This is a genomic window from Niallia taxi, from assembly GCF_004005475.1.
Classification (GTDB): Bacteria; Bacillota; Bacilli; order Bacillales; family Cytobacillaceae; genus Niallia; species Niallia taxi.
Genome location: NZ_RZTZ01000013.1, coordinates 1 through 57671, shown reverse-complemented (window position 1 = coordinate 57671; position 57671 = coordinate 1). Strand labels below are relative to the sequence as shown.

Below are 57671 nucleotides of genomic sequence, written 5' to 3'. Positions count from 1 at the left end.
TGCTTGTCCCAGATGACATGAAGAACCTGCTTACAGTATCAATGGATGAGATGGGGATAAAGCCTCTCTATCTGCCAAGCGGTGCTGGCCATGATGCAATGGTTCTCGGCAGTCATATACCTTCTGCGATGATATTTGCCCGCAGTAAGGATGGCATTAGTCACAATCCTGCGGAATGGACAACACTGGATGATTGTGTACAATCTGTTCACCTATTGAAAAAGATGCTCGAAAGGCTAGATAAAAACTAAAAGGAGTGATACATAATGACAGCAACAACAAATTCTATACAAGCAATAATCGATGCCGTAAAAGACGAGGTAATTACATATAGACGCTACCTGCATCAAAATCCGGAGCTTAGCTTTGAAGAAGAAAAAACATCTCAATATATTTATGATCAGTTACAATCCTTTGGAAATATTGAGCTAACGCGACCAACAAAAACAAGCGTTGTTGGCCGTATTATCGGTGCAGCTCCTGGTAAAGTTGTAGCAATTCGTGCAGATATGGACGCCTTGCCGATTCAGGAAGAAAACGATGTAGAATATGCTTCAACAAACCCTGGTGTGATGCACGCATGCGGTCATGATGGTCATACTGCCATGCTGCTAGGTGCAGCAAAGGTTTTATCTTCACTTAAGGATCAATTACATGGTGAAATTCGCCTTTTATTCCAGCACGCAGAGGAGCTGTTTCCTGGAGGAGCGGAGGAAATGGTCCAAGCAGGTGTCATGGATGGCGTGGATACAGTAATTGGTGCTCATTTATGGTCACCGCTTGAAATAGGCAAGATTGGTATTGTATATGGACCGATGATGGCCTCACCAGATACTTTCTATCTTACTGTGAACGGCAAAGGCGGCCACGCGGCACTTCCGCATCAAACCGTTGATTCCATTGCTGTTGCCTCACAGGTAGTAACAAACCTGCAGCATATTGTTTCGAGAAATACAGATCCACTCGATAATCTTGTTCTGTCTGTCACTAAATTTATTGGCGGGACAACACATAATGTTATTCCTGGCTCTGTAGAAATTTGCGGGACTGTGCGCAGCTTCGATCCTGATTTACGCAAGGAAGTGCCAAAGCTTATGGAAAGAGTCATTAAAGGGATAACAGAAGCACACGGAGCAGCTTATGAATTTAACTATGAGTTCGGCTACAGACCTGTCATTAATGATGCTCGTGTTACAGAAGTACTCGAAGCGACCGTTGCAGAAGTGTACGGTGAGGAAGCAATTGACAAAATGAAGCCGAATATGGGTGGCGAAGACTTTTCTGCCTTCCAGCAAGTAACGGAAGGTTCCTTCTTTTATATTGGTGCTGGCAATCCAGAGAAGAATGCAGACTTCCCTCACCATCATGCCCGTTTCGAGATTGACGAGGATTCGCTTGAAAAGGGAGTTAATCTGTTTGTCTATAGTGCTATTAAACTACTAGAAGCTTAAATTGAGGAGTGAACATAATGATTAAAGTATTGGCTCTGCTTCCGTTTGTTTTTATGCTTGGAGGAGCATATGTATTTAACCAGGTTACACCATATGTGTTAGGAATGCCGTTTTTGCTGTTTTGGTGTGTGTTATGGACAGTACTAACATCTGTTATTATGGCAATTATTTATAAAATCGATCCAAAAAACAAAGAAGGTGAAGCAGAATGAACGCAGCATTAGTCATCATTTTTGCCACAATGCTATTATCAATCTTTTTAGGAATACGTGCAAAAAAAGGAAAAGACATGGATTTGGAGCAATGGTCTGTTGGGGGAAGAGGCTTTGGATCTATTCTAGTATTCGTATTGATGGCAGGAGAAATCTATACAACCTTTACCTTCCTTGGCGGAAGCGGCTGGGCATATAGTAAAGGTGGACCAACGTATTATATTATTTCATACGGTGCACTTGCTTATATTATGTCTTACTTTTTACTTCCAAAAATCTGGCGTTATGCTAAGGATAACAGGCTCGTTTCTCAATCAGACTTTTTCGTCAGCAAATATAAAAGTCCTTATTTAGGAATTCTTGTGTCTCTTGTTGGGTTTGTCGCAATGATTCCATACTTTGTTCTTCAATTAAAAGGACTTGGCATCATTGTATCAGAAGCATCCTATGGCCATATTTCACCAACAGTAGCCATCTGGATTGGCATTGTTGTTGTAACCGTTTATGTCATGGTATCAGGGATTCACGGATCTGCCTGGACAGCTGTTGCAAAGGATATCCTTATTCTTGGTGTTGTACTTTTCTTGGGAATTTATTTACCGCATCATTATTATGGCGGTATTCAGCCAATGTTTGAAGCAATTGATTCTGCGAAGGCAGGCTTTCTTTCCTTGCCAGATTCCGGACAAAGCTCTTCTTGGTTTGTAACAACTGTTTTACTAACTGCATTAGGCTTTTATATGTGGCCACATACATTCGGTTCTATTTATTCCTCTCAAGGAGAAAAAGCGTTCCGAAAAAATGCCATTTTCATGCCATTATATCAATTGGTTCTTTTATTCGTCTTTTTCGTTGGTTTTGCCGCAATCCTGCAAGTGCCAACATTAACTGGAGCAGACACAGATTTGGCATTGCTTCGCTTGTCCATTCAAACATTTGATCCATGGGTAGTTGGTATTATTGGAGCAGCTGGGATTTTAACTGCGCTTGTTCCTGGTTCGATGATTTTGATGGCAGCAGCAACACTCCTTGCAAAAAACGTCTACAAAGTATTGAAGCCAAGTGCCACAGACAAGCAGGTTACAAGTATGGCACGTTATCTAGTTCCAGTCGTTGCCTTGATTTCCGTGTTTGTTACCTTTAAGGGCGGCGGAACATTAGTTGCCTTGCTTCTTATGGGCTATAGCTTAGTAACACAGCTATTCCCAACACTATTGTTCAGTTTAATGAAAAATAACTTCGTAACAAAAGCAGGTGCATTTGCCGGTATCTCAACAGGTGTAGCAACGGTTGCGTTTGTGACGATTTCCGGCTCAACAGTCGGAACAATATTCCCATTCCTGCCACAAGCAATTCAGGATTTTAATGTGGGAATCATTGCATTAATTATCAACCTTATCGTACTTACAGTAGTTTCGCTGTTAACAAGACCAGTGGAAGTATTAAAAACAAATTCTAAACAGGTGTAAAGTAATAAGCAGGAGGGCTGTCCTCCTGCTTATTTTTAGTTTCTAGCCTTTTTAATATAAAGTCTTTAAAGCATCTGGCTGTATGTATTCACACGAGCGATTCTTGAGCGCTTCATCTGCGAGATTCATCATTTTTAAGCAGGCTTTTTAAGTCATTGGATAGATAATAATCTTTGCAACATATATGGATACACCTACCACCTAGCATGATATTAATTGTTATTTCATTATTAAATAGAAAAAAGAGGTAGTAACCACCTCTTTTCTCCTGAATTAACGTCCTTGTGGGTATTGCTTATGCCATTCATCCCAATGACCATTTGGATGTTGATGATCCTTTTTCCAATAATTTTGTTGGAAGCCGTTATGTGGGTCCTGCCAGTTTTGGTGTTGATAAGGCTGCTGATAGCCTCCAAATGGATAATGATCATGGTCATGGTAGTTGTGGTTCCAGTTGTCATAAGATGGCTGCTGATAGCCTTGCCAGCCTCCAAACGGGTTGGAATGTGGAGATTGTTGCCAATTTCTGTATGGATTGTAGCTTTGTTGTCCTTGTCCCCATGGCATATACGGTTGGAATGGTCCAAATTGCATGTAATTCACCTCTTTGTCAGACTCTTTATAAAGTATGCGGATTCCTAGTTCTTGAGCATATCCTTATTTGGATGAAGCCATTTTTTTGTTTAGTGTTTATTTTTTTATTTTTCCGAAAGTAGAACAATGGTATGATTGGCTTTATAACAAAAGAGTTTGTATAGATAGAGAGGAGTTATCGTAATGACGCAATATGATGCAATAATAGTTGGCGCTGGATCAATGGGAATGGCGGCAGGCTACTATTTAGCGAAACGAGGGATTAAAACACTACTGATTGATGCTTTTGATCCACCGCACACGAACGGTAGTCACCATGGAGATACACGCATAATCAGGCATGCATATGGAGAAGGTGCGGAATATGTGCCGTTAGCATTAAAAGCTCAAGAGCTATGGATGGAGCTTGCGGAGCTTTCTAAAGAGGAGCTGTTCTTACAAACAGGTGTCCTGAACATCGGGAAAGACGATTCCGTTTTCCTGAAAAATATTATGGATAGTGCACATACATATAAGCTTGCAGTCGATAAATTAGATGCTAACCAGGTGATGGAGCGTTGGCCAGGTATTAAGCTTCCTGACAATTATATCGGCTGTTTTGAAAAGTCATCTGGTGTACTTAAAAGCGAGGCATGCATAGAAGCCTATAAAAAGCTTGCGATTGAAAGAGGTGCGGATCTGCTTACATACACAAAAGTGTTGGATATAGAGGTACAGGAAAGTTCCGTAACAGTTAAAACAGCAAGCAATACGTATCAAGCAAATTCTCTTATTGTTAGTGGAGGAGCATGGGCAGGGAAGCTTCTAGCTAAGCTTGGTCTCCATCTCCCATTAAGCCCCACAAGAAAAACCTTCGCCTGGTTTGAGGCAGACGATGTGCATTATGGAAGCGAAAACTTTCCGGCGTTTTCCTTTGAAACAGATCAAGGGATGTATTATGGCTTCCCCAGCATTGCGGAAGCTGGCCTAAAGATAGGGAGGCATGACGGAGGCATCAAGATGGACCCAGACGTAGCAGTCAGCCCATTTGGCGAAGTAGCGGAGGATGCAGGAGATGTGCAGCAGTTCCTATCCACTTATATGCCATTAACGAAGGAATTGAAATTTGGGAAGACGTGCACATATACTCTGACGCCGGATGAAGACTTTATCATTGACCTTCATCCTACTTATAAAAATGTTGCTATTGCTGCCGGCTTCTCGGGTCATGGCTTTAAATTCAGCAGTGTAGTCGGCCAAATCTTAAGTGATCTCGTAGCAACAGGGAAAACGGAACATAATATTAGCCCATTTTCAGTAAAAAGGTTCCAAGTTCCTGTTAAATAACCGTAGTTGTTATTATTTTAAAATATCCATTCATAGGAATTAACTAAAACGCCAATTTAGGCGTTTTTTTATTTGAAAGTAACATATTTTTCCAAAGGTACGTCTAATGAGTGAAAGGAGGAATATCAATGAAAAAGCTGATTTCGTTGCTGATAGTGGGTATTTTGCTTAGTATGATTATCTTTTTTGAAAGTCGTGTCAGCATGCCTGCTGCAATCTTTACTATAAATGGTCAAATAGTGCCTACTGTACAAGGGAGCTATTGTTGGGATGGAGTTTTACAAAGCGTTTGCAGTGATGCTCCCACACCAGAGATAGTATGGAAAGAGAAGGAAATAGAAGCGGTTTATGTTCATCCTGGTGATCGCGTTAAGTTGACATTCACGAGAACTCCCTTTGAAAATTCGATAAATGTGGCAAATTGGTCAAATGATCAGGAAAATACGGCAGTTTTGGACGGTAATTATTTAGTGCTCCCTGAGAAAAGAGGAGTATATATTTACGTTGTTTCTGCAAAGTGGGAACGAGGCAGCTCAGCTTTCACCTTTATGGTGGAAGTAGAAGGAAGGGATGAGGCAAAAAACTTTACGTGAAAACAAATTTCATATATCTTTAATTCGAGATAAATAACCATTAAAGGAGAAAAACCATGGCTGAATTTTTAGATATAGTGAAGGAAAGACGCTCTGCCAGTAACTTTTTAGAAGGTAACCCCATTACAAAGGAAGAATTAAATACTATTTTTGAAGCAGTTAAGCTGGCTCCATCCGCTTTTAACTTGCAGCATACTCGATACATAACAGTGCTTGATGCGAATATGAAAGAAAAAATCAGAGCCGCAGCACAAGGTCAATATAAAGTAGCAAGTGCCTCTGCAGTCATACTGGTAGTTGGAAACAAACATGCCTACAAACAAGCTGGTGATATTTATGAGGGCCTGCAAATGCTTTGCATTGTCAATAAGCAAGAATATGATCATTTAGTATCAGATACTACTGCTTTTTATGAAGATCGTGGTACAGAATTTCTAAAAGAAGAGGCTATCCGAAACGCTTCCCTTTCTGCCATGCTGTTTATGCTTGCAGCCAAGAATCAAGGCTGGGATACATGCCCAATGATTGGTTTTAATCAGCAGGAGGTCCGCCAGTTACTGCAAGTTCCTGCTGAGGAGGAAGTGGTGCTAATGATTACCATTGGCAAAGAAAAGGTAGAAAGCAGACAGCCGCGAGGATATCGTAAGCCGGTTCGTGAGTTTGTTACATACGTGGAATAAAAAGAAATTAAGGATGAATAAACACAGCCGTGCCGATTGGGACAATGCTAGCAAGCTCCTCAACGTCTTTGTTATACATACGGATACATCCTTTTGAAACAGCTTTGCCAATGGAACTAGGATTGTTTGTGCCATGTATGCCATAATGCTCCTTTGAAAGACTCATCCATAATGTACCGAATGGACCTCCAGGATTTGGTGCTTTATTGATGATAACATAATTACCGACAGGCGTGCTTGTTAGCATACGGCCAACAGCGATTGGGTATTGTTTCTGCAGGACACCATTCCTAAGAAGTCTTAGTGTGCGGGCTCCAACAGATACATCTAGTTGATATGGAATACTTTGTGGAGAAGGCAAGCCAGGGATTAGGATAATTTGTCCTGGATTAATGATATTAGGATTAATACCACTGTTCGCCTGTAAAAGAGCAGATAATGACAGCCGGTAATCTCTTGCTATTTGGGTCAAGGTCTCCCCACTTTTTACAATATGATTCATTGGTTAACCTCCATTAGTATGCTTACAGCTACTATATGCACAAGAAAGCGGAGTAGTCTTACGCTTAAAAAAGACCAAGTCTCCTATCAGGGAAACTAGGCGACTGTCCTTATCAATCTATGGGTTGATGCATATTGTATGGCAGATATAAAAAAAGGAGAGTTGCCTATATGTATCCTTATGTAAATTATAGCTATCCTCAAGTTTCCTATGACTACAATTATCAACAAGGTTATTATGATGATCCAAATAGACAAATGCAGTTATCTCAGCTGTTTAACATGCCCCAGTGGAAACAATGGGAGAGAAGAATCAATCAGCTTGAGCGGGAAAACAACCAGCAGCAACGAGACATTGACCAGCTTGAGCGCAGTCTGCAAAGAGTTAATCAGCGTTTAAATGCATTGGAAAAAAGATAATAATGTTTATCAGGAGCGGCTTTGTGCTGCTCTTTTTATCCTTTTTAGTATTGGAATTTTTTTAGCTGTAAAGGGCATGATAATGTATCATAACTGATTCTTTGGAGGTACTGTAAAATGACTGTTTATGTATACCAAACATTCTCTTTAAAACAGGATAAATTTAAGGAGGGACTTGAAAACCTACGTGAATTAAAAAAGTTCAGCAATGAAAATTATTCGCATAAGGTCGAAATATTGACACCTATATCTGGTAATGACCATACATATGCCTTAATGACAGAGTATGAGGGACTTGCGGAAATGGAACTACAAAGTAAAAAAATGACAGATGATGAAGATTATCAAAAGCTAATTGGTGAATTCTTTTTACAAAACATTGAACAAGGTAGTATGCATACCCAAATTTACCGAGCAATGGTTGAAAGGAAGGAAAAAAAGAATAAGGATAAAGAAGCAGAATAAAGGAAAATGTTCCTGCATTTTATTTGCTATTTACACTTAAACTGGACTAGTATAAATGGTAATAAAGATGGTTCCTGCTTGTATTTAAGGGGAATCAATATAAAGTAAACAAGACCATAGAGGAGGAGAAATAATGGCAATTGAAAACCCAAGCAGAGAAGAAATTGGCAAAATTCTTAAAAAAGCTAAAACAATAGCGGTTGTTGGTTTAAGTGATAATCCGGAGAGAACGTCTTTTATGATCGCAAACGCTATGATGCAGGCGGGTTATGATATCATTCCCGTTAACCCTACAGTGGATGAAGTTCTCGGCAAAAAAGCATATAAGAGCCTGACAGAGATTAAAGAGCATGTTGATATCGTCAATGTATTCAGAAGATCGGAATTTCTCCCAGAGGTAGCTGCGGAATTCGAAAAGATTGATGCAGACGTATTTTGGGCACAGCAAGGACTTGTACATGAAGAAACCTTTAACACTTTGAAAGATAAGGGTTATACCGTAATTATGGACAGATGCATTAAAGTCGAACACGCTTTGACAAAATAAACCGTGAAAACGGATGTGAATAAGGCTTCTCAAGCTAATATATTCCGCTTGAGATACCGCCTCATTTGCATCTGTTTTTTTATTTTTATAAATAAGCAAGCGGTAAAGACGTTGGAGGAGAAACGGCGGTTAGCGTTTTTTTTATAAGAAATATGTGTTAACATAATTAAGATGCTTGAAACGAACCTTATAAAAAAAAGCTTTTCTCTTTTTGCTTTCTTGGTATAATATTGAATCTAAACGACTATTTTCAGAAAATAATCGAATTATACATTTGCTTGTTGAAAAAATGCTGTTATCATATCATAAGAACAGTTGTTCTGGTATGATCTATTTTATCTCACATGCATAAAATGGTGTCCTTCGTCCACTATAGAAGGCAAAAAGACTAAAGAAAAAATAATTCTTCTCTTTTAGAGGATTAATGAAATTATAGACGAATACATAAACAATTGTTCGACATGCTACATAAAAAGATAATATGTCGTGTTTTTGAGGTGAAAGGGGTATGTCTGTGGCGAAAAATCAACAACCATTTGACTATAACGATGATGCCATTCAGGTGCTGGAAGGACTAGAAGCAGTTAGGAAACGTCCTGGTATGTATATCGGAAGCACAGATGCAAGAGGATTGCATCATTTAGTATATGAAATAGTGGACAATGCTGTCGATGAGGCATTGGCCGGCTTTGGTGAAGAAATCATCGTGAAAATCCATAAGGATAATTCAATAAGTGTTCAGGATAAAGGACGAGGATTACCGACAGGAATGCATAAAATCGGCAAGCCGACACCTGAAGTAATCTTTACGATTCTTCATGCAGGTGGAAAGTTTGGACAAGGCGGTTACAAAACAAGCGGCGGGCTGCATGGTGTTGGTGCTTCTGTTGTTAACGCGCTGTCTGAGTGGGTTGTCGTTAAAATTAAGCGGGACGGATTTATATATGAACAGCGTTTTGAAGATGGAGGCAAGCCGGTAACGACGCTTGAAAAGCTCGGTAAAACAAATCAAACCGGCACAACTATTCACTTTAAGCCAGATCCTACCATCTTCTCTACAACTACTTATAATTTTGAAACGCTTTCAGAACGTTTGCGTGAATCTGCCTTTTTATTAAAAGGCTTAAAAATTGAGTTAATCGATGATCGCCAAGGGGAGCATGCTGTTTTTCATTATGAAAATGGGATTGAAGCCTTTGTTGAATATTTGAATGAAGAGAAGGATAACCTTCACCCTGTTGTCAGCCTTGAAGGAGAAAGCAACGGAATTGAAGTGGAGTTCGCTTTCCAATTTAATGATGGCTATTCAGAAAACGTCTTGTCCTTTGTTAACAACGTTCGTACGAAAGACGGCGGAACACATGAGGCTGGCAGTAAGACTGCCATGACAAGAATGTTCAATGAGTATGCACGAAAGGTTAATCTTCTTAAGGAAAAGGATAAAAATCTGGATGGATCTGACATTCGTGAAGGACTGTCAGCGATTGTTTCTGTCCGTGTTCCAGAGAACCTGCTTCAATTTGAAGGGCAAACGAAAGGAAAGCTTGGTACAAGTGAAGCTAGATCTGCTGTTGATGCAGTAGTTTCAGAGCATCTTGCTTACTTTTTTGAAGAAAATCCTGAGACGAGCTCTCTTCTCATTAAGAAAGCAATCAAGGCATATCAAGCACGTGAAGCTGCTCGTAAAGCAAGAGAAGAAGCAAGAAGTGGCAAGAAAAGAAAGCGCGGGGAAACGGTGCTTTCCGGCAAGCTTACTCCTGCACAATCGAAAAACCCGCAAAAAAATGAGCTTTATCTTGTAGAGGGTGATTCAGCTGGTGGTTCTGCTAAGCAAGGCAGAGACAGACGCTTCCAGGCAGTTCTTCCTTTAAGAGGTAAGGTAATCAATACAGAAAAAGCAAAGCTGTCTGATATCTTTAAAAATGAAGAAATCAATACCATCATCCATGCTGTTGGAGCGGGAGTTGGAGCAGACTTCAATATTGAAGATTCCAATTATGATAAAGTCATCATTATGACAGATGCCGATACAGACGGAGCACATATCCAAGTACTTCTGCTGACATTCTTCTATCGCTATATGAAGCCGCTAGTAGAAGCAGGCAAAGTATATATTGCCTTACCACCGCTTTACAAGGTAAGCAGAGGATCTGGCAAAAAAGAGGTTATTGAGTATTCATGGAGCGATGATGACTTGCAGGATGCCATTAAAAAAGTCGGCAGAGGCTATGTTTTGCAACGTTATAAAGGGTTGGGTGAGATGAATGCCGACCAGCTTTGGGATACGACAATGAATCCTGATACTCGTACGTTAATACGCGTTAAAATCGATGATATCGCAAGAGCTGAACGCCGCATTACGACATTGATGGGCGATAAGGTAGAACCGCGCCGTAAGTGGATTGAATCAAATGTAGCGTTTGGTTTAGAAGAAGAAGGAAATATTCTCGAAAATGAAAATATCGTGGTTGCAGAGGAGGGGGATGAATCATGAGTTCAACAGAACAATTTCGTGATTTACCTTTAGAGGACGTTCTCGGTGATCGCTTTGGACGTTACAGTAAATACATCATTCAAGAACGGGCATTACCTGATGCCCGTGATGGTTTAAAACCGGTACAACGCCGTATATTATATGCGATGCATGTAGACGGCAATGTGCATGACAAGAACTTCCGTAAGTCAGCTAAAACTGTCGGAAATGTTATCGGTAATTACCATCCTCATGGTGACAGCTCTGTGTATGAAGCAATGGTCCGTATGAGCCAGGAATGGAAAGTTAGAAATTTGCTGATAGAAATGCATGGAAATAACGGAAGCATCGACGGTGATCCGCCAGCGGCCATGCGTTATACAGAAGCAAGACTTTCTGCTATATCGTCTGAACTGCTTAAGGATATTGATAAAAGAACAGTCGATTTCATTCCAAACTTTGATGATACATCCAATGAACCGACTGTTTTACCTGCCAAGTTTCCAAACTTGCTTGTAAATGGTTCAACTGGAATATCTGCTGGGTATGCTACTGATATTCCACCACATCATCTTGGAGAAGTCATCGATGGTGTCATTGAAAGAATGGACAATCCTGCATCAACAGTAGATGACATTATGCAGCATATTAAAGGACCTGATTTCCCGACAGGCGGCATTATCCAAGGCGTGGAAGGCATAAAAAAAGCCTATGAAACAGGAAAAGGCAAAATCATCGTTAGAGGTAAAGCTGCCATTGAAGACATTCGCGGCGGGAGACAGCAAATAGTTATTACAGAAATACCTTATGAAATAAACAAAAGTAATTTAGTGAAAAAAATGGATGAAATCAGACTTGATCGCAAGGTGGAGGGCATCTCAGAGGTGCGTGACGAAACCGACCGTACTGGTTTGAGAATTGTCGTTGAACTGAAAAAAGACGCAGACGCATCTGGCATTCTTCATTACTTATATAAAAATACAGATTTACAAATTACTTATAGCTTCAATATGGTAGCCATCCACAATAAACGTCCAAAGCTAATGGGCATTCTTGAGATGCTTGATGCTTATATTGAGCATCAAAAGGATGTTGTCATAAGAAGGACTCGTTTTGATCTTGAAAAAGCAAAGGAAAGACAGCATATTGTTGACGGACTTATTAAAGCACTATCGATCTTAGATGAAGTTATCACAACAATCCGTGCTTCTAAAGATAAACGAGATGCTAAGGATAATTTGATTTCATCCTTCCATTTTTCTGAAGCGCAAGCAGAAGCGATTGTTTCCTTGCAGCTTTACAGATTGACGAATACGGATATAACAGCATTGACAGCAGAAGCTGAAGAGCTAGCAAAAAAAATCGAGGAATGGTCTGCCATTCTTTCAAGTGAGAAAAAGCTGGTGTCCGTTATTAAAAAAGAGCTGAAGGATGTCAAAAAACGCTTTATTTCTGAGCGTCGGACTGTTATTCAAGCGGAGATTGAGGAAATCAAAATCAATCTTGAAGTGCTTGTCGGCAGTGAGGATGTTATCGTTACTGTAACGAAGGAAGGTTATATAAAGCGTACAAGTCAGCGTTCTTTTGCCGCAAGCAATGGACAGGATTTCGGTATGAAGGATACAGACCGAATTCTCGCCAAGCTGGATATTAATACAACAGAAGTTGTATTGTTGTTCACGAATAAAGGGAATTATTTATATTGCCCTGTTCATGAACTCCCAGATATTCGCTGGAAGGATCTTGGTCAGCATATTTCCAATATCATTCCAATTGACAGGGATGAAAGCATCATCCATGCTATTCCTGTTAAAAGCTTTGAGGAAGGCAAATACTTGCTATTCTTCACTAAAAATGGAATGGCGAAAAAGACTGAAATGACAAGCTATAAAGCACAGCGCTATAGCAAGCCCCTTGTTGCCTTAAACTTGAAAGGCGATGACGAGGTAGTAGATGTTGTCGTTACAGATGGAACGAAAGAAATCTTAATGGCAACACACTATGGCTATGCATTACGCTTCCACGAGGAAGAAGTGAATCTTGTTGGACCAAGAGCTTCCGGCGTGAAGGGTATAGCCTTGAAGGATGATGACTTTGTTGTCTCAGGTCAAATCATTACGGATGAGAAAAGTGAATCGGTCGTTATTATCACACAACGAGGATCCATTAAGAAAATGAAATTAAGTGAATTCGAAAACGGCGGCAGGGCGAAGCGTGGCGTTGTTATGCTAAGAGAACTTAAATCGAATCCACATCGTATTGTTAATATGTTTATTGCTGCAAAAGCAGATATTGTTCATATTCATACAGAAAAAGGAATGCTTGAAGAAGTATTGGTCGAATCCATTCGATTCAATGACAGATATTCCAATGGTTCGTTTGTAATCGACGAATCAGAAGCTGGGAAAGCCGTATCTGCATGGATTACCAAGCTTGCTGAAGCTTAAGAAAAAAATCCTTCACCACATGGTGGAGGATTTTTTCTTTTCCTTTCTTACATGTTTTTTCCATTATTGGAGATGATATTAATAATGGGATTTATGTAGGAGGGATAATATTGAGAAAAGAACTATTGTTCGCATTCACAGCATTTTTTTTCATGTCACTAAGTGCGATAACAGGCGCATACGCATTAGAAAATGAAGAGCAAGAAAAAATATTATTGAAAGAACAAAAGGACTTCAACGGCGATGGAAAAATGGAAAACATGACGTTAACTGGCATTTCTTCTGAGGATGAAGACAATTTCTATAAAAAGCTGACAATTCAAGTATCAAACGAAAAAGAAACGAAAGCAGATATAACGATGGACGGTGGATATAACCCAAACTTAGAACTGTATGATCTTGATGGTGATAAACAGGAGGAAATGTTTCTGACGATTTCTGATAACGAACGAAACAGCAGAAAAAGATACCAAATATTTGATTTTAATGGGACAGAAATAAAGGAAGTAGCAATTCCTGAATTACCTGTAATGACAAGCAGCTTTAAGGATGATTATAAAGCAGAGCTCGTTATTGATGGTCTAAAAACGTATAATTTTGATTTATATGAACGGAAAAATACATATGAACAATTAGGCTTGTACCAAAACGGGCATTTAAATGAGTCGACAGAGCTTATCATCAATCCTTTCACTAGTTTAAAACCTTCTAGGTATAAGCAAAAATTCGCATTAGAAGGCAAGCAAATCATTAGTGGAATAGCAGCAGTTGATAAAATTGCCTATCTGGAAACAGTATGGACAAGCAAAAAAGATGGATGGAAGCTAGAAAAATTTAAAGTAAAAGAAATTAGCAGCAAAACAAAATAACCTAAAAAATTACTCAGCCATGTTAATTAAAAGCAGGTTGAGTAATTTTTCCTGATAAAATATTTCGTATTTCCAACTAATTTTTATGATAGTATATGTATATACATCTATTAAATTAGCAGGAAGGGATATTGCATGTCATTTTATAAAATGTTAGCATCAGCGCTTATTGGTGGTACAGTTTTTTATTTGTGCCATTTGCCGTTAGCCTGGCTCTTAGGTGCCATGATTGGCACATTAGCTTATGTAAAGCTCTCCAAACAGACTCCAAAACTACCTTTTTCCTTTCGAACATACGGGTTAATTCCAATCGGCTATACAATTGGGGAACATTTTAATAAACAAACTCTATTGGATATGGTCACACATCTGCCGTCGATGCTCCTTATGACAGTTGGTTTAATCCTGTTCAGTCTGCTGTTGGCAGTTGTGACAAATAAACTGACACACAGTAATTTAAAGTCAACGATAGCAGGGAGCATACCCGGTGGACTGACGCAAATGATAGCCATCAGCTCTGAAATAAAGGGAATAGATCTTACCGTCGTTACGATTATACAAGTATGCAGGATAATAACAGTGATTATGCTAGTGCCTTTTGTTGTATACAGTCCAATCCTGCATGCTGGCAGTACAGTAGTATCTGTTGCAGCAGGAGCACCTGTGAGCTGGCTGATTCTGCCGTTTATGGCAATTGCCTTTATTGCTGGAATCATCGCAAAAAAATGCAAATTTCCAACTCCATTTATGCTCGGACCGCTCATTGTTATTGCCATTTTGCTGCTTGCAGGTGTTAATGTGCCAACAATTCCAACACCAATAATAGCTGCAGCACAGCTGTTGATTGGGATTGATTTAGGATTACAGATGAAATTCGGAAAAATTGAAAATAAATCACGTTTTCTTGTCGTTTCCGTTATTTCGTCAATTGTGCTTGTAAGCTTTACATTTCTACTTTCCGCCATATTGTTGGGGATAGAAGAGAATATCTCCTTATTAACTGCATTTATTGGCTTAGCACCAGGGGGAATGGCTGAAATGGCCATTTTAGGTCAAGCTGTGCATGCCGATTTAACGATCATTACCACATACCAGCTGTTCCGATTATTATTTATTCTATTTATTGTACCAATTATCATGAAAAAAATATTCCTATATATGGAACGAAGGAAAGAGATAAAAGCAATATTAAAATGAACCTATGAAACTAGACATATAAACATTATGTCTAGTTTTTTTGTATGAAAAGCGCTTACATAATAATCAAAAGTGAACTAGGAAAATGAATCTAATAGTAATTAATTTATCGTGAAATCAATTAATAAAGACATGATAAAGTATATTATTAATTAAGCAAACTAAATTTAATCTAAAGAACAAAATATTTGCTAGCAGATCAAGAAAAAGGAATCTAGAACCAAAACATCACATAAAAACAGTAATAAAAACAATATAAACAGATTTCATTAAATTTTTTATTCTGTCTCACTATCTAAAGTATACTTAAATTTGAGACAAGATTTTTCAATTTTAGTTTTGCTTGTGATAATATATATTATGTAAACTAGAAAAAATGAAAATCCTAATAATCATTCTTGCTGTTAGTTTTCTCTTCTTCTGCCATAATAAAAGGAATAAATATGTTTTTAGGAGCTTATGTTCATGTATTTTGATTTTCTTCCAGCATTAAATTCATTGCCTTTACATACATCCGTTTCAAAAGAATTATTGTTTACGACAGAATTTCAAATTTATGCTGAACATGATCTTGTTATGTATTATTCACCACATAATGATTATGTTAACAAGAATGCAAAAATTGTCATTGTTGGTATAACTCCTGGCTGGCTGCAAATGAAAACGGCTTTTGAGGCTTATTTATCGTGCGAGCAGCAATCTTTAATAGATAAACTGCAATTTACAAAAGAAACAGCAAGCTATGCTGGTACAATTCGGGCAAATTTAATTGCGATGCTAGATGAAATTGGACTTCATAAAGCTTTTGGTTTATCTAGCTGTACGGAATTGTTTGCAAACAAACGCTCGTTTTTGCATACTACCTCCCTTCTTAAATATCCTGTCTTTTATAAAGGAAAAAACTACACAGGTCATAATCCGCCTATGAAGAGCAGTAATCTTCTTACCTCCTTTGTATTCTCGGTGTTTCCAGAGGAACTAAAGCTAATCGACAACAATGCTTTAATCATTCCACTAGGAAAAATTGTCGATGAGATGCTAAAGGAACTAGCTTCAGCAGGTAAAATTAGTCAGCCCTTTCTTACTGGTTTTCCCCACCCATCTGGAGCAAATGGCCATCGCCTAAAACAGCTGGCACAGGAAAAAAATCAACTAATTAAGCAAGTATCTGCATGGAAAAACGACTTAGCATAAGCATAATACAGCCTCCTGAAGCAATCAGAAGGCTGTTTGTTACTATTTATTATGTCCATGAATCCTTCAGCAGCAGTGCGTGCTTCGTTAAGTTTTTAGCTGCCTCAGGTGAGATGTTTTTACTTTTTTCTTTACTGATCTGATCAATTAGTTTATCAAGTGACTTTAATGCTTGCTTTGTATTGCCTTTATGCTGATGTTTTAATGCCTGTTGAAGGCTGCTGTTTAATTGTGTATATGCTTTTCCTGACAGCTCTCCCTTCGCCTTATAATCTGTCAGCAGCTGCTCTAATATTACAGCTAATCCAGGAGTATTCAATGTCGGAACAGGCACCTTCGACCAATCTGTATCACTTGCGAAATAAAAGCTTGTGTACGAAGGCTGATTATAGGTAGTGCTTTGTCTTGCAACACCAGTGCGGTATTGAACATCATGCATAAGTGTGTAGAGCTTTCTGTTTGTTACTTCTGTGCTGAGATATACTCTGATTGCTGAGCTGTCTGTCGTGCGGACAAGCAGCTCCTCGCGCCAATCGCCAAAAATATCAGCTACAAGTGAAGGATTTCCCTTTGTGCCGTTATTTGTTCTTGTGCCGTCTAAGGTTAAAAGTCTTCCCTTCTGCCAATCTTCAATTGTCGGAGTTACATCAAGTGCACCATCAACTATTTGTGTTGTCATATCTGCTGCCCATTTAATATTCATATTTGTCCCTGGTGCTGTGTCACCGAGCTTTGTTCCTTTTGCTGTATATAAACCGACACCAGTGTTTGCCCATGTTTCAAGTCCGCGCTTTGCTGGGTCAATATCACCGATAATCCCTCTTCCTGTATCCTTGCCTGTATATCCGCCATAAATTACTTTGCCGGTCTTAGCATCCCTTAAAGTATAGCCATACGGGGCACCTGTTGCTCCTTCATGCACCATGTATATCTCCAACCCCGGACGGTCTGGATCAATATCAGTCACATGGAGAGCATCCCCATGGCCAATTCTTGCAGTTGTTCCTGGTGCAGAGCTTCCTTCAGGCAGAACACCCATAGAACTGTATAAAAGCGAGCCGTCATCATCAATTGTCGCACCGCCATACACAATTTCCTGCTTACCGTCACCATCTACATCAGCAGCCTCTAATGAATGCGCTCCTTGTGTTGTTAAAGAGGCGAATTCTTTATTTGTACCATCCTTGCCGTGTGGACTGTCATTGAATGGATTGGACATTGGTGTCCATCCGCTGTCAACATCCCATTTTTTCTGTATATGCTTGCCGTCCCAGCTGTAAGACACAAGGGTTGTTCTTGTATAATAGCCTCTGGCAAACACAGCATACGGCTTCTTACCATCAAGATAAGCCACAGTGCCTAAAAAGCGGTCAACACGGTTACCAGGTTCAATTCGTGCCATCGCATAATCGCCCCACATAAGCCCATCATCATGTCTGTCTGTTTCATAATGGATCGTTTCTAGCTCCTTGCCTGTCGAGCCTTCAAACACAGATAAATACTCAGGACCATCTACGATAAAGCCTTCAAATGTCCTTAAATCATTACGCGTGCTTCTGCTTGGGGCATATACATCCATGAAGTAATCGACAAGGCTTTCTGCATCCTGTTTCGCTAACGGGTAGCTGTATTTTTTCTCCGTTCCAAATGCCTCTTCCAGCGTTTTTGGCCAATTACCGTTCACGACCTCTTCTTGCTTATGCCAATTCATAAACATTTCCACCATATGATCATAATAATCATCAGCACTCATGCGATAGTCGTCTTTATTACTGTAACCAGCTTTAATATCTTCTTTTGGCATTGTAATGTACTTTTCAGACGTGATATTGCCTTTTTTGTCATAGTGAATGACCTTTGTACCTGGAGCCGTCTTAAACATCATTTCTGCTTTACCGTCCCCATCAAAATCATATACAGACATTTGCGTATAATGAGCACCTGCACGAATATTCACACCAAGGTCAATTCGATAAAGCAATATGCCTTCCAGCGTATAACAGTCAATATAGACATTGCCTGTATAGCCCTTTTGTGATACATCCTTAGAGTTAGATGGGTCCCATTTTACGAAATACTCGTATTTGCCATCGCCATCCACATCACCGACACTCATATCGTTCGCAGAATAGGTGTAAGCCTCCCCAGCAGGTGTGACACCATCAGCAGGCTTTTGGAGCGGTAAATCATAATACTGATTGGACCATGGGCGAACCTCGTCACTTTCATCGACCTCTTTGCCGTTCACTACCGCTCGTACCTCATAGGCAGACTTGGCGGTCCCTTTTTTATCAAGAAAATTGGTGCTGTCTGTAACAGCAGCGATTTTCTTGTTATCTCGATAAACATGAAACGTGGCACCCTTCATTCCCGTTTTCGTATAGCCTGTCACCTCTGTTCCTAAAAGCCGCCAGCTAAGGAATATTCCTTCAGACGTTTGTGCAGCAGTCAAGCCTCTGTCCAAATACTCAAGCTGAACCTTCTGTGTGGCATACTTGTCTTTTGAACTAGCAGCAAAGACTCCGCTTGTATCCACAAATAATAGCGGCAGTGCTACAGCAGCACAAAGTGCTTTTCTTACATAAGAAGAACCTTTTTTCCAAGTCATTTGCAGACACCTCATTTTCTAATATTAGTAAAACGTTTTCATTTTGTTGTTTTTCGGAAGCCCATGTGTATCCAAGGGCTTCCTCATCATACCTTTTATCACTGACAATCCTGCAGGAACTCAGCCAGACAGAGCACAGCAAGGGATTGCCCATATGGCATGGCGGTGATTCTGATATCTTTATAGAATTGCCGTGAATCTCCCATCCCTGTGCCGACAGAGACCTTCTGCAGCACGCCGTCTGTGTTTATCTCCGCTCTTATAGCCTCTATTGCCTTATAAGCGGTCTCTCGATACTTTTCTGCCACATAGCCCTTATGCACAGCCTTCAAGATTCCATAGGCAAACCCAGCAGATGCAGATGCTTCTAAATAGGAGGAACGGTCATCAAGCAATGTGTGCCATAACCCGCTGTCATGTTGCAGCTCGTAAAGTGCTTCTATTTGTCTGTTTAATGTATCAAGGAGGAAGCTGCGAAAGAAATCCCCTTCTTGTAATTCCAATATGTCAATCAGTTCAGGAATAGCAATTGTTATCCAGCAATTCCCCCTTCCCCACAGCGCCTCTGCATAATGATGATTTCCTTCAAATGTCCAGCCGTGGAACCATAGCCCTGATCGTCTATCTGCCAAGTATTTAATATGAATCAGAAATTGCTTTTTCGCTTCCTCTACATACTCTTTTCTATGTGTCAGCATCCCGATTTTTGCAAGTGGCAGGACGGTCATCATCAGCGTATCATCCCAAAGCTGATTTTTGTTTTCAGGACCGTATGTCATATGCTGAAGGCCGTCATCCTTCGTTCTAGGCATTTCCTTCATCACCCAGTTTGCCCACTCCTCCAAATACGGCAACAGGTTAGGATCTTGAGTTTTTTCATAAAGAAATGCCAGTGTTAAGAGCGGGGCCATTGTATTGACGTTTTTAGGTGGCACGCCTTCTGCAAATCTTGCAGTGAACCAGTCGTGAATTATCTGGATAGCATTCTCGTCCTGAGTGAGCTTCCAGTATTGATAGATTCCATATAAACCAACTCCCTGCGGCCAATTCCAAACATGCCAGCTTTTGTCATCTACAATTAAGCCATCAAAATTCAGTAAGTATTCTCCTGTGTCATCCTGTATTTTCGTTAAATTAGTCATTAACAGCTCAATTGTCTCGATTACCTGTTTTTTATCAGCTGCTGTTGTTTTTGTCATATATATCTCTCCTTTCACTGGTCTTGCTGCCATACGTCCATTTCTTCAAATAAGGAAACTGCATCTTCGTATGAAATAGCAGCGATAAGCGGATCATTAACAAAAGCATTGCGTGCCAGATTTTTGTCTTTTGTTAGAACAGCTTGTATGACTGCTTCCTGATTAAGAATATGCCTGTTCACCATATTAGCGACATCAAGGGGGATATCGTTTGTTCTCACAGGCTGGACGCTGTTTTTTCGGATTAAGGCATTTGTTTCCACGATAGCTTCATTGGGCAGGTTTTGAATTTGTCCTTTATTCGGGAAGTTAACATTCGTCACAAGGTCTTCTATTCCAAGCAATGCTAAGAGAATTTCGACACCTTCCTCCCCAGAGGGCTCAAGGACAATCTTTGTATCATCAGTAAAGACCTCTTCGTTTTCTGCTATCTTTCGTTGCTGGTCCTTCACACGAAAATCAACTGTTGTTAAATGAAACTTCCAATCATTTACGGTTTGCGGATTTTTCAAGTAAACAGGTGGCATGAATTCTGCAAGATGGCGATCTCCAGCGGCAGCGATTAACCGATATTTTCGAAACAAATCAAATTTGACCCGATTGCTTGAGTGGAATACACTTTCCTCCCATTTCCCTTGTTCCTTTTCAAAGCCTGTATGTACGTACTTCTCGGCAAACCGGGCATACAGAGGGAATAAATCGATATTTTGATAGGATGCTTCATTAATCCATGTAAAGTGATTGATGCCTGTTACACTTACCTTAATATCTTTACGGTTTTCGACTGTGACACCAAGCATTTCTTCTGCCATATTTGCCAACAAATGCTGTGTTTCAAAGACTTCATGGCAGCAGCCAATTGCTTTTATTTGCGGAAAGGCTTTATATAAGGTTCTTGTACAGACAGACATCGGGTTTGTATAATTAATGACCCATGCATCTGGACAATGCAGCTTAATCTGTTCGCCAATTTCCATAAACATTGGGATCGACCTGACAGCTCTCCTTATTCCACCAGGTCCAACCGTATCCCCAACAGATTGATAGATTCCATACTTCTCTGGAAAATGAACATCCATTGCCATGTCAGCAAATGTACCTGGGAGAATCGAGATAATCACAAAATCAGCATCTTTAAGTGCTTCCTCGATTGTTGGGATCGCTTCATACGTCCATTTTCCTGTTGCATCTGGATGGTTGGAAATGAGTGTCCCAATTCTTTGATTTGTTTTAGCTGCATTGAGATTAATGTCATAAAGAGCAATAGTACCTGACAGGCGCGGCTCTAAAGCAAGGTCATACATTAACCTTCTTGCCCAGCCTTGAGACCCGCCGCCAATATAAGCTATTTTAATAGTATTTGTAGCCATGTTTTTATTCTCCTCTATATAGATTGTAAGACTCGATAGTCATATTTCCCTAGCTTCCATTCTCCTGCAGGAATGTTCTCCTGTGTGATACAATCCCTAACAGCTTGCGGAACAGTAACACTCCCGCCTTTTCCATCCATATTGACAACAATCCAATATTTCCTGCCGTCCTGTTCTCTTGGTGCTACAATTGTTCCTTCCGTAGCTTTGATGTCTGCTAATACTCCTGCCTCCCTTGCATAGGTATGAATCATTTCAGTGAGCATTTTGCTGCCCTCTTCACCTGTTGGCAGGGAGCCAAGCATTACAAGCTTGCCTTTTCCAAGCTGTTTTTCTGTTAAAAATGCTTTCCCGCAAACAAGACCGCCTTTTATTGTGCCGATCACCTTGGCATCCTTCCCGTCAAAAACAGCACTCCATAATCCTAAACGAGCTGTTAAGCCGTATGCTTCTCCAACAGAGCCAGTGTTTTCAATAGGGAAGGTAAAAGCTGTCTCCATTCCCGCAAGCTCTTCTAATTTTCCTAAAGCAGCATCTGTATGAATCGTGTGATGCTCTGTTCTGCCGCCTGTCATCGGTCCAACAATCCAAACTCCGCCCTGTTCTACAAATGCTTTCGCTCTGTTTATGTAATCATCTGACAAATAAGGAACAAAAGGGGTAAGCAGCAGCTTGTAGCCACTTAGTTCTGCGCCTTCTGGCAGCAGGTCACGATGTATTCCGGCAGCTAAAGTATGCTTATAAATGTCGGTTATCAATTCTTTATAATGCAAGCCTTTATGAGGCTCTGTGTTTAGAAATATTTTGGCTCTGTCCGAATAGGTAATCGCGACCTCTGCTTGAAGAGGACGGGTGCTTGTTATGAATGGCTCAATGGCAATCCGAGCTTTTTCTGTCTCTAATACCTCCTCATAACCGACAGTCGGTTTTCCCCATGCACTTATAACCGAGCCATGCGGCTGTTCGCATCCAGCTCGTTGCTGGCGCCACAGCCAATAGCAAAACCCTGCTCCTCCCAGAGCGTAGCTTGCTACCGCTTCTGCTTTCAAGTAGCCCTTCGGATGCGGGGTCGCATAGCTTTCAAGGGAAGCGCTGTAGGATGGACTTGTTTCCATAATCCAAAAATCCTTGCCTTTTTTCAGGTTTCGCCATAAATCACAATTGAACAAGTAGGAAAAATAAGACGCTGCTGGAGCGTAAGTGTCAAAAGAAGCAAAATCAAGGTTTTGAAAGAGGCGCTCATTGTCGACAGCGAACATGATGGTGCTGTTATGAGTGATTGGTAATTGTGAATGCTCGCGGATAATTGCTGCTTGTTCTTCGGCAAATTCGGCTATTGCTTCTGTTGAAAAAAGCTGATACATCGTTTTTAAGGAGGAATTATGCAAAAACGGTACAGGGCCAGGCTGCGGCACCTGCTCGAAATGATGATAATATTCACTCCATATATCTGTTCCCCAGGCATCGTTTAATTGCTCCACATTGTGATAACGATGTTCGAGCCATTTATGCCATTGCTCTTTGCATGTAGCACACATACATTCGGCAACATGGCATTTAAATTCATTGTCTAGCTGCCAGCCAATAACACCAGGCATATCGCCTAAAGCTTTAGCAAGCTCATTGGTGAGGATTGCTGCACGCTTTCTGAAATAGGGATTATTCGTACAAATATGCTGACGGGAGCCATGAATCATTGTTCTGCCGTCTGCATCCACATACATTCGCTCAGGATGATTGTCAGACATCCATATTGGCGGAGTTGCCGTTGGTGTGCACATAATGACCTCAATACCATTCTCGTTTAGTAAGGAAATGATCTGCCGGAAAAAAGTAAGATCTATCTCTCCTTCTATGGGCTCCATTTTTGACCAGGCGAACTCCCCAATCCGAACGACGTTTATCCCTGTTTCCTTCATAAGGCGGATATCTGTAAGTATCGTCTTTTCATCCCATAGCTCAGGATAATAAGCCGCACCATGGTACAGTTTTTTTGCCATGTTTGTCATTCACTCCAATCTAATCTCTGGATATTAATTATGCTAACTAATGTTTAACCCAAGTTCTTTCATTCCTTCTAGAACGAGCCTGCAAATTTCAGAGGCGCCTATTGTGCAAAAATGGGTGTCATCCTGCAGACCCTCCGGATAATTTGGATGCTCCTTTGCGCCCAGCCAAACAAACAGCTCCTTCGATTTTTCCGGACCATAGCCTTCGTACAGATCTTTCGTTTTGACATGTAAATCAAGGAGCGGGACATCTATTTTTGCTGCCAACTGACGCATAGCATCTGGATAATCGCCAAGTGTATTTACCAGCTTCCCATCCTCACCAAATTTCCGTCTGTTTACAGATGTTAAGAAAACAGGGAATGCTCCTTTACTTTGTGCTGCTTCTACATATTTGTTCAGGCACGCTTGATAGGTAGTAAATGGATTGGTTCCATAGGATTTTTGGTCATTATGCCCGAATTGAATAAACAGATAATCGCCTGCAGCGATTCTTTCTTTTATTGTCTCAAGTCTGCCTTCCTCTATAAAACTATTAGAGCTCCTTCCTCCCATCGCTTCATTACATACTTCTACTTTCTCCAAAAAAGGCTGCAGCATTTGTCCCCAGCCTGCCATTGGCGCTTCATATGCAGGGCAGGCTGCAGCTGTTGAGTCACCAGCAATAAAAAGGCGGATTTTCTTCGTATTCACCCCTTTTGCCTCCTTTTATTCAATCGATAAAACGTTAAGCATACACACGCTTCGAGCTTTTCAAGAGCTGGGAGAGATAAACAAGAGCAAGGCCTTGTCCCCAGCCATGAATCCGTTTGAACGGGACTGCTTTATAGCCTGACGTGTCATCCATAACGGCAGTACCTGCAGACACATTCATTACCTTGCCTTCTTCTGTGATACGCTCTAAAATACTTGGAATTGCCTTTTGTGTATACTTGTTGTATAAAGAGCCTCGTGTTAATAAAGCAGCTAATATGCCGCAGGAGCCAGATACTTCTAGATAGGAGCTAGAATCAGTCAGAACTGTGTGCCAAAGACCTGAGTTTTCATCCTGCAGTCTTGCTAATGCACTTAACTGGTCCCTTAGTGAGCCATCGATGATCATAAAGGATGGATGTGTTACTTCAATCAATTCAAGGGCCTTTGCCATCGTAAGTGCTGCCCAGCCATTGCCTCTTGCCCAAAATACCCCAGACATATGCGATCTTTCGATATTATCCCAGCCGTGGTAGTATAAATCCGTTAATGGGTCTTGAAGTACGTCTTCATGGCCATGATATTGGCGCAGTCCATCGTTGAAATAGTCAATATTCCCTGTAAGCTTGCCGATTCTTAGCAAAAAAAGGCCTGCCATCATCATCGTGTCCACCCATGCCTGTTCATGAAAGATATAAGTGGTTGAATTAACTGTATGCTGGAGGATGCCATCACCAAAACGCTCTGCATCCTGTTGCAAAAATTCGGCAAGCTGAAGGGCGGTATCTAAGTATTTTTGTTCATTTGTGGCCGTATAAAGGGAAAGAAGTGCATGCCCCATGGAAACACCGTTGACAGACAGCTTAGGCAGTCCATCCTCCAGTCTTTCATCCATCCAGCTTTTTAAGAGATCAAGATACTCTACTTTTCCGGTCGCCTCATACGCTTCTGCCACCCCGTAAAAAGCGACACCTGCTGGCCAATCCCAATTAAAATCCATTTGAAACGTCTTACTAACAACAGCATCTATCGCTTCAAGGACACTGTTTTCATCAAAAACAAGTGCTGGCATAATTTCACTCCTCCTAATTATTTTAATCCGCTCGTGCTAATACCTTCGACAATATACTTTTGGAACAAGAAGAAGATAAGGACAACTGGCAACAGTGATACGACAGACATCGCGAACATCGCACCCCAGTTAGAGGCTGTTTCCGAATCAAGGAAAAGCTTTAAGGCAAGGGAAACCGGATATTTCTCTGGACTGTTTAAATAAAGGACAGGGTTGATTAAGTCTTCCCATTTCCAGTAAAAGGAGAAGATACCTGCAGTCGCAAGTGCTGGTGTAATCAACGGTAAAATGATTCGGTAAAAAATGCTGAATCTGCCGCATCCGTCAATTCTGGCCGCTTCATCAAGCTCAAGCGGAATATTGCGAATGAATTGAACCATAAGGAAAATAAAGAACGCATGACCAAAATACTGTGGAATAACAATTGGCTTAATGGAATTGAGCCAGCCTAGCTTGGCAAAAATAATGTATTGAGGAATCATGATGATTTCATGTGGAAGCATCATCGTCACCATCATACAGGCGAACCAAAATGCTTTCCATTTAAACTGAATTCTCGCAAAACCATACGCAATCAGAGCGGATGAAGCGACGGCACCAATTGTGGACAAGCCGACAATCACAAGGGAGTTTTTAATGAATACACCAAAGGACTGTCCTGCAATGCCCTCCCAGCCTGCTGCATAGTTGCTCCAAATAAACGGCTTTGGGATAAGGGAATGGGCTGTTATAAACACTTGTGAGCTTTCTTTAAAGGAGCTCATTAATAGCCAGATAATTGGATAGAGCATAATTAGTGCGAATCCGCCTGTAAGAATGTGATAAATCCACTTTCTAGCCTTAAAACGAGGAGTCTTATACGATATAACCGGATCAGTCATGATTGGGCCCGTATCTTTAGTGACTGTTTTCATGTGATTAATCCTCCTTCGATTCGTAATGAACCCAGAATTTAGACGTTTTGAACAAAATAAGTGTTAATATACCAACAATGACGAGCAGCACCCATGCCATCGCAGATGCATAGCCCATTTGAAAGAAGTTAAACGCCTTTTGAAAGATATACAGGGAATATAGAAGTGTGCCATCAAGCGGTCCACCTTCCCCCTTTGTGATGATGTATGCTGGAGTGAATGTCATAAAGGCTGAAATCGTCTGCATCACAAGGTTAAAGAAAATAATTGGGCTTAATAGTGGCAGCGTGATTTTAAAGAAAACTTGAAATCTGTTAGCACCATCTACATTTGCCGCTTCATGATAGGAAGGCGGAATGTTTTTTAAGCCTGCCAAAAAGATCAGCATCGAGGAACCGAATTGCCAAATAGCAAGGAAAATCAGTGTCCATAACGCTTTTGTCGGGTCTTGATACCAAAGGATTTTCTTATCAATACCAAAGAAAAACAGCAGGGCATTCAGTGTTCCTTCATTACCGAAAATGTTTCTCCACATGATCGCAACAGCAACACTTCCTCCGATAATGGAAGGCAGATAGAAAAGGGTGCGATAAAGTCCGACTGCCCTAGAAGCCTTATTGAGAAGCATGGCGACAATCAGCGCGAAAATCAGCCTGAGTGGCACGCCTGCAAATACGTACGTAAAGGTTACCTTCAAAGATTGCCAAAACTTTTCATCTCCTGTGAACATTTCCTTGAAATTATCCAAGCCAATCCAAACTGGTGTTGAAAATAAATCGTAGCTTGTAAAGGATAAGTACAAGGAAACGGCCATTGGAATAATGGTAAATGCCATAAAACCGATAATGAACGGGGATATAAATGCATAGCCTGCCAGATTTTCACTTGCGAGCCGTTTTTTCATGCGGTTCAACTCCTCTACGGAACTTAGCAGGAAAGGAGGAACATGTAATTCCTCCCTTCTTGCCTTACTTGTTTCTTGCTAATATTTCTTCTGCTTTTGTGCGGAACGTTTTTGCCCCTGCATCAGGAGTGATTTTCTTGAACAGAATTTGTTCTGATACATCTTTTAGTGCCTTCATCACTTCGGCGCTGCCTAGTGGGTCAGGTGGATCAGCCTTGCTTGCGTTTTGAGAAGCCCTTTCCACATATTCAAAGATTTTTGTCTCTTCTTCCGTCAATTCTGGCTTGATTGCTTCTATGACTTTAGAAGAAACAGGTACACCTCTGTCGCCTTTGATTAATTTGTTTGCTTCCACATCGTTCACGAAGAAATCAATAAATTTAGCTGCTTCTTCTTTATGCTCTGAGCTTTTTGGAACAGAGAAATACATGCTTGGCTTCAGGAATAAAGCCGTATTATCTGCTTGCTCTGGTGGAAGATTTAACGAAAGCGGTGAATCTGTTAATTGAGCAAATCCTAAATATTGGTTCGACCAGTTCCAAGTCATTGCCGCATTGCCCTTGACGATAAAGTCATCTTCGAGTCCTTTAACCTGTGCTTGCACATCTGGTGTTGGGAATGCCTTTGCATCAACTAAATCCAGCTGCATGTTGAAATAGTCTACAAATAGCTGGTCATCTTTATAGGCCAAACCATTGCCTGCTTCATTGTAGAAGCGCTCGCCTTGTGTTCTTAAATAATATGGGAAGAAGACATCTGCCGGGTTCATGCCATTTGTGCCGTACTTGTCTGTTGATTTTTGCACATCTGTTGCCATTTGCACGAATTGATCCCATGTCCAAGCTTCATCATTAAGCTCAACACCAGAGTCTGTTAACATATCATCATTTGTAATAACAGACAGTACGTTAGAGCCTAGGTTAAAGCCATATAGATTATCGCCGATTTTCCCGCCAGAAATGGTATTCTCATCAATCGAGCTGACATCAATCGTTCCGTCCTCTGTATACTTTGTTAAGTCCTCAAGCTGTCCTTTTTCTCCGTATTGAGAAAGATAAGCTGTATCCATTTGAATGATGTCAGGAAGCTGATTAGCTGCAGCCATTGGCGCTAGCTTTTTCCAATAATCATCAAAGTTGGCAAACTCCGCTTCTATCTCTATATTCGGATGCGCCTTTTCGTACATTTCAATTACCTTCATTGTGTAGTCATGCCTTGGCTGTCCGCCCCACCATGCTACACGCAAAGTGATTTTGTCGTCTTTTCCGCCTGAAGTCTCTTTACCGCTTGAGCTGCATGCTGCCAAAGAAAAAAGCAAGATAAAACTTAACGCTATAATGCCAAGCTTCTTCATAAATTGCCCTCCTTTATTGAAAGTGCTTACATCCTTAATTTAATGCATTTTCACCGGATTCGTAATGAAAAAAACAGACTTCGATGTGTAAATAACAGAGGTGATTAAAACGCTTTCATATTTCGTTTAAGGTTTTTCGATATTCTGAAGGTGTGTAGCCTGTATATTTCTTGAATACTTGACTGAAATATTGTGGATTGTCACCAAAGCCAATCTGATCGGCTAAGGTCACCATTTTGACATCTTCCACATCTGTAATATAGGCAATAGCCTTTTCAATTCTCCATTTAGTCAAATAGGCAGAAAACCGTTCTCCAGTCTCTTGTTTAAATAATTTGCCTAAGTAGTCCGGATTCATATAAAGCATCTCATTTGCCACATTTTTAAGAGACAGCTCAGGATTAGCAAAATGTGTTTCAATAATATCGATTACCTTGCTAATTACAGACGATTGCTTGGACTTTAGGCGTGCTTTGTTTTTTTCCGCAAGTAGCGTGGCTACCGTATCTAAGTATTCCTTCATTTGCTGAACCGTCTTCATGGCCAGCAGCTCGGCAGTACCTGCATGCAAGTCAAGCTGTTTTTGTTTATCAACCGTTTGAATAATCGTTTTGTAAAGCTGGATACAATAGGATTTAGTCTGATGAATGCCAAGCCGCTCCCGACCCATTCGTTCAAATAGGTTATCTAGCTCTTTATGGGCTTCGTCCTCACTTCCAGCTTTAATCATGAGACAAACAGGCTGTTCGTCCATCACAAACTTTGTGGAACATTTTTGTGCTGTTTGCGGGTAAATATCTGTATTTGTTATGATTTTGCCTATCCCTACATAAAACTTGTGACCAATGTACTCAAGTGCCAGATTATATAAGGTTTTCACTGTCTCAACAGGAGCTGGTCCGCTTAGTGCGACTGTCATTTCGACACAATGACGAAAAGTTAGCTCTCTTTGCATGGCTATAATCTTGTTTTTAGATTCCTCTATCCCTGTCTCTGTATCCATTATGAGAATGGCATGCTTACCAATCACTGTATGGAGAACAAGATTTGGCAAAAAGTCTGAAGCAGTTTCAACTATTGATGATAAATGCTCATAAGTTACGTCACCCTCCATTTCAATAAGCACAAGCATGACTTGCTGCATGCGATCTGTAATGGCAAATAGATGCTCATAACGGGAGAAATCCGTTTTATCTCCAGTTCCTGTGAAGAGCTCTGACAATAGCTGTGCTTTCATAAAAGGTTGGATTTTTTCTAAATTTTCCTCTAAAAGCAGAAATTTTTCTTGCTGTTGCTTTTTCGCTTCAAGCTCCTTAATGATGTCTTGAAGGGCAGCTGTTATTTTCTCTTCATTACATGGCTTTAACAAGTAATTTTTAACACCATACAGCATCGCTTTCCTTGCATACTCAAACTCTCCAAAGCCTGACAGAAGAATGAAGCTGGTGGATGGAAAATCCTCATGAACTTTTTTTGCAAGCGCGATTCCATCCATTCCAGGCATCTTAATATCACTTATAACAATATCCGGTTTACAGGTCGATATTTTTTCGTATGCATCAATTCCATTCCTCGCCGTTGCCACAAGCTCTGTATTTAAAGAGCTCCAATTAATCACACTCGAAATACCCTCTACAATAATTCTTTCATCATCTGCCAATAATACTTTATAGGTCATCTCTAACACCCCTTTGTAATAGGTAAAATGACTGTTACAGCTGTCCCTTTCTCATTAAGATTCTCTATTTGTAACCCATACTGTTCACCGAATCCTAATTTAATGCGTGTATCAATATTATTTAGACCAATTCCTGTGCCTTTCGGTTTAATAATGCCTTTTTTTATGTATTGAAGTGTATTAGGATCAATCCCTGGGCCATTATCCTCAACCCGGATGTGCAGATTCTTATCTACAACAACTGCTTCAAGCTTAATAATCGACATTTCCAGCGAAGGCTCGACTGCGTGCTGAAAGGAATTCTCCAGAAGCGGCTGGAGAGTCAATTTCGGGATAGAAACACACATTACAGATGCTGGTATATCCATCTGAAATTCAAGGCGATCTCCAAAACGATAATGTTGAATAGTCAAATAGCTTTGGACAATTTCCAGCTCCTTTTCCACTGTAATAATATCTTCATTGAAGTTAATGGAATTACGCATTAAATGTCCAAGTGCCTCAACCATATTGGAAATTTGCTGCTGCTTGTTTGTTTTGGCAAGCCAGTTGACCGATTCCAACGTATTATAAAGAAAATGCGGGTTGATTTGTGCTTGTAATGCCTTGAATTCTGTTTCCTTTACGAGTAATTGCTTAGAGAAGTTTTCCTTTATCAGTTCATCAATGCGCTGAACCATCGTTTTAAAGTTACGATAAAGGGTTCCTACCTCATCAACAGGCATTTCATCTACTTTAAGTGCTTGGACTGCCATAAAGTCACCTTTTTGTACCTGCTGCATCGTCGTCGCAAGCCCCTCAATTGGGTTAGTAATTCTTTTTAAAAACTCGAATCCAATCGAAATTAACAAAATAAATAACAAGCTGAAAATAAGAATCATCGAATATTTGACTACTGTTATTTTTGAAAACATAGCGTTAAAGGGAATGACGTTCCAATAAGTCCAGTCTTCAAAATTAGTGGCAATATGATTAACAAAATATCTTTCTCCATTTATTTTTTCGATGCCATAGCCCTGCCCTTTTTTAGAATGGAAATTATATTCTGTTAAACCAGCCCTTTCTTTCTGTGAATAAAAGACTTGATTACTATTGGAGATGATAATATTGCCTCCTGCCTCTCCTTGTGATAAAGGAAGGCCTGTGACAATTTTATCTAGGTTAACTCGAATTACTAATTTACCTAATTTTTCGAAATTTAAGTTCTCATAGGAGCGAAGAAGACGGACAGATGTTAAAAGTTCATTTACACCGTCCATTTCCATCCAATAATTTTTGCCTTCATATTTATCTGCTTGATATAAAGCCAGACGCTTTTCCTTTTCACCAAGCGGTTTGGAGCTGGAGCCTGCTAGAAACTCTCGGCCGCTCGAATCGTATATATAGATAGAGTGAATATATTTCTCTGAACTGACATAACTGGCCAATTCTTCCTCTAACTTTTGTTCTAACCGGTATATATCATAGTGTGTTACATTGCCTTGCAGCTCTTGCAGGGCAGATTGGATTTGCGGATCTACCGCAATATTAAAGCTTGCCTCTTCTACTCGTTCGAGCTGTTCTTCAATGCTGTTAGACGACATCATTAACACCTGCGACGATTTAGCATATATTTGTTCATCATAAAGTGAGAAGGCATATTGCAAACCAATTAACACAAGTGCAAGGGTGACAACCATCAACAGCGTGATACGGATTAAGAGCTTAACATTAAGCTTGGAATTTTGATAGGTTGCTATTAATTTGGACCAAGTTTTTTTCATGTGAAAGCTCCCTTACCTTAAAAATTATTGGCGGGCCTCTTGGTTGCCTGTTTGGCTGCTGATGCTTTGGAAGGCTTTAAGTGCAAATGCAGTCGTTATTACTGCAAACAAACTGCCGCTAAAGAAAATAATGACGGTAACATGAAGCAAGCTGACGAAAATGGCACCAATACCGCCCGCCACTAAGCCAAGTGTATGAAATGGCTTTGAGAAGCCGATAAGAAAAGCATACTTAAAGGTGCTGACCAAGGGAATATCATAGTGCACGTACACGGGAAATACAAATAATAGCAGCACAGTGAACACAAGCAGCAGGCTTAATAAAATAATGGCCATAACGGACGTTTCTTCGTTCATAGATTCTATGATTTTGAAGTCCACATAAAAAATAGCCGCTAAGCCAAGCAGGATAAATCCAAGCAAATTTGCTTTCCGAAATTCCTGTTTAAATGCGGCAAAAAAGCTGGAGAAAATGCGGATGTCTGTGTTACCAAGCAGCCATTGTCTCGATACACTGTACATAGCAACAGTAGATGGTCCAATCCCAAATACAACCAAACCACAAAGTGTAAACAGTCCCCATAGTAGATTAAGATAAGCAAGCCTTGTTACCCATTCACAAAATCGGTAAATCCCATTCGCGACAAAATGATACATTGTGCTACCTCCCATATTTCATTAGTTTTGAAGCGCTTTCAAAAATATGTAATTTTCTGCTTTCTTTTAGTGTAATGAAAAATGGTGGCATAAGTGTGCAAAATAACAGATATTAGTGTATAAAAAACAGTGATTTATAGATTACTTGCATCGCTTCCTCTCTATTGCTAGTAAGGTTTGTACGGTTATATTATATAGTAAATCTACCATTTTTTGAAAGCTGTTCAAAAGAATATAGGGAAATAAACCCATAGATCGTCCGCGTTTTCTTCGATTTTTGCATGCTTCTCTTCCATGCTTATAAAAAAAAGATGCCTGCAATAATGTGCGAAGGCATCATCCATACTCTGTTATTTAAACCAGCCCTTCCTTCTAAACCACAATATCATCATTACTCCCATTGCAGCCATGAAGGCAAGAGAAATATAATAGCCATAATGCCAGGTTAATTCTGGCATATGCTTAAAGTTCATTCCATAAATACCAGCAATGAATGTTAATGGGGAAAATATCGAGGTAATGATGGTGAGCACCTTCATCACATTATTTGTTTGATGGGAGTTCAAAGACAAATAGCTGTCGCGTATATCTGCCGTCATTTCTCTGTTTGACATCACCATCTCTGAGAGCTTTAACAAGTGATCATAAATATCGGAAAAATACTCTCTACGTTCCTTAATTCCGCCTAAATGATGAGAGTTAAGCATCCGGTATAATAAATCACGCATCGGGTGCACAGTATGCCTTAAATTCAGCAGCATATACCTTACATCAAAAAGCTCCTCCATTAAATCGTTCATCGAAATATTTTGCGTATTATCTTCAATCTTATCAAGTTCATCCTCTAAGCTGTAAATAAGCGGAAAATAATTATCAACAATCTTATCAAGTATATGATAAAACACATAATATGGATCCCATTTTTCGGCATGCTGATGGGATAATAAATTGCTCCACACCTGCGAAACTTCCATTGTCGGTGAGAAATGGAAGGTGACAATGGAAGCATCACCAACAAACATATCAAGCTCTTCTTTTACGATTTCTTTCTCCTCAATGCGTAAAATATGTGTGACATAAAAGGCATGATTTTCATAATAATCAAGCTTTGGTCGCTGTAAACGGTGAATGCAGTCCTCCACAGCAAGTGGATGAAAATGAAATGTTTCAGTAAGATGTGTGATTTCATCCTCTGTCGGTTCACTAAAATCAACCCAGTACCATTTAAACTTACCTATATCGACATTATTTAAGGAACTACTTCCTTCTAATTTATTTTCATAGGTAATGCCAATAATCTGAATCATAAAAAACAGCTCCTTCGTCTGAACAGTTCCCGTTATGCTTATCGTTCCCGACAGTCGAATTTTCATGAAAGTTAATATTCGATTTAGCTGATTGGCTGATTATAGAAAAGGGTTATAAAAGGCATAATTATGACTAAAGAAAAATGAACCTATTATAGAGATTTCTATAATAGGTTCATTTTTCTTTTGGTTAATGTTATAAGCTTGCGTCCTACAAAAAGCGAGTTTGTTCAATAGAACTTTGTTTAGTTAATAATCAGCCTATTTCATTGAATAATATGGTTAACACTTAAATAGCTAAAAAACAATGCTTGACTAAAAAACAGAAAGCCCCAAATAAAAGCAGGGATGATTTTTGTCATTTCGGCAAGGCTTGTTGCATCTCCGGCCCTTTTCGGCCTTTTAATGCTCAAATAAAGGATTGTAAAAGCACTTTTAATGGATTCAGCAAACAAAATACATGTAAGGAGCTGGAGGATATGAACCTTTAGCATTGCGCTTCCGTAAATCGAAAGCCATAGAAAAACGCTGCTTGCACAAACAATCCAAATAAAACCATAAAGATTTCTAATCCACAAAACTAATGCTGTTAAGCACAAACCTATATAAATAAATAACAGCATGCGATATGCTCCTATTGTTATCATCCAAATAGAAAAAAAGGAGAACGCAGATGCAAACACATACCCTGACAGTGTTGTGATGAATCTTGAAAACCAATTAGCATGCATAGTAAAGGCAAGGCCCTCTGTATTTGCGAACAAGTGTATTTTTTTGACTTTTCCTCCACAAATAATCGCCATTACTCCATGCCCAATTTCATGGATCAATGTTTGTATGACCGCAACATACTTTCCTAGTATGGGGATATGCAGAAGAATGACTGCGGCAAGTAAATATATTAGAAAGCTAGTTAATGTCAAGATTGTTCCTCCTATATTAATAATATCTATGTTTCCTGAAATAAATTGTACTCCCTTAGCATTATAGCCGCTGATTCTTAATAAATCCTAAAATCTTTAGTATTTTTGTGAATAATAAGCACGCTTCCTATTTTGATGCTTTGTCCAATCAAACTAGCTTTAAGCTACATTTAATAATATGAATAGCATGCAGAAGCAAAGGAATGATGATATTGAATTTACAGGAACTAAAAGGGTCCTATGATTTACTGCTTGGAATTGGCAGCTGGTGCGGACCTTCCTTGAATTTAAGAAGGCATAATTTACGGAGATTTGCCTTTCCCCTTGATTGGATGGTGTCCAACTCAGTTTCAGATGTGACTCGGTTATTTAACAACAAGTTTCAAGGCTTTATGGAATTCCCGAATCTTGTCCAAACAGAAGGAAGTTCCAGCTCTCTTGATGATGGTGTGGCAGTTATGCCCGCGCAAGGCGGGGCAGAACCAGTTAATGCACACTTTATTTATGATACCTTCTATAATATTACCTCTGTTCATGATTTCCCGATTGTCCCTAATCAAGATTGGTCTGTTCATTATCCGGCTTACAAGGAAAAGCTGCAAAAGCGTATCTCCAGCCTTTTTGAAAAGTTGGCAAGTAGCCCGAAGGTGTTGTTTATAAGATGGGGCTTCGCTACACAAGAAGAGGCAGGAGCACTTTATGATGCCATTTCACAGCTTCGTAATGGTCTTCCGTTTAATCTGTTAATTATGCAGCCAGTAAGCGGCATACAAACTGCTAGCGATATGCATTGGTCACATCCAAGTATATGTGCTGTCCAAGTGCCTTTAGAGGAGCCTAATAATAACGCAATTTGGGACGAGGTATACAGCGGACTGTCTGTTACTAGTTACTGGTTATAAACAAAACAAAGCTTTATAGCGATATTGCTATAAAGCTTTGTTTTGTTTATCCTCTTATTTTCTTCACTACTTCATTGCTTTTTCTGTAACCATCCCTTTTTGAAACCAGCACGCAACAATTCTCAGGATTACTAACATCATAATACTGGAACAAAAGCCTAACAGCCAATTCCAATGCAGATATTCTACTAAGGAGGTTGTCCTTTCAACGACAACACTATATGTCGGAATGATGAGCCCGAATACCAAAAAGTGGACCATTACCCTTAATTTATTCGTGCCTTGCGGATAATGAAGGATAAATAACATTCCTATAGTTGGGAAAATCATATAATGAAGCGAAAAACTTAAATCGGTGGCGAATGGAAATTCTCTATAGGGAAATTTGACGAGATGCAGTTTAATTTGAATGAATTCATAAACCCATGCAATGGACTGTGAGCACAGAAAAACCATTTGGGCTAATCGTTTATTGCTTTTTCGGAAATAGCGAAATAATACTATAAGTGCAGCTGCCCATAAAAGGAGTAATATCCAAGCTTCTTTTTGCATGGTTTTCACCCTAATCCTTTTTTAAACCATTGATAGTAAATATGACTTAAAAATAATACAAATATAACACTTGAGTAGCTCCAATACCATTGCCATTGATGATATTCTACCAACTTTGTATACCGTTCAAGCATAAATTCTATGGCGGTGAAAAAACCGGCAATCAGAAGATAATATAATACTTGAAACAGAAGTTTTTTTGTTTCTGGATAATGAAAATTAAAAAGTATGGCTGTTAATGGAAACAAAAAAAACTCAAAATATATACTCGACTTATAATCATGATTATCATCTGGGAGTAATTGGATGGGGTATTCAATCCATTTCATTTCTACAACCAACAAACCTGTCGGCCATGTGATGAATTGGATAACCAAATATAAAATGAAGGCATCCCTCGCTTTTTCTTTCGGGATGAATCTCCATGCAATGATGATACTAATAACGAGTATGCTGGCTAAAATGAATCGATCCACCACCAAAAACAATCACCTCAAATGCTTTGCATACTGTTAGCTTACCCAATAAGTTAAAACCTAGTATCTTGTTTATTATAAATACAACCCCCTGGATTTGGCAGGGGGTTGTATTTAACTTTTCTGTTGTTTAAACAGCTGAGCCTATGATTCTCTAATGACTATTTAATCCGAATTGTTTGGCCAATACTAAGCTTTGATGGATTTACATTTGGATTAAGCTTCTCTAAAGTTCCATGATCGATGTTTAATCTTTCTTCAATATCCCAAAGTGTATCTCCTGATTTAATTTTGTAGGTTGAAACGGCTGCTTTTTTCTTTAGATTGAAGGCTCTTTCAAGTCCTTTAACATGGCCTGCTGCAACGGCATTAAGAAATTCATCGTTTTTCAAAAGGGCCGCATCCTTGCGTGTGTCGATAAATAAGCTTTCTGTTAAAATGGCGTCCATATTAGACTCACGTAATACATGCAGATCGGATGCTTTTGTACCTCTGTCTACGATGTTGTAAGCTGCTAACTCATCCATAATAGCATTATGAATGGTCGCATGAATTTTGCCTGTTCTGCTTGAAATAGCAAGTGTATTGTAGCGGTAGTCCTCATACCCTGTTCCGCTGCCTGCATTGATATGAACCGATAATAAAAAGTCTGCATTCCAATTATTAGCAGCATTTGTACGTTGATTGAGCGATAATGTTTTATCTGTCGTGCGGCTCATCCGCACCTCAACATCTTCATAACCTTGAAGCAAGCTTTGAATCTTTTTGGCGATTGTTAAAGTCAAATCCTTTTCCAGTAATCCATTTCCAACAGCTCCAGAATCAGTTCCACCATGCCCTGGATCAATAAAAATTTTTGTCATACTAACCATCTCCTTTATAGAACTAGTGAGTATGAACCGTCTAAAAGGTAAATATAGTTATAAAGACTCTTTCCTTTCATCGGTCAACTAATATCAGTGTATGGAGACCAGATGATTTTCGTGACAAATGGTAGTACTGACTTCTTGTCGGGAGAAATACAGTTGCTTACGGCATATTTTTAGTTGAGTTAGAAAGTTATTTTTTTTCGACATTTAAACATAAATAATTAATAAATACAATTGAATTGGACTTCATTTATTGTTCATTTGCTTCACTTTTTTGTTCCTCTTTTTTTATGTATGCATACAGAAAAGCTGTCACTGTTTGAATCACTAAGAATACCGGGATGGAATGAATGAGCTTGTAGCCGTTTTGCAATGTGATGATATGCAGGATAGTAAACACAAATTGGGCACCAATTCCGATACCAACCCATCCAACTATGTAAAGCAAGCTCATGACACCTCTTATCTTCAATACCTCATAAAAGTAATTAAAGCAGTAGCCGAAAGGGACAAACAACAGATAATAAACCAAATCAAACAGTTCAAAATGATTTGTATCATTGACCTTGTAGTAATCAAGCTGACCGCCACCAATACTGAAATCAAACAGAACACCAATGGTAAACCCCCACACAATGCTTAATACAGTCAATTCTGTTGATAATCTCTTGGGCAATATTGCCATGATGGCATAGGAAACACCGATAAAAATAAGCAATGCTATTTCATTCGTATCAAAAGTTCCAATTAGTGTCATGTCATATTACCCTCTTTTTGTATAGTTGCTACATAAACATAATGGATGACTAAAACTGCACAAAAATATAAAACGAAATATAGATAGTCAAAAATAAGATTCCAATGCTTCATTTCGATAATCTCGCCTGCTAATGCAAGCAAAATAAACACAAATAAACAGAAAGCACCACCAAAGGTGACAAGGATTGTTTTCAGCCTCGTCGTGTTTTTCAGAATGATGTTTATATAGATAATTGCAGCTAAGGGAACGATGACACTGCGAAAAATTAAAAAAGATAGATAGTCACCCGTACTTTTTGAGATGGATACCAAAATAAGCTCCTCGTAAATAATCCAGTTCCAATGAATACTTATGACAAGCATAATTAAAAAAATAATCATATTTTCAGCCTTAGAAATTACTTTTGGTTGGATATAGAATATGGCTGCAAACAGCCAAGCGAAATAGAAAAAAATAACAAAGAACATACTTCTCACCCACTAAGCATTTTTTTTAGCTTTTCCGCACCTTGCTTTTGCTATACAGCCACTAAGAAACTACACCTATTCTTCTATCAGACAAGCCCGAACAAATGGTTGCAATTCAACATATTGTAATTAAGAGGACTAAAGGAAGGTGTGATACGATGGATTGGAAAAAATATTTAATCATTGCAACTTCAGCTTTCTTAATTATTTTATTAGGCATCGGAGCATTCTTGTATTCAAATTCAAAGCCCACAGCTGTCGCTGACAGTACTGATGCCACTGGCAATGTTAGCACAGAAAATCAGTCTGACCAACAAAACGCAGAACAAACCAGCGCGAACTTATCTGTTACGAATAACATTCAAAACAATGTAAGCGGTGAAGCGAAGGCAGACATTGAGAGTTCGATTAAAAATGAAGTAGACAATCAAGATGCAGACATTCAAAATAGTTTAACAAACTCTATCAGCGATCAAGCAGAAGTGACACTTACAAATAAACTTGAAAGTCTTTTAAACGGTACGTTGACTGGTTCTTTGAATAATAGTATTAATAATGAGGTAAATGGCAACGGACAAACTAAAATCGAAAATAATTTAATCAATAACATCCAGCTTCATGTTAATGTAGACGTGATAAATGATATTACAACAACTGGCAAGGAGCCTTCACAGGAGGCTACTGATAGTAGCAATGAAAATTCTTCTGAAGAGGAGCAAGCATCCGAAGAAGAAGCAACTAATGAAAACAATAATTCCTCCGAGGAAAAGCCTGTTTATATATGGGGAATTGATTCAGCTAGTGAAACAACAGAAGAGTTTTATCAATGTGTTAACGAGAACTTTGGGAACCCAAAAATTGTGGCACGCTATTTAGGTCATAATGAAGGCGTTTCAGCAGGCTTAACAAGTGCACAGATTGACTTAATACATGAAAATGATGCAGATGTTTTGCTTATCCACAATGGCTTTAATGACGCTACAGGATATGACAATGGTGTAAATGAAGCAAAGGAGGCAATTGATCTGGCCAATGAATTAGGAACACCTGATGGGGTTGCTATATTTGCAGATATTGAGCCGACATACCCTGTTGATGCTGCCTTTATTGAAGGCTGGTATGATGAAATGAATGCGTCTAACTTTGAGCCAGGCATCTATGGCGTTTTTGACAGCGGCAGTGAATTAGTGAATACGTTCAACCAAGCTTCTAAGAACAAACAGGAAATAAAGGATAACACATTTATTTGGTCAGCATCACCAAGTATTGGCGTAACAACGGAAGAAAATGCACCTGACTTTGATGTGGATGCACCAGAAGGCTCATTGGCATATGGCTGGCAGTATGGAATCGATGCAGAAACATGCAATATTGATACTAATTTGTTTAACAGTAAATTAACAGACGTGTTGTGGAGTCCTTAAAAAAACTGGCAAGAAATAAAATGGCGCAGCTTTTTCTGCGTATTCCTTGCTTCGTATGAAATTAAAATACTCTCAACATTTTGGCTAATTTTAAAAAAAGAATAGACGATTGAACGGAATTAATATAAGCTACGAAAGGTGCGTCTTTTCTCATAAAAGGAACAAAGAAAATACAATAGAATGGGCACCTTCTTTTCACGACCATTATGGACGAGAGAAATATGGTCATTAGTCTTTAGATGCATGTGAATCATCTCCCTTCTGATTATAATGAGAAGGGAGATCGAAAAAAATAAGGGAGGGAAAATATGAGAGCTTATTTAATTATTACACAAATTGTTTATGTGCTATGCCTTATACCTTGGCTGCCTATTTGGGGGCTTTCATTCATGAGCTTTGACGGTGGTTTCAGCTTTTATAATATTCTATTTGTCATTATCATTAGTTTATATCCAGTTGCCGTTATTGCTTGTACGATTCTTTCCTGGATATTCAGGAAAAAAAGAAAAACAGCAGCAATTATCATTAACCTGATACCGATGCTGTGGGTAGTTGGCTTAACACTCGTTTTATTTACATTTAGGTTCTCCTAAAAGGGTCTTGCTTAAGACCCTTTTTTTTATGTATTTACAGTTGTTTCGGTCTAGTACTTCCTTCCAAACAACCTCAGACTGTCATAAGGATAGGTAACACATTTTAGTACATACTATCCATACAAATAGTTACGGGAGGAAGACAATGAATAATTTCTTAGGAGCTATGCTGGCAAAAGCAAAAAATACCTTTATGCAGAGTGCAGAAACTGCTCAAATTCAACAAGAAGCCACTGTTTCTGTCATCGAGCTTGCAGAATTTATTGAAAAACATGTTGATGCCAATATGGTTAGCCAGTTTTTATTAGGAGACTTTTATTATTTTTATGAGTTACAGGCAGAAGGAATCAATTATTACTTAGAGAAAAAACATGATTATATCCTGCATCTGGATGCTTCCATAGAGGATCAAATCCTTGTTTCCTATCGTTCTTATCGCGACAAGGAACATATACAGGAGTTGTTTTCGTTTCCTTCCGCCCAAAAGCAATGACCGTTAACACTGTTATCTGCGACGATGAGACCTTTTTTGCTTCGGACAATTCATATCTGTCCGCAATTTCATAAAGCCAGAAATAAGTCTTGCTGTACTGCCTTCATGCGTCCTTTCGGCCGTTTTCCTTTGAACACATTCAATTAACTGCTTGTCACATCTGCAGCTAGAGCCGAATCGTGCTACACAGTCGTCATGCTGCTTGCAGCATGAATCCACATAGTTTATTGGTGCACCAGGACCACTGCAGCCAGGTCCACAATAGCGATAGCCTCCTGGCAGGCAAAATCCTCTGCTTCGTTTCGTCCTTTTCATTTTTTCACCTTCCATAAAAGCTTCTATTAACATATTATGGATTTAGAAAAAAAAAGCATGGTTTAAAACCTAAAACACAAAAAAATCACTTATGATTTGTTGTATAGCCGTTTAGCATACAAGCATCATAAGTGATTTTTTTTATTGTTTTTGGAAAATAGTAGATATAATTTTGTTTGTTGACATGGAGCTGTCAATTTTATAAGAGCCTGGCTTCAAGTATTTTTCAACGCCTTTTTTCTCTACTTCTTTAGAGAATTCAAAGCCGCTCATTTTGATGATGTCAGCATCCTTCAATGCATTACCAACATCAATACTTGTCATTCCGTTTGAAACGTAAATGGCAGTGCGGTACACTACATCACCATTGCTCTCTTTACCTTCACTTGCTTTTTCTTCTGCAGCATCGACTTTTTTCTGCCAATCTGATTCTGCTTTCTCAGCGGCTTCCTTTGTTTGAACTACATATCCGGAGGATGAAAGTATATCTTGCATCTCTTCGACAGTCGGTGTTGTTTCAACACCTTCTGTACTCTCCTCTGTTGCAGTCGTATTTGTAGCTGTCGTTTCTGCTGCTTTTGGTGCATCCTCTTTTGTGACAAAATAAGCAACGCTGCTGACTGCTGCTGCTAATAGTAAACCTGCTGCAAAACTGCTGATGATACTAGGCTTCATTTACAACAGGTCTCCTTTCGTCCTTCTCCATCATAAAAGGAGCAAGCATTTTTTCCACTTGTTCTACTGGAAGCTTCTTTTGGCCAGCAATACTTTCAATAGAATATTTGCGGCGATGCAAATCTAAAACTTCTCTTAATTTAACGCGATCAGCTGAAGATAAACGTACGCCAGTTTCTTTTTCAATAATCTCTATATCGAGCTCTAGATTGCGCACTTGTGTTTGCAGCTGTGTTAATTCTTCTGTCACAGAAAGGTGAATCATATCGATTTCCCTTTGTTCTGCTTTAGCTGTTCTTCGGCTTCTGATTGTTGAAGCAATCAACAGCAACAGTGCTGCACCAAATAAAATGGCTAATGTCCATTCCATTACTATCAGATCCTCCCTCTTGTTAGAATCTACTATTCTAAAAGTCTATTATACATGCTTTTTTGATATTTTTCGATTATATTCTACAAAATTCCTCCGTTAGTAAGATAAGATTATCCATTAAAAAGGAATTTAGGCTTGATATATAGGTATTTTCAACCTGTATATATGGATAAAAAAGGATATTTATGGTCTAAACGCCTCTTTTATTTCCCCACACTAAAGCATGAAGCTGTGGAAGAACACGTACAGCATTCATTTCTTTTGTATTCATGGTTATATCAATAAGCCATTCATACTTTGCTAAAAGCTTTTGAAGCAATTCTTCATTATTGCCATTTGTAATATCATCATTTCCGACCTGCAAATAAAATGGTACCTGAGGGTAACGCTTATGCACTAGCTTCGCATATTCGTAATCAGCCTCATTAAATACAACTACCTTTAAACTGAACACATTATTTTTTTCTGTTAGCCTCTCAATGATATCATCTAAAATGGTGAAATTAGTATTCATACCAGAGCTTGGCGGCTTAGGTGAAATCGTCAAATCATCAATTTGCCAGAACCAATCCTGCCATTTGCTTCCTTGTGTTTCCAATGCCAATTGGATCTTCTTTTTCTTAGCCAATTCAATAAAATGGATAAGATTTGTCAGGAGCGCTGGATTGCCACCTGAAATAGTGACATGGTCAAAGCAATCTCCACCTATTTCATAAAGTCGTTCCCAAATCTCCTCCGCTGTCATAAGGACGATGTCATCCTTGCCAGTGCCATCCCACGTAAAAGCAGAATCACACCATGAGCAGCGGTAATCGCACCCGGCAGTGCGGATAAACATTGTTTTTCGGCCGACAACCATTCCTTCTCCTTGTATTGTCGGTCCGAAAATTTCAAGCACCGGTATTTTGCTCATCCCATCCATTCCCTTCTTGCTTCTGCAAAACTCGTTGGTGTTTCATAAAGCTTTATATATTCCACTCTTAATTGCTGAATGTCATTGTTGTATTGCTTTAATTCAAGCTTCAATTTTTCATACATCCACACGACCATATTTTCTGCGGTTGTATTCATGCTTGGAAGTGTTTCATTTAAGTAGCGATGGTCCAAATAAATTTCGATTTTATCCTTCCAAATGCTTTTTAAGTCACCAAAATCGATAACAAGTCCGATTTCATTCGTCAATCCGCTTACTGCTAAAATAACTTTATAAGTGTGCCCATGAAGGTTTTTGCATTTTCCTTCATAGCAATGAAGATGATGTGCTGCATCAAAAGTGAATTCCTTTGAAATCAATACTCTTTTTTGGTGGTAGTTCAGCTCTTCTTTTTTTATGTCTTTGCCGAATTTCTGCAGGTTTTCCACGATTCTAAAGCCGAAGAAGTTTGTATCCATTCTTAGTTCGCTTCCTTTTCTTGAAGATATTTATCTAATCCAGCCTTTCTCAAAACACAAGACGGACATTGCCCGCAGCCATCCCCAATAACACCTTCATAGCATGTTAATGTTTTTTCTCTCACATAATCAAGTCTGCCTAATTCGTCAGCAAGCTTCCACGTTTCCGCTTTATCAAGCCACATTAATGGTGTATGAATAACAAATGAAGTATCCATTGCCAAATTAAGCGTTACATTAAGTGATTTAACAAAAGAATCACGGCAATCTGGATATCCACTGAAGTCTGTTTCACAAACGCCTGTAATAATATGCTTTGCGCCAATTTGGCTTGCCAATATAGAAGCAAAGGATAAGAAAACAAGATTTCTTCCTGGAACAAACGTAGAAGGAAGCTCCCCGTTTTCTCCTTCTTTGACTTCGATATCACTTCTTGTTAGAGCATTTGGTGCCAATTGATTTAATAATTCCATATCTAAAAGATGGTGCTTTACACCAAGCTCACCAGCAATATCAATCGCACATTGAATTTCTGCCTTATGCCGTTGGTTATAATTAAAGGTAACAACCTCTACCTCTTTAAATGTTTCCAACGCCCAGAACAAACATGTCGTGCTGTCTTGTCCGCCACTAAAAACTACAACTGCTTTTTCATCTCTTAACATACTAAATTACTCCCTTTCTACCAAACCGCAACAAGGATATTTATTATTGTTGCATCAAAAATAAACGTATCTTAGCCTATTCATAAAAAAAAGCAGCACTCCAAGAGAGAAGTGCTGCTTCTTCTTAGTTTTTTTAAAGAGGGGGGCTAGAACCTCTCAATCTTAAATTATCGGCATAAATGCCTAGAACTGTTAAAAACTCAACCATTATTATAACGTAAATACAGGAAAACACAAATAATTAAATTAATGGCCGTTTTTTATGAAGCAGGTGTTAGCCAGTTTTTCTTTTTAATAGAAAATTATCTGCACAAAAGGCAATTACTATCCCGATTGTATACCGGACTAAATCAATCCATAAAAACCCTTTTCCTAAAATAAGTCCACCGATTAATGTACTGCGTATATTTACTATCCAATTTGCTTGATACGCTTGGCTAAATTCAATGAAGCAGCAAAACAAAAGAGGATAAAGGATTGCGGGCAGTTTTTTATCATTAGTTAAGATCAGCTTACAACCAAAGTAAATCATACTCGCCCACACGGCATCACCAAGATGAACCTGTAATATTTTCGGGTAAATGCTTGTATATCTCGATGACAAGCCAATAAGTATACAAACAAAAACTGCTGCTATATAAATTGCTGCTCTTTTCATTCCCGCACCAGCCTTTTTGTTGTCGCTATCTATTTTACACAACACAGCCTAAATAACACAACAATATCCCTATCCTTGATTTCAGTTACCCTGATTGCAGGCTGCTTGTGCATACACTTCCTCTAGCTCTGTTATCGTAAGTTCAAACAAATGTAAAGCTTCTTTTTTATATATACCAAGTGCTATTAGCTTTTCTATCAAGTCATCTTTTTCATCCTGAAATGATGGTGTTTGTTCAAAGTCCATTATTTTGCCTCCTGTAAAACTCATCCTAGTCTTGTATAGGGAGGAAATAAAAAATCCTCTTCTTGACAGAAGAGGATTTTTTATTACATATAATGCATTGTCGTATGCATTTCTTCCTCTTATCTGTAAGACCGAATAATTCGCGTCCTTGGAATTGGCACAGTTTTCATCAAAAATGATGAATCCGCTGCCGAGGTTTCAATGGGCCAGTTCCCTCCACCTCTCTGGATAAGTTTTTGAAATATAATATTTGGATTTATTTAAACATATAGAATGATAAATGTCAACACTTAAGACTTTTGGAGCATTGAACCCTGCAATTCCAAGTCAGTCATTGGAACAGCTAACGGCTTTGCAAACAGATATCCTTGAAATAAGTCATATCCCATGTCCTTTAGGAAGTGATAATCATCGATATGCTCGACACCCTCTGCTAGGGCAAGTGCGCCAATTGCATGACTTCTTTGTAATACGGCTAGAGCTACCTCTTGCTTCTGTTTGTCCTTGCTGACACCATTAACATAATCTATCGCAAGCTTTACTACATCTGGGTCAAGCAGCTCCAACTTATCAACGTGATTGTACCCTGTGCCAACATCATCAAGCGCATATTTAAAGCCATGCTTTCGATAGTATGAAAGAATCGACTTCAAATGATCAATATTTTGCACCTCGTCTGTTTCTACTACTTCAAACACTACTTGTGAAGGCTCTACTTCTAACTCTTTGATTAAAGCAAAGGTACTTGCAAGACAATGTTCCGGTACATAGATAGCGGTAGGTATAAAATTAATGAAAATCAACTTATCTTTAACAATGCCAGCATTTCTGACAGATTGGAGACGACAAGCGCGATCTAATGAAAAAACTCTATTTCTAACCCTGGCTGCCTCAAACAGTTTATATGGCGGAATGATAGATTCGTCTTTATTCAAGCCTCTTGACAGGAATTCATGTCCATAAATTGTTGGGATATTTTCTTCTATACGAACAATCGGCTGATAATGAGTTATAATTCTGTTTTCTGAAATTAACTCATCAATCCATGCAGTTTCCCTTTCTTTTGCAAACAGATGAATCGGCTTTTTGTTGTTTTCATTTTTTGCTGGATTAAATACCTCTGCTTCGACTGCTTCAATTCCATATTCACCTAAATGAACTGCTGCATAATCGACAAATGAAAAAAAGACAGGCTCTAACAGCCAAACCGTTGTATTGTCTACCAATTTATATTCATCTGCAGAGCTTTCCTTGAGATAGTCTAGGAGCAGTGTCATGGAATGTGCATCTGGAAAATAAACACTATAGCCCTTTGCTCTTGGAACACATACATCACAAACCAAAATTGTTTCCCCCACTTCGTTCTTTACGTCTAGATGTTTATCATTCATTTTCCCTATATTTTTAACGAGTAAACATAGTTTTAGTACTATTTTACTATAATTTAGTTTGACAATGTAGGCAAGATTTGCGACTTTTTCTTATTATTTTTTGGATTAACTGTTTTTTATTTCCTCTGCTGGGGAACATAATCTTAAACAATAAGAGGAGATGAAATTGTATGAAGGAACATCAGTCCTTATGGAGAGAGTCAGTAAAGCTACCATCCTTTTCAAAGCTTTCTAAGGATGAAGAAACAGAGGTTTGTATTGTTGGTGGAGGAATTACTGGATTGACAGCAGCTTATTTGCTCGGCAGACAGGGTCATCAAGTTATATTGCTTGAAGCAGATACATTAATGAGTGGTACAACAGGCTACACCACAGCGAAAATTACCGCACAACACGGACTAATTTATGATGAGCTGATAGAAAATATGGGATTAGAAAAAGCCAAACTATATTATGAAGCAAATAATAATGCGATGGAGTTTATAAAAGTCTTGGCAGAGCAGCTTGATATAGACTGCGAACTGGAAAAGCACGATGCGATTTTATATGCTGTTGCGGATGAATATGCAGAAAAAGTAAAGAAGGAGCATGCTGCCTATCAAAAAATCGGCATTGATTGTGAGCTAGTAACCTCTATTCCATTGCCAATTCCAATTAAAGCAGCATTAGTAATGAAAGATCAATATCAATTTCATCCATTACAGTTTTTCAAAAAGTTAATCGAGAAAATGGAAAATGTGCAAATATTTGAAAATACGACAGCTACAGATGTTGAGGAAAATCAGTCCGAAAAAGTGGCCGTAGTTACAAGAGATGGCTTTAAGGTTCATGCAGACAAGGTTATCAGTGCATCCCATTTTCCATTTTACGATGCAAATGGTTTCTACTTTGCTCGGATGTATCCGGAAAGGTCGTATATTGTCGCAGTTGAAGAAACGAATGACTATCCTGGCGGAATGTACTATAGCGCTGATACTCCTACTAGATCCCTGCGTCCTGTTACACATAATGGCAAGAACCTCATCTTAATAAGTGGTGACAGTCATAAAACAGGACAAGATGAAGATACAGCAAGGCATTATGAAGCACTTAAGGAGTTTGGAAAAAATGCTTTGAAAACAGACAAGGTTGTATACGAATGGTCGGCACAGGACTTAATTACATTAGACAAAGTTCCGTATGTTGGCTGTATTAAAAAAGGTCATGATTCTGTATTCGTGGCAACAGGTTATCGGAAGTGGGGGATGACTAACGGTGCAGCAGCAGCTCTTTTGCTTGCTGATTTGGTGTTAAACAAACAAAATCCATATGAAGAATTGTATACACCTTCCCGCTTTTATTCAGATCCAAGCTTACGCAAATTTATTAGTATTAACTTAGATGTAGCGAAGCATTTGATTGGCGGAAAGCTTAAGTCAGCTGATCAAGAAAAGGAATTATCCCTTGATGAAGCTTCCATACTCCGCATTAACGGCAAAAAAGTCGGCTGTTACAAGGACAAGGAAGGAACTGTGCATATGGTGGATACAACATGTACCCATCTTGGATGTGAGGTAGCTTGGAATAATGGGGAAAAAACCTGGGATTGCCCATGCCACGGCTCCCGCTTCTCTTTTGATGGAGATGTTTTGGAAGGACCGGCAGACGAGCCTTTAAAGAAATACCAATAAATGAAAAGGGACAGGAACCTTGAAATTTTCTGTCCCCTTTCGTTTATTTTGTTATGATTGCTTTTAATTGTTCCTTGATATTACCTGCAGCAATACCACCATGGTAGCAAATTACTGTATTAATATCATAGTGAAGAAATTTAGCTGCAGATTCTAACGCTTCTTCCATATTTAATGTATGCTGTGCAACAGGTCCGGCTAGTTTCCCGTCTATGCAAGTGAGAGCATCCCCAGCAATAAGTGTTTTCTTGTCTTTTATATAAAGGCTGACATGGCCAGGTGTGTGACCTGGTGTAGTAATGACCTCAATGCCAGGATAACCTTCAAGCTCCGCTTTATCTGTGAGGAGATGCGTTACATCCGCACTTGGAGGATTCTCATAGAATGGTTTTAAACTATCAGGTATAGATGCCCATTTTTCTGCGGTTAATTTCTCTCCGCTCAATTTAAGAAGAAGCTTTGTTCCTTCTATATACGGTTTATCCAGTTCATGTGCAAATACAGCTAACCTTTTGTTTGATGCTTCCATTAATTCTGGCAGACTACCAATATGGTCCAAATCCTGATGTGTTATTATAATGGCGGAAAGTTTCTCAAAAGGTACATCATTTTCTGCAAATGCTTCCTGCAGTGCAGCAAGCGTGCCGGGCATGCCTGTATCCACTAGAAGAGCATTCGTTTTATTCCATAATAATGTAGGGAAAATCGTGAACGAACCTAAGTTTATCTTTAATGCACGAAAATTCCATTGAGAATCCATCATATTCTCCTCCTTTTTTGGTATATTACCATTTCTATTATGCTTATAAATCCAGGTATCGTCAAAAAAGACGAGCTCTGAACAAATGACAAAAAACAGCCGGCTAAGGCTGTTTTTTCCGTTTCTATCCCATAATTTTGCAGATATTATTCGTAAATTCTACTGGATCCTCAATTGGAAGTCCTTCAATAAGCAGCGCTTGATTGTATAATAGATTTGTATACAGTGTAAGCTTATCGTTATCCTGTGCAAATGCTGTTTTTAATGATTGAAATACTTCATGGCTTGTATTAATTTCGAGCACTTTATCGGCTGTCACACCCTGGCTGTCAGGCATCGCATTAAGGATTTTTTCCATTTCAATCGTTAATTCGCCTTCTGTCGAAAGACAAACTGGATGAGATTTTAATCTTGTTGAAATCTTCACATCCTTCACCTTTCCGTTAAGGGCGTCTTTCATAAACTGCAGTAATGGTTTAACTTCTTCCTCTGTTTCTGTCGTTTCCTTATCATTCACATTAATACCAAGATCGCTTGAAGATACAGATTTGAATTCTTTGTCTTTATAGACACGAAGCATCTTAATGGCGAACTCGTCGATATCATCAGTGAAATAAAGAATTTCATAGCCTTCGTCAGCGACAAGCTCTGTTTGGGGAAGTTTATTGATTCTTTCAATAGATTCACCTGTTGCATAGTATATATACTTTTGCTCGTCTGCCATTTTGGAGACATATTCATCTAAAGAAACGAGCTTTTTCTCTTTTGAGGAATAAAACAGCAGCAAATCCTCCAGCATTTCTTTATTTGCACCAAAGTCATTATAGACTCCGAATTTCAATTGTCTGCCAAAGGATTGATAAAATGCTTCATATTTTTCCCGCTCGTCCTTTAACAGTGTTTTCAATTGGCCTTTAATTTTTTTTGTGATATTTTTTTCGATTTTTTTCAGCTGTCTGTCATGCTGAAGCATCTCTCGGGAAATATTTAAAGAAAGATCCTCTGAATCAACAAGCCCTTTTACAAAGCTAAAATAATCAGGCAGAAGATCTGCGCATTTTTCCATAATCAGAACACCGTTAGAATACAGCTCTACGCCTTTTTCATATTCCTTCGAATAATAATCAAATGGTGCCTTTTCCGGTACATACAAAATGGCATTATAGCGGATTGCTCCATCCACGCCCACATGAATATGTGTTAACGGCTTATCAAATCCATAACGTTTATCCTCGTAAAAGCGCTCATAATCTTCATCCGTAAGTTCACTTTTGTTTTTTCTCCAAATTGGCACCATACTGTTAATTGTTTGTTCTTCCACAAACTCAGCAAATTCTCCATTGTCATCTTGCTCTGGAGCAGAAACAGACACATCCATTTTAATTGGGTAACGGATAAAATCCGAGTATTTTTTTATAATTTGTTTTAAACGATATTCGTCTAAAAACTCATCATAATGGTCTTCCTCACTGTTTTCCTTTAATGTTAGCACTATTTCCGTTCCGACTTGTTCCTTGGCAGCTTCTTCGATTGTGTACCCGTCAGCACCCTTTGATTGCCATTTGTAGGCAATACTATTGTCCAGTGATTTTGAGGTAACAGTTACAACATCTGCAACCATAAAGGCAGCATAGAAACCTACACCAAATTGGCCGATAATATCATGCCCGTCCTTTAGCTCTGTTTCATTCTTAAAGGCAAGAGAACCGCTCTTTGCAATTGTCCCTAAGTTATTCTCCAGCTCTTCTTTTGTCATTCCAATGCCGCTGTCTGTTATGGTCAAAGTCCGCTTCTGTTTATCTGCTTTAATCTTTATATAGTAATCTTCTTTATGGAAGGTTATTGCATCATCTGATAATGCCCTGTAATAGATTTTATCAATGGCATCACTTGCATTAGAAATCAGTTCTCTTAAAAAAACCTCTCTTTGTGAGTAAATAGAGTTAATCATCATTTCGAGAAGCCTTTTGGATTCGGCTTTGAATTCCTTTGTTTCCATCATTAGCAAATAGCTCCTTTCAAAAGTAAGAATAAACGAATATGTAACGCCGTTAGCACTCATAGATTTCAAGTGCTAACGCTTATTTAATACCATAAATTTGGAATTTTGTCAACATATCCACAAAAAGAAACAGCCTGCTGTTATAAACACAGCAGGCTAAATCATTATTAGTAAGGATCAGAGGGATGGGACACATCCTCTGCTGTTTGCACAGCCTCTTCCATTTTATCGACTCTAGTTTCTGTTATCTTCTTGATTCCTTCTGCAATTCTTTTACCGTAATCCTCATCGCATTGTGTCAGCATTTCGACCATTTTTGCTTGTATTTCCTCACGACAAGCAGCAAGTGCGGATGATAGGTTACTGATGAGTTCATCTCTTTCAAAATCAGAAAAACGTCTGTATGTTTCTCCAGCCTGTCCGAAATTATTTTCACGAGAGATTTTTTCCCGTTTCACTTCGCCTTCCACATGCGGCTCATGCTCTTTTCCGGGATTTTCCGCTTCTTTTAAGCCGCCGATAACAGATGGCTCATAATTGATGTGCGGATTTTGGTGTTTGCCGAACTCCGTCCGGAAATCCATTTGGCCGCCTTCCTGATTTGTTGCCACATGCTTTTTCGGTTTATTGATTGGCAATTGCAGGTAGTTTGTTCCGACTCTGTGTCGCTGTGTATCAGAGTAGGAGAAGGTTCTTCCTTGAAGAAGCTTGTCATCAGAAAAGTCCATTCCATCCACGATTACACCTGTACCGAATGCAACTTGCTCTACTTCTGTAAAGTAGTTTTCCGGATTCTTGTTCAAAACCATCTTTCCGACTGGAAGCCAAGGGAAATCGTCTTTATACCAAAGCTTTGTCGGATCAAGTGGATCAAAATCCAATTCTGGATGCTCTCCATCCTCCATGATTTGTACAAATAGCTCCCATTCCGGATAATCGCCTTTTTCAATCGCTTCATATAAATCCTGTGTTGCATGGCTGTAGTTCTTTCCTTGAAGCTCATCCGCTTCTTTTTGTGTTAAGTTCTTGATGCCTTGTTTTGGCTCCCAATGGTATTTAACAAGAACACCTTTTCCTTCCTCGTTCACCCATTTATAGGCATGTACGCCAGATCCTTGCATCTGCCGGTAATTGGCAGGTATACCCCATGGTGAAAACAAGAATGTAATCATATGCATGGATTCAGGTGTTAATGCAAGGAAGTCAAACATTCTTTCCGGATCAGACAGGTTTGTAACAGGGTCTGGCTTAAAGGAATGAACCATATCTGGAAATTTCAGCGGATCACGGATAAAGAAAATTTTTATGTTGTTCCCCACTAAATCCCAGTTGCCATCCTCTGTATAAAACTTAATCGCAAATCCTCGTGGATCTCTTAACGTTTCTGGAGAATGAACACCATGGACAACTGTTGAAAAACGCACGAAAAGCGGTGTTTGTTTGCCTTTTTCTTGGAAAATTTTCGCCCTTGTATATTTGGAAATAGGTTCATCCCCGACAGTACCATATGACTCAAAATACCCGTGCGCCCCAGCACCTCTTGCGTGAACAACCCTTTCAGGGATTTTTTCACGGTCAAAGTGTGTGATTTTTTCTAAGAAATCGTAATTTTCCAGTGTTGTCGGGCCTCTGTTCCCAACCGTTCTTACATTTTGATTATCTGTTACAGGATGGCCTTGGCGATTTGTTAACATGTCTTCGCCGGTTGGCTCATTCATTTTTTCTTCCATACATTTCAACTCCTTTATATGTATAACAATATCGTTACCAAAATTAGGAGTGATATGCATATTTTAGTTGGATTTTACAATATTTTCATATGTGATTCTTATCTTTAAATTAAAATTGTCATGCCAGGAGCGTCTGTTTCTCTCTCTTGAAAGCCTAGCTTTTTATAGAAGGGATGCTTTCCCTTTGCCGAAAAAAGCTGGACTGTTTGTATGCCGCTATCCTTGCATTTTTGGATAAGCTCTTCAATCACCTTTTTGCCAAGACCTTGCCCTTGCATATCTGGGTTTACCATTACATCACAGATTAGAGACTGATAAACGCCATCTGAAATCATTCTTCCAAATGCTGTTAATATGTCATTATGATAAATAGCTGTATAATACCAGCTGTTTTTGGCAGCTTCATATAGTTGTTCTCGTGTATAATTTCCTTTTTTGTTTTGCAGCAGTCCGCTTGCTTCATGGAGTGCTGCAAACTGTTCAAATGTAGGGAGTTCATTTGTTATTTGGTAGTCCATTATTATTCTCCTCAGTACGATTGGTTATATAATATTTATACAATATTATTAATAAATATTCAATTATTAGTTTAAAAAAACACCTAATTTTAGGTGTCAAAGTGGTGGTAATATTTAAAGAAGTGTTATTTCACGTCTGCTGTCCGTTAGCAGTTAAGCTGTTTTCGCTTTTTCTTTTCTGCTTTTTATAAAGATAACCAAAAAATAAATGATTCCGAACAAGGCGAAGAGGATGGCGGAATATATTGCTTTTTCCTCATTTGTTAGTGGTAAATATTGTACTGCTAATGTAGGAACATAAATCATTAATGGAATAAAAGGTAATAAGGATTTCGACCACCATGCAAACCATGCTAAGAAGACGAATGCAACTGCTGCAACACCCAGCTTTCCAGCAAAATTATCAATTATAAGCACCGGTGTCCCTTTGTTGCCAAAGTATAAAAGCAGAACAAATGCTGAAGTGCACAGGATATTGAGTATCATGACAACAATCATCATCTTTTTTGACAGTGCTTCTGTATTTGACGCAAACTTTTTGAATGTAAGGACAAATAATAATAGCATTACTGCAACAACTAACGGCTGACCAATAATTACTGCTAATGAATAGCTTATTTCACCTAGAAGGGTGTCACCGATTAGTTTATAGGCTATGACACTTATAAACACAAGAGGAATATACTTTAACCATTCTCTATAGTCTGTTTTCATTTCGTTAGCTAAACTTTCCATATAGGCTTTTGGGGAGTCGCCTGTAATTTCTGTAATGTTTTTGCCATCCTTTTCCGCTTCTACTAGATGGTCTGTCAATTCTTCCACTATCTCATTAATTTCTGCATCCTTTTTACCGCTGGCCATTAAATATAATTGAAGATTATCGATAAATTCCTGACCCTTCGCCGATAGCTCCATAACTTACGACCTCCTTTATTTCTTGAATAATTCGTTGACACTTTTGGATAAAAGCAGCCACCTTTCCTCGAATTGCGTTAATTCACTGTAGCCTTCTGCTGTTAGTGTGTAATACTTTCTTTTCGGTCCAGATGGTGATGCTTTTGTTTCAACATGAACAAGCTTTTCTTTTTTCATTCGCAGCAGCACAGGATAGATGCTGCCTTCACTAATCATGGTAAATCCGTACGCTTCTAATCTTTCAATCATTTCATATCCATACACTTCGCCTTTTGCGATAACTGCTAATAAACAGCCTTCGAGAACGCCTTTAAGCATTTGACTTGATGACATCTGCTTCTTTCCCTTCGATCGACTAGCTATTTTGCAATGCAAGATAGCTTATGAATACAGATTATCATACACTATTTTGCATTACAAGATAGTTCGAGTAATTATTTTCCTTTTTCAACATAATTGGGCTTTTCTGCTATACATAGTGGACTTCCATTCCTTCATAAGTTGTGGTAAAGGAGGTTTTTTAGTGAAAAAAGTTATTTTTTTCTCCATTTTACCAATCATGCTTGTTTTATCTGCATGCTTCAGTGATCCTATTCAGGATGATTTAATGGACTATGTTAATAAGGAAATGCTAACAGCCTTTGAGCTGGAGGCAACTGCTGTTTCTGCCTATGATCAAGTTTCAGGTATAAACTATAGTGATGATATAACCATGTATGATGCTTTAGTATCAACTGTCATCCCGACGTACAATGAGTTTATTAAGGAATTGAATTCTGTTCCAATTGAAACAAGTGAGTTAAGGGAAATTCATGAAATTTATATAAAAGGCGCAGATCTTCAATATAATGCGTTTGTGAAAATAGTCAGGGCCCTTGAAACACAGGATCCTTTGTTGATAGAAGAGGCTAACGGTATGTTGGAAGAAGCGCGCTCCTTGCTTCGTGAATATCAAAATGAGATTGATAAGCTGGCAGAAGAGCATAATGTCGACTGGGAGGAAAAGGATAGTAGTACTTCCTCTATATGAAAAAAAAGCGAAGCATTTTTTCTGCTTCGCTTTTTATTATTTATTAGTTAGACTTTGGCTGCGGCGGACTTTTGGATAAAATAATATACCGCTTGCGAGTAGGATGACTCCGAACAGAAATGTCTTAATATCTGCTGTTCCTGCAATAATGACCCATATGGAGTAAATGGATGCAAGTATACCGATTACCATGTCTATTTTTCGGCCTTTATTATGCACATATGTTTCTCCAGTGAAGGTAAGCTTCACTTGGAACAACGAGGCAATCAAGTACGGAACAAGATATGCCAATGTAGCAATGTAAATGACAAAGTCAAATGCTTGTGAAATACTGTTTGACACAGTAGAGAAAATGAATAATTGTCCAAGTATGTTTGTCAGCACTAAAGAAAATACTGGCATGCCATGCTTGTTTTCTTTCTTAAAAGGATTTAAGAAAATCCCTTGCTTTGCAGCTTGATAAGGTATTTCCGCACTAAGCATTACCCAGCCGATTGTGGACCCAAATAAGCTGATCAGCCCGATACCAGCAAGGATTTTGCCGCCTATCGGTCCAAGCACGACCTCAATGGCATCAATCAATGGTTTTTGTGAAGAAACGAGTGCATCTTGACTTAACAGTCCCATAACCAATGTGCTTATGCCAATATAGATTGCCAGCGCAAGAAACAGTCCCAAAATCGTAGCACGTTTCACATCCATTTTCTTTTTGGCTCTGCCTGCAAACACAACGGCAGATTCAACACCAAGAAATGCCCATAGTGTCGTAACCGCTGCATTATTAACTTGTCCTAATAAACCAACTGAGTTGCCTGCAGCATCTGTTTTTACTTCAGCAAATGGCAGTATATTACTTGCTTCAAACGCAAACAGTGCAATGATTATAAACAGCAAAAAACCGACAACTTTAGCTGCAGTAGCAAGGAAGTTCAGTTTTCCTGCATTTTCAAGCCCGCGCAAAATAATAAAATGTGTTCCCCATAAAAGCAAGGTACAAACGGCGAATGTAAAGGCATTTCCGACTCTTAAAGTAAAGGATCCTGCTGTAAACAGGACAGCCTCACTAGTTAAAATAGGGAAAAACGTTGATAAATACCCGGCAAATGTTGTGATTATCGCAACATTTCCTGCAAGGTTCCCAATCCAGTATCCCCATGAGGACATAAAACCGGAAAGCAGTGACAGGTTCGACCCTTCCTTAAACAACTGCTTTGCATATATTTGCGGACCACCAGTTAATTCAGGTTTTCTTATTGCTAAATTTCCGAAGACTAAAGCTGTAACTAATACGCCTAAACCAGTTAAAACCCATGCGAGTATGACACCTGCAGGGCTTGCTACCTCTGACAGAGAGCGAGGAAGCATAAAGATTCCCGAACCGACCATATTACCGACAACAAGTGATGTCAATATAGCTAGTCCAAGTTTATTACCATTGCTCATGATGTTTGTGTTCTCTCCTTTATTGTGTAATTGCTAGTTGTAAATTGGAGATTACTTGTAAATTGTTAAAAGCTTTTACATATACTTCTACTATTTTTCCAAATTAAAATCAAAGAATACAAGCACATCCATTAGTAATTTCCATAAACGGCAATTTGGCTCTGTTTTTTCGTTAGGCCTGCCTCCGTGCCGAATTAATCAAAATACGGTGAACGGTATATATATACCATACGGTAAGAAAACTAGTGCTGTCAATAATAACTTTTACCCTGCTAAAGTACTAAAATATTCTGAATAAAAAATCACAAAGTAAATAAAATAAAGCCAGCAGAAGTCATAAAATGTACCCTATAGAGTAGACACTTAAAAAAAGTCTACCTATAGGGTATTTTTTTGTATAATTATGTAACACAACTAGAGAAACATGGAGACGGAGAAAATAATGAGTAAAAAGATTTTCACA

58 protein-coding genes and 1 riboswitch (1 of these 59 running past the window's edge) are annotated in these 57671 nt (G+C 39.0%); of the genes, 21 read left to right on the top strand and 37 right to left on the bottom strand.

Annotated elements, in window-relative coordinates; genetic code table 11:
• The 4 genes in view from EM808_RS22465 to EM808_RS22450 are tightly spaced (at most 17 nt apart) and all read left to right on the top strand, a layout consistent with a single transcriptional unit that may run on beyond the window.
• On the top strand, positions 1-251 hold the end of the coding sequence (locus tag EM808_RS22465) for a Zn-dependent hydrolase (protein ID WP_127740990.1). 1054 nt of this gene lie to the left of the window's left edge; 251 of the gene's 1305 nt are visible here — the last part of the coding sequence; its start codon lies beyond the left edge, outside the window; the stop codon is at positions 249-251.
• Between the two features lie 15 nt (positions 252-266).
• A complete protein-coding gene (locus tag EM808_RS22460) occupies positions 267-1451 on the top strand; it encodes a M20 family metallopeptidase (protein WP_127740988.1) in 1185 nt (394 codons plus the stop codon).
• A gap of 17 nt (positions 1452-1468) precedes the next feature.
• Positions 1469-1663: a DUF3311 domain-containing protein gene (locus EM808_RS22455; RefSeq protein ID WP_127740986.1), complete on the top strand. Its 195-nt coding sequence runs from the start codon at positions 1469-1471 to the stop codon at positions 1661-1663.
• Complete coding sequence (locus EM808_RS22450) at positions 1660-3132, top strand: sodium:solute symporter family protein (RefSeq protein ID WP_127740984.1); 1473 nt, start codon at positions 1660-1662, stop codon at positions 3130-3132. Before EM808_RS22455 ends, EM808_RS22450 begins: the two co-directional genes overlap by 4 nt.
• 273 nt (positions 3133-3405) lie before the next feature.
• Here EM808_RS22450 and EM808_RS22445 read toward each other — a convergent pair whose 3' ends face one another.
• Positions 3406-3726 carry a hypothetical protein gene (locus tag EM808_RS22445; protein WP_127740982.1) on the bottom strand — a complete coding sequence of 107 codons (321 nt, stop codon included), beginning with the start codon at positions 3724-3726 and terminating at the stop codon, positions 3406-3408.
• Between the two features lie 183 nt (positions 3727-3909).
• Here EM808_RS22445 and solA point away from each other — a divergent pair, with 183 nt between their 5' ends.
• The 3 genes from solA to EM808_RS22430 all read left to right on the top strand — a co-directional run bounded on the left by solA (position 3910) and on the right by EM808_RS22430 (position 6325).
• Positions 3910-5052, top strand: coding sequence for an N-methyl-L-tryptophan oxidase (gene solA / locus EM808_RS22440; protein ID WP_127740980.1), 1143 nt, complete (start codon positions 3910-3912; stop codon positions 5050-5052).
• Between the two features lie 128 nt (positions 5053-5180).
• Positions 5181-5645: a hypothetical protein gene (locus EM808_RS22435; protein ID WP_127740978.1), complete on the top strand. Its 465-nt coding sequence runs from the start codon at positions 5181-5183 to the stop codon at positions 5643-5645.
• 56 nt (positions 5646-5701) lie between these two features.
• Positions 5702-6325, top strand: a complete 624-nt coding sequence (locus EM808_RS22430; RefSeq protein WP_127740976.1) for a nitroreductase family protein — start codon at positions 5702-5704, stop codon at positions 6323-6325.
• Between the two features lie 7 nt (positions 6326-6332).
• Here the strand turns inward: EM808_RS22430 and EM808_RS22425 are convergent, their stop codons facing one another.
• Positions 6333-6827 (bottom strand): L,D-transpeptidase family protein, encoded by a 495-nt coding sequence (locus tag EM808_RS22425; protein ID WP_127740974.1) that lies wholly within the window; start codon positions 6825-6827, stop codon positions 6333-6335.
• Between the two features lie 170 nt (positions 6828-6997).
• Between EM808_RS22425 and EM808_RS22420 the strand changes: the two genes are divergently transcribed.
• The 8 genes from EM808_RS22420 to EM808_RS22385 all read left to right on the top strand — a co-directional run bounded on the left by EM808_RS22420 (position 6998) and on the right by EM808_RS22385 (position 16438).
• Complete coding sequence (locus EM808_RS22420) at positions 6998-7246, top strand: hypothetical protein (RefSeq protein ID WP_127740972.1); 249 nt, start codon at positions 6998-7000, stop codon at positions 7244-7246.
• Positions 7247-7363: 117 nt separating this feature from the next.
• Positions 7364-7711, top strand: coding sequence for a hypothetical protein (locus EM808_RS22415; RefSeq protein WP_127740970.1), 348 nt, complete (start codon positions 7364-7366; stop codon positions 7709-7711).
• Between the two features lie 133 nt (positions 7712-7844).
• On the top strand, positions 7845-8258 hold the full coding sequence (locus EM808_RS22410; protein ID WP_127740968.1) for a CoA-binding protein: 414 nt from the start codon (positions 7845-7847) through the stop codon (positions 8256-8258).
• 514 nt (positions 8259-8772) lie between these two features.
• Positions 8773-10752 carry a DNA topoisomerase IV subunit B gene (gene parE, locus EM808_RS22405; RefSeq protein WP_127740966.1) on the top strand — a complete coding sequence of 660 codons (1980 nt, stop codon included), beginning with the start codon at positions 8773-8775 and terminating at the stop codon, positions 10750-10752.
• Entirely contained in the window at positions 10749-13178 is a 2430-nt protein-coding gene (parC, locus tag EM808_RS22400; protein WP_127740964.1) for a DNA topoisomerase IV subunit A, read from the top strand. The genes parE and parC overlap by 4 nt, the downstream gene beginning before the upstream one ends.
• Before the next feature lie 110 nt (positions 13179-13288).
• On the top strand, positions 13289-14047 hold the full coding sequence (locus tag EM808_RS22395; protein WP_127740962.1) for a hypothetical protein: 759 nt from the start codon (positions 13289-13291) through the stop codon (positions 14045-14047).
• 135 nt (positions 14048-14182) lie between these two features.
• On the top strand, positions 14183-15244 hold the full coding sequence (locus EM808_RS22390; protein WP_127740960.1) for an AbrB family transcriptional regulator: 1062 nt from the start codon (positions 14183-14185) through the stop codon (positions 15242-15244).
• Between the two features lie 465 nt (positions 15245-15709).
• Positions 15710-16438 carry a uracil-DNA glycosylase family protein gene (locus EM808_RS22385; RefSeq protein WP_235856689.1) on the top strand — a complete coding sequence of 243 codons (729 nt, stop codon included), beginning with the start codon at positions 15710-15712 and terminating at the stop codon, positions 16436-16438.
• Positions 16439-16487: 49 nt separating this feature from the next.
• Here the strand turns inward: EM808_RS22385 and EM808_RS22380 are convergent, their stop codons facing one another.
• The 14 genes from EM808_RS22380 to EM808_RS22315 all read right to left on the bottom strand — a co-directional run bounded on the left by EM808_RS22380 (position 16488) and on the right by EM808_RS22315 (position 34889).
• The gene (locus EM808_RS22380) at positions 16488-19046 is read right to left on the bottom strand and encodes a rhamnogalacturonan lyase (RefSeq protein WP_127740957.1); all 2559 of its coding nucleotides are present in this window, start codon (positions 19044-19046) and stop codon (positions 16488-16490) included.
• Positions 19047-19144: 98 nt separating this feature from the next.
• Positions 19145-20245 carry a beta-galactosidase BglB gene (bglB, locus tag EM808_RS22375; RefSeq protein ID WP_182104119.1) on the bottom strand — a complete coding sequence of 367 codons (1101 nt, stop codon included), beginning with the start codon at positions 20243-20245 and terminating at the stop codon, positions 19145-19147.
• Between the two features lie 14 nt (positions 20246-20259).
• Positions 20260-21615: a family 4 glycosyl hydrolase gene (locus EM808_RS22370; protein WP_127740953.1), complete on the bottom strand. Its 1356-nt coding sequence runs from the start codon at positions 21613-21615 to the stop codon at positions 20260-20262.
• Positions 21616-21629: 14 nt separating this feature from the next.
• Positions 21630-23615 carry a beta-galactosidase gene (locus tag EM808_RS22365; protein WP_127740951.1) on the bottom strand — a complete coding sequence of 662 codons (1986 nt, stop codon included), beginning with the start codon at positions 23613-23615 and terminating at the stop codon, positions 21630-21632.
• Between the two features lie 42 nt (positions 23616-23657).
• Complete coding sequence (locus EM808_RS22360; RefSeq protein ID WP_127740949.1) at positions 23658-24317, bottom strand: rhamnogalacturonan acetylesterase; 660 nt, start codon at positions 24315-24317, stop codon at positions 23658-23660.
• Between the two features lie 34 nt (positions 24318-24351).
• Positions 24352-25389 (bottom strand): glycoside hydrolase family 88/105 protein, encoded by a 1038-nt coding sequence (locus EM808_RS22355; RefSeq protein ID WP_127740947.1) that lies wholly within the window; start codon positions 25387-25389, stop codon positions 24352-24354.
• A gap of 17 nt (positions 25390-25406) precedes the next feature.
• A complete protein-coding gene (locus EM808_RS22350) occupies positions 25407-26180 on the bottom strand; it encodes a carbohydrate ABC transporter permease (protein ID WP_375545207.1) in 774 nt (257 codons plus the stop codon).
• Positions 26181-26307: 127 nt separating this feature from the next.
• A complete protein-coding gene (locus EM808_RS22345; RefSeq protein WP_127740945.1) occupies positions 26308-27207 on the bottom strand; it encodes a carbohydrate ABC transporter permease in 900 nt (299 codons plus the stop codon).
• Between the two features lie 64 nt (positions 27208-27271).
• Positions 27272-28561: an ABC transporter substrate-binding protein gene (locus EM808_RS22340; protein ID WP_127740943.1), complete on the bottom strand. Its 1290-nt coding sequence runs from the start codon at positions 28559-28561 to the stop codon at positions 27272-27274.
• A 115-nt stretch (positions 28562-28676) separates the two neighbouring features.
• Positions 28677-30239 carry a response regulator gene (locus EM808_RS29685; protein WP_127740941.1) on the bottom strand — a complete coding sequence of 521 codons (1563 nt, stop codon included), beginning with the start codon at positions 30237-30239 and terminating at the stop codon, positions 28677-28679.
• 2 nt (positions 30240-30241) lie between these two features.
• On the bottom strand, positions 30242-32002 hold the full coding sequence (locus EM808_RS22330; RefSeq protein WP_235856688.1) for a cache domain-containing sensor histidine kinase: 1761 nt from the start codon (positions 32000-32002) through the stop codon (positions 30242-30244).
• 24 nt (positions 32003-32026) lie between these two features.
• Entirely contained in the window at positions 32027-32659 is a 633-nt protein-coding gene (locus EM808_RS22325; RefSeq protein ID WP_164849746.1) for a YesL family protein, read from the bottom strand.
• Between the two features lie 350 nt (positions 32660-33009).
• A complete protein-coding gene (corA, locus tag EM808_RS22320) occupies positions 33010-33966 on the bottom strand; it encodes a magnesium/cobalt transporter CorA (RefSeq protein WP_127740937.1) in 957 nt (318 codons plus the stop codon).
• A 266-nt stretch (positions 33967-34232) separates the two neighbouring features.
• On the bottom strand, positions 34233-34889 hold the full coding sequence (locus EM808_RS22315) for a M50 family metallopeptidase (protein WP_164849745.1): 657 nt from the start codon (positions 34887-34889) through the stop codon (positions 34233-34235).
• Between the two features lie 203 nt (positions 34890-35092).
• Here EM808_RS22315 and EM808_RS22310 point away from each other — a divergent pair, with 203 nt between their 5' ends.
• Positions 35093-35791, top strand: a complete 699-nt coding sequence (locus tag EM808_RS22310) for a DUF1796 family putative cysteine peptidase (protein ID WP_127740933.1) — start codon at positions 35093-35095, stop codon at positions 35789-35791.
• Between the two features lie 66 nt (positions 35792-35857).
• On the opposite strand, the gene EM808_RS22305 is transcribed toward EM808_RS22310, so the two are convergent.
• From EM808_RS22305 to EM808_RS22285, 5 genes are all read right to left on the bottom strand, one after another.
• Entirely contained in the window at positions 35858-36343 is a 486-nt protein-coding gene (locus EM808_RS22305; RefSeq protein ID WP_127740931.1) for a CBO0543 family protein, read from the bottom strand.
• A gap of 5 nt (positions 36344-36348) precedes the next feature.
• On the bottom strand, positions 36349-36822 hold the full coding sequence (locus tag EM808_RS22300; protein ID WP_235856687.1) for a CBO0543 family protein: 474 nt from the start codon (positions 36820-36822) through the stop codon (positions 36349-36351).
• Between the two features lie 158 nt (positions 36823-36980).
• On the bottom strand, positions 36981-37682 hold the full coding sequence (locus EM808_RS22295) for an N-acetylmuramoyl-L-alanine amidase (RefSeq protein ID WP_164849744.1): 702 nt from the start codon (positions 37680-37682) through the stop codon (positions 36981-36983).
• A 256-nt stretch (positions 37683-37938) separates the two neighbouring features.
• Positions 37939-38445 carry a hypothetical protein gene (locus EM808_RS22290; RefSeq protein WP_127740925.1) on the bottom strand — a complete coding sequence of 169 codons (507 nt, stop codon included), beginning with the start codon at positions 38443-38445 and terminating at the stop codon, positions 37939-37941.
• Positions 38442-38915 carry a hypothetical protein gene (locus EM808_RS22285; RefSeq protein ID WP_127740923.1) on the bottom strand — a complete coding sequence of 158 codons (474 nt, stop codon included), beginning with the start codon at positions 38913-38915 and terminating at the stop codon, positions 38442-38444. The genes EM808_RS22290 and EM808_RS22285 overlap by 4 nt, the downstream gene beginning before the upstream one ends.
• 158 nt (positions 38916-39073) lie before the next feature.
• On the opposite strand from EM808_RS22285, the gene EM808_RS22280 reads away from it, so the two are divergent.
• The 3 genes from EM808_RS22280 to EM808_RS22270 all read left to right on the top strand — a co-directional run bounded on the left by EM808_RS22280 (position 39074) and on the right by EM808_RS22270 (position 41425).
• Positions 39074-40339 carry a glycoside hydrolase domain-containing protein gene (locus tag EM808_RS22280; protein ID WP_164849743.1) on the top strand — a complete coding sequence of 422 codons (1266 nt, stop codon included), beginning with the start codon at positions 39074-39076 and terminating at the stop codon, positions 40337-40339.
• Positions 40340-40647: 308 nt separating this feature from the next.
• A complete protein-coding gene (locus EM808_RS22275; protein WP_127740919.1) occupies positions 40648-40932 on the top strand; it encodes a hypothetical protein in 285 nt (94 codons plus the stop codon).
• 145 nt (positions 40933-41077) lie between these two features.
• Positions 41078-41425, top strand: a complete 348-nt coding sequence (locus EM808_RS22270) for a hypothetical protein (protein ID WP_127740917.1) — start codon at positions 41078-41080, stop codon at positions 41423-41425.
• A 12-nt stretch (positions 41426-41437) separates the two neighbouring features.
• On the opposite strand, the gene EM808_RS22265 is transcribed toward EM808_RS22270, so the two are convergent.
• The 9 genes from EM808_RS22265 to EM808_RS22225 all read right to left on the bottom strand — a co-directional run bounded on the left by EM808_RS22265 (position 41438) and on the right by EM808_RS22225 (position 47092).
• A complete protein-coding gene (locus EM808_RS22265; RefSeq protein ID WP_127740915.1) occupies positions 41438-41740 on the bottom strand; it encodes a Parvovirus coat protein VP1-like protein in 303 nt (100 codons plus the stop codon).
• Between the two features lie 141 nt (positions 41741-41881).
• Entirely contained in the window at positions 41882-42415 is a 534-nt protein-coding gene (locus tag EM808_RS22260) for a TroA family protein (RefSeq protein ID WP_127740913.1), read from the bottom strand.
• Positions 42405-42785, bottom strand: a complete 381-nt coding sequence (locus EM808_RS22255; protein ID WP_127740911.1) for a hypothetical protein — start codon at positions 42783-42785, stop codon at positions 42405-42407. Before EM808_RS22255 ends, EM808_RS22260 begins: the two co-directional genes overlap by 11 nt.
• A 193-nt stretch (positions 42786-42978) precedes the next feature.
• Entirely contained in the window at positions 42979-43701 is a 723-nt protein-coding gene (gene queE, locus EM808_RS22250; protein ID WP_127740909.1) for a 7-carboxy-7-deazaguanine synthase QueE, read from the bottom strand.
• A complete protein-coding gene (gene queD, locus EM808_RS22245; protein WP_127740907.1) occupies positions 43698-44180 on the bottom strand; it encodes a 6-carboxytetrahydropterin synthase QueD in 483 nt (160 codons plus the stop codon). Before queD ends, queE begins: the two co-directional genes overlap by 4 nt.
• Before the next feature lie 2 nt (positions 44181-44182).
• Positions 44183-44845 carry a 7-cyano-7-deazaguanine synthase QueC gene (gene queC, locus EM808_RS22240; protein ID WP_127740905.1) on the bottom strand — a complete coding sequence of 221 codons (663 nt, stop codon included), beginning with the start codon at positions 44843-44845 and terminating at the stop codon, positions 44183-44185.
• A gap of 274 nt (positions 44846-45119) precedes the next feature.
• The gene (locus EM808_RS22235; RefSeq protein WP_127740903.1) at positions 45120-45503 is read right to left on the bottom strand and encodes a ribosomal maturation YjgA family protein; all 384 of its coding nucleotides are present in this window, start codon (positions 45501-45503) and stop codon (positions 45120-45122) included.
• An 81-nt stretch (positions 45504-45584) separates the two neighbouring features.
• Positions 45585-45749, bottom strand: coding sequence for a Fur-regulated basic protein FbpA (locus tag EM808_RS22230; protein ID WP_127740901.1), 165 nt, complete (start codon positions 45747-45749; stop codon positions 45585-45587).
• 116 nt (positions 45750-45865) lie between these two features.
• Positions 45866-45984, bottom strand: a riboswitch (SAM riboswitch).
• Between the two features lie 55 nt (positions 45985-46039).
• Complete coding sequence (locus tag EM808_RS22225; RefSeq protein ID WP_127740899.1) at positions 46040-47092, bottom strand: EAL domain-containing protein; 1053 nt, start codon at positions 47090-47092, stop codon at positions 46040-46042.
• Positions 47093-47310: 218 nt separating this feature from the next.
• On the opposite strand from EM808_RS22225, the gene EM808_RS22220 reads away from it, so the two are divergent.
• The gene (locus EM808_RS22220; protein ID WP_127740897.1) at positions 47311-48810 is read left to right on the top strand and encodes an FAD-dependent oxidoreductase; all 1500 of its coding nucleotides are present in this window, start codon (positions 47311-47313) and stop codon (positions 48808-48810) included.
• A 43-nt stretch (positions 48811-48853) separates the two neighbouring features.
• Here the strand turns inward: EM808_RS22220 and EM808_RS22215 are convergent, their stop codons facing one another.
• The 6 genes from EM808_RS22215 to EM808_RS22190 form a co-directional block, all read right to left on the bottom strand.
• Complete coding sequence (locus EM808_RS22215) at positions 48854-49573, bottom strand: MBL fold metallo-hydrolase (protein WP_235856686.1); 720 nt, start codon at positions 49571-49573, stop codon at positions 48854-48856.
• 121 nt (positions 49574-49694) lie between these two features.
• Positions 49695-51569, bottom strand: a complete 1875-nt coding sequence (htpG, locus tag EM808_RS22210) for a molecular chaperone HtpG (protein ID WP_127741148.1) — start codon at positions 51567-51569, stop codon at positions 49695-49697.
• 170 nt (positions 51570-51739) lie between these two features.
• Complete coding sequence (locus tag EM808_RS22205) at positions 51740-53302, bottom strand: catalase (RefSeq protein WP_182103307.1); 1563 nt, start codon at positions 53300-53302, stop codon at positions 51740-51742.
• Between the two features lie 104 nt (positions 53303-53406).
• Entirely contained in the window at positions 53407-53820 is a 414-nt protein-coding gene (locus tag EM808_RS22200; RefSeq protein ID WP_127740893.1) for a GNAT family N-acetyltransferase, read from the bottom strand.
• Between the two features lie 153 nt (positions 53821-53973).
• Positions 53974-54735 carry a DUF1048 domain-containing protein gene (locus tag EM808_RS22195; protein ID WP_127740891.1) on the bottom strand — a complete coding sequence of 254 codons (762 nt, stop codon included), beginning with the start codon at positions 54733-54735 and terminating at the stop codon, positions 53974-53976.
• Positions 54736-54750: 15 nt separating this feature from the next.
• Entirely contained in the window at positions 54751-55068 is a 318-nt protein-coding gene (locus EM808_RS22190; protein ID WP_127740889.1) for a PadR family transcriptional regulator, read from the bottom strand.
• 190 nt (positions 55069-55258) lie between these two features.
• Here EM808_RS22190 and EM808_RS22185 point away from each other — a divergent pair, with 190 nt between their 5' ends.
• Positions 55259-55765, top strand: a complete 507-nt coding sequence (locus EM808_RS22185) for a hypothetical protein (RefSeq protein ID WP_127740887.1) — start codon at positions 55259-55261, stop codon at positions 55763-55765.
• Positions 55766-55801: 36 nt separating this feature from the next.
• Here EM808_RS22185 and EM808_RS22180 read toward each other — a convergent pair whose 3' ends face one another.
• Positions 55802-57208, bottom strand: a complete 1407-nt coding sequence (locus EM808_RS22180; protein ID WP_127740885.1) for an amino acid permease — start codon at positions 57206-57208, stop codon at positions 55802-55804.
• Positions 57209-57671 lie beyond the last annotated feature (463 nt).

Bases quoted from the DNA above. Each gene is read 5' to 3' on its own strand.
- EM808_RS22385 (WP_235856689.1), top strand. From the start codon at position 15,710: ATGTATTTTGATTTTCTTCCAGCATTAAATTCATTGCCTTTACATACA.
- EM808_RS22370 (WP_127740953.1), bottom strand. From the start codon at position 21,615: ATGGCTACAAATACTATTAAAATAGCTTATATTGGCGGCGGGTCTCAA.
- EM808_RS22330 (WP_235856688.1), bottom strand. From the start codon at position 32,002: ATGAAAAAAACTTGGTCCAAATTAATAGCAACCTATCAAAATTCCAAG.
- EM808_RS29685 (WP_127740941.1), bottom strand. From the start codon at position 30,239: ATGACCTATAAAGTATTATTGGCAGATGATGAAAGAATTATTGTAGAG.
- EM808_RS22230 (WP_127740901.1), bottom strand. From the start codon at position 45,749: ATGGACTTTGAACAAACACCATCATTTCAGGATGAAAAAGATGACTTG.
- EM808_RS22195 (WP_127740891.1), bottom strand. From the start codon at position 54,735: ATGGAGCTATCGGCGAAGGGTCAGGAATTTATCGATAATCTTCAATTA.
- EM808_RS22220 (WP_127740897.1), top strand. From the start codon at position 47,311: ATGAAGGAACATCAGTCCTTATGGAGAGAGTCAGTAAAGCTACCATCC.
- EM808_RS22205 (WP_182103307.1), bottom strand. From the start codon at position 53,302: ATGGAAGAAAAAATGAATGAGCCAACCGGCGAAGACATGTTAACAAAT.
- EM808_RS22390 (WP_127740960.1), top strand. From the start codon at position 14,183: ATGTCATTTTATAAAATGTTAGCATCAGCGCTTATTGGTGGTACAGTT.
- EM808_RS22295 (WP_164849744.1), bottom strand. From the start codon at position 37,682: ATGACAAAAATTTTTATTGATCCAGGGCATGGTGGAACTGATTCTGGA.
- EM808_RS22190 (WP_127740889.1), bottom strand. From the start codon at position 55,068: ATGTCATCAAGTCAAATGCTTAAAGGCGTTCTCGAAGGCTGTTTATTA.
- EM808_RS22365 (WP_127740951.1), bottom strand. From the start codon at position 23,615: ATGGCAAAAAAACTGTACCATGGTGCGGCTTATTATCCTGAGCTATGG.
- parC (WP_127740964.1), top strand. From the start codon at position 10,749: ATGAGTTCAACAGAACAATTTCGTGATTTACCTTTAGAGGACGTTCTC.
- EM808_RS22380 (WP_127740957.1), bottom strand. From the start codon at position 19,046: ATGACTTGGAAAAAAGGTTCTTCTTATGTAAGAAAAGCACTTTGTGCT.
- EM808_RS22260 (WP_127740913.1), bottom strand. From the start codon at position 42,415: ATGAAGCCTAGTATCATCAGCAGTTTTGCAGCAGGTTTACTATTAGCA.
- EM808_RS22415 (WP_127740970.1), top strand. From the start codon at position 7,364: ATGACTGTTTATGTATACCAAACATTCTCTTTAAAACAGGATAAATTT.
- EM808_RS22340 (WP_127740943.1), bottom strand. From the start codon at position 28,561: ATGAAGAAGCTTGGCATTATAGCGTTAAGTTTTATCTTGCTTTTTTCT.
- EM808_RS22285 (WP_127740923.1), bottom strand. From the start codon at position 38,915: ATGTTCTTTGTTATTTTTTTCTATTTCGCTTGGCTGTTTGCAGCCATA.
- EM808_RS22235 (WP_127740903.1), bottom strand. From the start codon at position 45,503: ATGAAAAGAGCAGCAATTTATATAGCAGCAGTTTTTGTTTGTATACTT.
- bglB (WP_182104119.1), bottom strand. From the start codon at position 20,245: ATGACAAAAACAACAGCAGCTGATAAAAAACAGGTAATCGAGACAATT.
- EM808_RS22270 (WP_127740917.1), top strand. From the start codon at position 41,078: ATGAATAATTTCTTAGGAGCTATGCTGGCAAAAGCAAAAAATACCTTT.
- EM808_RS22310 (WP_127740933.1), top strand. From the start codon at position 35,093: ATGATGATATTGAATTTACAGGAACTAAAAGGGTCCTATGATTTACTG.
- EM808_RS22445 (WP_127740982.1), bottom strand. From the start codon at position 3,726: ATGCAATTTGGACCATTCCAACCGTATATGCCATGGGGACAAGGACAA.
- EM808_RS22420 (WP_127740972.1), top strand. From the start codon at position 6,998: ATGTATCCTTATGTAAATTATAGCTATCCTCAAGTTTCCTATGACTAC.
- EM808_RS22355 (WP_127740947.1), bottom strand. From the start codon at position 25,389: ATGCCAGCACTTGTTTTTGATGAAAACAGTGTCCTTGAAGCGATAGAT.
- EM808_RS22275 (WP_127740919.1), top strand. From the start codon at position 40,648: ATGAGAGCTTATTTAATTATTACACAAATTGTTTATGTGCTATGCCTT.
- queC (WP_127740905.1), bottom strand. From the start codon at position 44,845: ATGTTAAGAGATGAAAAAGCAGTTGTAGTTTTTAGTGGCGGACAAGAC.
- corA (WP_127740937.1), bottom strand. From the start codon at position 33,966: ATGATTCAGATTATTGGCATTACCTATGAAAATAAATTAGAAGGAAGT.
- EM808_RS22265 (WP_127740915.1), bottom strand. From the start codon at position 41,740: ATGAAAAGGACGAAACGAAGCAGAGGATTTTGCCTGCCAGGAGGCTAT.
- EM808_RS22350 (WP_375545207.1), bottom strand. From the start codon at position 26,180: ATGCTCTATCCAATTATCTGGCTATTAATGAGCTCCTTTAAAGAAAGC.
- EM808_RS22305 (WP_127740931.1), bottom strand. From the start codon at position 36,343: ATGCAAAAAGAAGCTTGGATATTACTCCTTTTATGGGCAGCTGCACTT.
- queE (WP_127740909.1), bottom strand. From the start codon at position 43,701: ATGAGCAAAATACCGGTGCTTGAAATTTTCGGACCGACAATACAAGGA.
- EM808_RS22455 (WP_127740986.1), top strand. From the start codon at position 1,469: ATGATTAAAGTATTGGCTCTGCTTCCGTTTGTTTTTATGCTTGGAGGA.
- EM808_RS22460 (WP_127740988.1), top strand. From the start codon at position 267: ATGACAGCAACAACAAATTCTATACAAGCAATAATCGATGCCGTAAAA.
- solA (WP_127740980.1), top strand. From the start codon at position 3,910: ATGACGCAATATGATGCAATAATAGTTGGCGCTGGATCAATGGGAATG.
- EM808_RS22425 (WP_127740974.1), bottom strand. From the start codon at position 6,827: ATGAATCATATTGTAAAAAGTGGGGAGACCTTGACCCAAATAGCAAGA.
- EM808_RS22200 (WP_127740893.1), bottom strand. From the start codon at position 53,820: ATGGACTACCAAATAACAAATGAACTCCCTACATTTGAACAGTTTGCA.
- EM808_RS22215 (WP_235856686.1), bottom strand. From the start codon at position 49,573: ATGATGGATTCTCAATGGAATTTTCGTGCATTAAAGATAAACTTAGGT.
- EM808_RS22290 (WP_127740925.1), bottom strand. From the start codon at position 38,445: ATGACACTAATTGGAACTTTTGATACGAATGAAATAGCATTGCTTATT.
- EM808_RS22450 (WP_127740984.1), top strand. From the start codon at position 1,660: ATGAACGCAGCATTAGTCATCATTTTTGCCACAATGCTATTATCAATC.
- queD (WP_127740907.1), bottom strand. From the start codon at position 44,180: ATGGATACAAACTTCTTCGGCTTTAGAATCGTGGAAAACCTGCAGAAA.
- EM808_RS22325 (WP_164849746.1), bottom strand. From the start codon at position 32,659: ATGTATCATTTTGTCGCGAATGGGATTTACCGATTTTGTGAATGGGTA.
- EM808_RS22410 (WP_127740968.1), top strand. From the start codon at position 7,845: ATGGCAATTGAAAACCCAAGCAGAGAAGAAATTGGCAAAATTCTTAAA.
- EM808_RS22255 (WP_127740911.1), bottom strand. From the start codon at position 42,785: ATGGAATGGACATTAGCCATTTTATTTGGTGCAGCACTGTTGCTGTTG.
- EM808_RS22435 (WP_127740978.1), top strand. From the start codon at position 5,181: ATGAAAAAGCTGATTTCGTTGCTGATAGTGGGTATTTTGCTTAGTATG.
- EM808_RS22345 (WP_127740945.1), bottom strand. From the start codon at position 27,207: ATGAAAAAACGGCTCGCAAGTGAAAATCTGGCAGGCTATGCATTTATA.
- EM808_RS22430 (WP_127740976.1), top strand. From the start codon at position 5,702: ATGGCTGAATTTTTAGATATAGTGAAGGAAAGACGCTCTGCCAGTAAC.
- htpG (WP_127741148.1), bottom strand. From the start codon at position 51,569: ATGGAAACAAAGGAATTCAAAGCCGAATCCAAAAGGCTTCTCGAAATG.
- EM808_RS22180 (WP_127740885.1), bottom strand. From the start codon at position 57,208: ATGAGCAATGGTAATAAACTTGGACTAGCTATATTGACATCACTTGTT.
- EM808_RS22280 (WP_164849743.1), top strand. From the start codon at position 39,074: ATGGATTGGAAAAAATATTTAATCATTGCAACTTCAGCTTTCTTAATT.